At 59.8% G+C, this 57,671-nt stretch carries 48 protein-coding genes (1 of these 48 running past the window's edge); 13 read left to right on the top strand and 35 right to left on the bottom strand.

The genetic code is table 11. The features are described 5' to 3' along the window. A protein-coding gene (locus tag HF327_RS14315; RefSeq protein ID WP_198460813.1) for an MFS transporter crosses the window boundary here: on the bottom strand, positions 1-287 show its 5' portion. The gene continues 985 nt to the left of window position 1, outside the view; the window shows 287 of its 1,272 coding nt (coding positions 1-287); the start codon lies at positions 285-287; its stop codon lies off the left edge, out of view. 246 nt (positions 288-533) lie between these two features. Between HF327_RS14315 and HF327_RS14310 the strand changes: the two genes are divergently transcribed. From HF327_RS14310 to HF327_RS14290, 5 genes are all read left to right on the top strand, one after another. Next, positions 534-2,162, top strand: a complete 1,629-nt coding sequence (locus HF327_RS14310) for a peptide chain release factor 3 (RefSeq protein ID WP_198460812.1) — start codon at positions 534-536, stop codon at positions 2,160-2,162. A 148-nt stretch (positions 2,163-2,310) separates the two neighbouring features. Further along, the gene (locus tag HF327_RS14305) at positions 2,311-3,111 is read left to right on the top strand and encodes an HAD-IIB family hydrolase (protein ID WP_198460811.1); all 801 of its coding nucleotides are present in this window, start codon (positions 2,311-2,313) and stop codon (positions 3,109-3,111) included. A 311-nt stretch (positions 3,112-3,422) separates the two neighbouring features. After that, positions 3,423-4,409, top strand: a complete 987-nt coding sequence (locus HF327_RS14300; RefSeq protein ID WP_198460810.1) for a TRAP transporter substrate-binding protein — start codon at positions 3,423-3,425, stop codon at positions 4,407-4,409. Positions 4,410-4,599: 190 nt separating this feature from the next. Next, the gene (locus HF327_RS14295) at positions 4,600-5,115 is read left to right on the top strand and encodes a TRAP transporter small permease (RefSeq protein ID WP_198460809.1); all 516 of its coding nucleotides are present in this window, start codon (positions 4,600-4,602) and stop codon (positions 5,113-5,115) included. A 21-nt stretch (positions 5,116-5,136) separates the two neighbouring features. Beyond that, a complete protein-coding gene (locus tag HF327_RS14290) occupies positions 5,137-6,423 on the top strand; it encodes a TRAP transporter large permease (protein ID WP_198460808.1) in 1,287 nt (428 codons plus the stop codon). Between the two features lie 186 nt (positions 6,424-6,609). Here the strand turns inward: HF327_RS14290 and HF327_RS14285 are convergent, their stop codons facing one another. The 6 genes from HF327_RS14285 to HF327_RS14260 form a co-directional block, all read right to left on the bottom strand. Next, complete coding sequence (locus tag HF327_RS14285) at positions 6,610-7,035, bottom strand: 4'-phosphopantetheinyl transferase family protein (RefSeq protein ID WP_198460807.1); 426 nt, start codon at positions 7,033-7,035, stop codon at positions 6,610-6,612. 166 nt (positions 7,036-7,201) lie between these two features. Continuing rightward, a complete protein-coding gene (locus tag HF327_RS14280; RefSeq protein WP_236024201.1) occupies positions 7,202-11,275 on the bottom strand; it encodes a Pls/PosA family non-ribosomal peptide synthetase in 4,074 nt (1,357 codons plus the stop codon). Between the two features lie 133 nt (positions 11,276-11,408). After that, positions 11,409-17,357, bottom strand: coding sequence for an excinuclease ABC subunit UvrA (gene uvrA, locus HF327_RS14275; RefSeq protein WP_198460805.1), 5,949 nt, complete (start codon positions 17,355-17,357; stop codon positions 11,409-11,411). A gap of 150 nt (positions 17,358-17,507) precedes the next feature. Beyond that, positions 17,508-17,645 carry a hypothetical protein gene (locus tag HF327_RS14270; protein WP_198460804.1) on the bottom strand — a complete coding sequence of 46 codons (138 nt, stop codon included), beginning with the start codon at positions 17,643-17,645 and terminating at the stop codon, positions 17,508-17,510. 216 nt (positions 17,646-17,861) lie between these two features. Beyond that, a complete protein-coding gene (locus tag HF327_RS14265) occupies positions 17,862-18,896 on the bottom strand; it encodes a porin (RefSeq protein WP_198460803.1) in 1,035 nt (344 codons plus the stop codon). Positions 18,897-19,154: 258 nt separating this feature from the next. Beyond that, a complete protein-coding gene (locus HF327_RS14260; protein WP_198460802.1) occupies positions 19,155-20,837 on the bottom strand; it encodes an MFS transporter in 1,683 nt (560 codons plus the stop codon). 293 nt (positions 20,838-21,130) lie between these two features. Between HF327_RS14260 and HF327_RS14255 the strand changes: the two genes are divergently transcribed. Beyond that, positions 21,131-21,439 (top strand): DUF485 domain-containing protein, encoded by a 309-nt coding sequence (locus tag HF327_RS14255; RefSeq protein WP_198460801.1) that lies wholly within the window; start codon positions 21,131-21,133, stop codon positions 21,437-21,439. Continuing rightward, positions 21,436-23,169: a cation acetate symporter gene (locus HF327_RS14250; protein ID WP_198460800.1), complete on the top strand. Its 1,734-nt coding sequence runs from the start codon at positions 21,436-21,438 to the stop codon at positions 23,167-23,169. The genes HF327_RS14255 and HF327_RS14250 overlap by 4 nt, the downstream gene beginning before the upstream one ends. A gap of 109 nt (positions 23,170-23,278) precedes the next feature. Here HF327_RS14250 and HF327_RS14245 read toward each other — a convergent pair whose 3' ends face one another. Next, on the bottom strand, positions 23,279-24,199 hold the full coding sequence (locus HF327_RS14245; RefSeq protein WP_198460799.1) for a LysR family transcriptional regulator: 921 nt from the start codon (positions 24,197-24,199) through the stop codon (positions 23,279-23,281). 400 nt (positions 24,200-24,599) lie between these two features. Here HF327_RS14245 and HF327_RS14240 point away from each other — a divergent pair, with 400 nt between their 5' ends. Continuing rightward, positions 24,600-25,721 (top strand): NADH:flavin oxidoreductase/NADH oxidase, encoded by a 1,122-nt coding sequence (locus HF327_RS14240; protein WP_198460798.1) that lies wholly within the window; start codon positions 24,600-24,602, stop codon positions 25,719-25,721. A gap of 55 nt (positions 25,722-25,776) precedes the next feature. Here HF327_RS14240 and HF327_RS14235 read toward each other — a convergent pair whose 3' ends face one another. From HF327_RS14235 to HF327_RS14180, 12 genes are all read right to left on the bottom strand, one after another. Then, complete coding sequence (locus HF327_RS14235) at positions 25,777-26,412, bottom strand: 2-hydroxychromene-2-carboxylate isomerase (protein WP_198460797.1); 636 nt, start codon at positions 26,410-26,412, stop codon at positions 25,777-25,779. A gap of 31 nt (positions 26,413-26,443) precedes the next feature. Beyond that, complete coding sequence (locus HF327_RS14230) at positions 26,444-26,734, bottom strand: DUF1289 domain-containing protein (RefSeq protein WP_198460796.1); 291 nt, start codon at positions 26,732-26,734, stop codon at positions 26,444-26,446. Continuing rightward, positions 26,731-27,228 carry a YbaK/EbsC family protein gene (locus HF327_RS14225; protein WP_198460795.1) on the bottom strand — a complete coding sequence of 166 codons (498 nt, stop codon included), beginning with the start codon at positions 27,226-27,228 and terminating at the stop codon, positions 26,731-26,733. Before HF327_RS14225 ends, HF327_RS14230 begins: the two co-directional genes overlap by 4 nt. A gap of 49 nt (positions 27,229-27,277) precedes the next feature. Continuing rightward, positions 27,278-27,838 carry a DUF2799 domain-containing protein gene (locus HF327_RS14220; RefSeq protein WP_198460794.1) on the bottom strand — a complete coding sequence of 187 codons (561 nt, stop codon included), beginning with the start codon at positions 27,836-27,838 and terminating at the stop codon, positions 27,278-27,280. Between the two features lie 18 nt (positions 27,839-27,856). Then, positions 27,857-28,765 carry a hydroxymethylglutaryl-CoA lyase gene (locus tag HF327_RS14215; protein WP_198460793.1) on the bottom strand — a complete coding sequence of 303 codons (909 nt, stop codon included), beginning with the start codon at positions 28,763-28,765 and terminating at the stop codon, positions 27,857-27,859. Positions 28,766-28,910: 145 nt separating this feature from the next. Next, on the bottom strand, positions 28,911-29,834 hold the full coding sequence (locus tag HF327_RS14210; RefSeq protein WP_198460792.1) for a 2-hydroxyacid dehydrogenase: 924 nt from the start codon (positions 29,832-29,834) through the stop codon (positions 28,911-28,913). Positions 29,835-30,013: 179 nt separating this feature from the next. Further along, complete coding sequence (locus HF327_RS14205; protein ID WP_198460791.1) at positions 30,014-32,041, bottom strand: acetyl/propionyl/methylcrotonyl-CoA carboxylase subunit alpha; 2,028 nt, start codon at positions 32,039-32,041, stop codon at positions 30,014-30,016. 60 nt (positions 32,042-32,101) lie between these two features. Beyond that, the gene (locus tag HF327_RS14200; RefSeq protein WP_198460790.1) at positions 32,102-32,854 is read right to left on the bottom strand and encodes a DUF4126 domain-containing protein; all 753 of its coding nucleotides are present in this window, start codon (positions 32,852-32,854) and stop codon (positions 32,102-32,104) included. Between the two features lie 75 nt (positions 32,855-32,929). Then, positions 32,930-33,712, bottom strand: coding sequence for an enoyl-CoA hydratase/isomerase family protein (locus HF327_RS14195; RefSeq protein ID WP_198460789.1), 783 nt, complete (start codon positions 33,710-33,712; stop codon positions 32,930-32,932). Then, positions 33,709-34,635, bottom strand: a complete 927-nt coding sequence (locus tag HF327_RS14190) for an alpha/beta hydrolase family protein (protein WP_198460788.1) — start codon at positions 34,633-34,635, stop codon at positions 33,709-33,711. Before HF327_RS14190 ends, HF327_RS14195 begins: the two co-directional genes overlap by 4 nt. A 19-nt stretch (positions 34,636-34,654) precedes the next feature. Beyond that, a complete protein-coding gene (locus HF327_RS14185; RefSeq protein WP_198460787.1) occupies positions 34,655-36,262 on the bottom strand; it encodes a carboxyl transferase domain-containing protein in 1,608 nt (535 codons plus the stop codon). Between the two features lie 75 nt (positions 36,263-36,337). After that, positions 36,338-38,056: an AMP-binding protein gene (locus HF327_RS14180; protein WP_198460786.1), complete on the bottom strand. Its 1,719-nt coding sequence runs from the start codon at positions 38,054-38,056 to the stop codon at positions 36,338-36,340. An 85-nt stretch (positions 38,057-38,141) separates the two neighbouring features. On the opposite strand from HF327_RS14180, the gene HF327_RS14175 reads away from it, so the two are divergent. Together HF327_RS14175 and HF327_RS14170 are read left to right on the top strand one after the other, a co-directional pair. Continuing rightward, positions 38,142-39,218, top strand: coding sequence for an AraC family transcriptional regulator (locus HF327_RS14175; RefSeq protein WP_198460785.1), 1,077 nt, complete (start codon positions 38,142-38,144; stop codon positions 39,216-39,218). Between the two features lie 14 nt (positions 39,219-39,232). Next, positions 39,233-39,928, top strand: a complete 696-nt coding sequence (locus HF327_RS14170; protein WP_198460784.1) for a DUF4336 domain-containing protein — start codon at positions 39,233-39,235, stop codon at positions 39,926-39,928. 13 nt (positions 39,929-39,941) lie between these two features. Here HF327_RS14170 and HF327_RS14165 read toward each other — a convergent pair whose 3' ends face one another. Continuing rightward, positions 39,942-40,667 (bottom strand): HAD family hydrolase, encoded by a 726-nt coding sequence (locus tag HF327_RS14165; RefSeq protein ID WP_198460783.1) that lies wholly within the window; start codon positions 40,665-40,667, stop codon positions 39,942-39,944. Between the two features lie 101 nt (positions 40,668-40,768). Then, positions 40,769-41,848 carry a hypothetical protein gene (locus tag HF327_RS14160; protein ID WP_198460782.1) on the bottom strand — a complete coding sequence of 360 codons (1,080 nt, stop codon included), beginning with the start codon at positions 41,846-41,848 and terminating at the stop codon, positions 40,769-40,771. Between the two features lie 170 nt (positions 41,849-42,018). Between HF327_RS14160 and HF327_RS14155 the strand changes: the two genes are divergently transcribed. Then, entirely contained in the window at positions 42,019-42,720 is a 702-nt protein-coding gene (locus HF327_RS14155) for a LuxR C-terminal-related transcriptional regulator (RefSeq protein ID WP_198460781.1), read from the top strand. Here HF327_RS14155 and HF327_RS14150 read toward each other — a convergent pair. Both HF327_RS14150 and HF327_RS14145 read right to left on the bottom strand, forming a co-directional pair. Beyond that, complete coding sequence (locus HF327_RS14150; protein ID WP_198460780.1) at positions 42,702-44,546, bottom strand: ATP-binding response regulator; 1,845 nt, start codon at positions 44,544-44,546, stop codon at positions 42,702-42,704. The two genes, HF327_RS14155 and HF327_RS14150, sit on opposite strands and share 19 nt — an antisense overlap. After that, a complete protein-coding gene (locus tag HF327_RS14145; protein WP_198460779.1) occupies positions 44,530-44,943 on the bottom strand; it encodes a YchJ family protein in 414 nt (137 codons plus the stop codon). Before HF327_RS14145 ends, HF327_RS14150 begins: the two co-directional genes overlap by 17 nt. A gap of 133 nt (positions 44,944-45,076) precedes the next feature. Between HF327_RS14145 and HF327_RS14140 the strand changes: the two genes are divergently transcribed. Further along, the gene (locus HF327_RS14140; protein WP_198460778.1) at positions 45,077-45,568 is read left to right on the top strand and encodes a DUF421 domain-containing protein; all 492 of its coding nucleotides are present in this window, start codon (positions 45,077-45,079) and stop codon (positions 45,566-45,568) included. 2 nt (positions 45,569-45,570) lie between these two features. On the opposite strand, the gene HF327_RS14135 is transcribed toward HF327_RS14140, so the two are convergent. The 11 genes from HF327_RS14135 to HF327_RS14085 all read right to left on the bottom strand — a co-directional run bounded on the left by HF327_RS14135 (position 45,571) and on the right by HF327_RS14085 (position 56,368). Beyond that, positions 45,571-46,362 (bottom strand): alpha/beta fold hydrolase, encoded by a 792-nt coding sequence (locus HF327_RS14135; protein ID WP_198460777.1) that lies wholly within the window; start codon positions 46,360-46,362, stop codon positions 45,571-45,573. Positions 46,363-46,544: 182 nt separating this feature from the next. Then, positions 46,545-47,675 (bottom strand): acyl-CoA dehydrogenase family protein, encoded by a 1,131-nt coding sequence (locus HF327_RS14130; protein ID WP_198460776.1) that lies wholly within the window; start codon positions 47,673-47,675, stop codon positions 46,545-46,547. Positions 47,676-47,721: 46 nt separating this feature from the next. Beyond that, a complete protein-coding gene (locus HF327_RS14125) occupies positions 47,722-48,393 on the bottom strand; it encodes an SDR family oxidoreductase (RefSeq protein ID WP_198460775.1) in 672 nt (223 codons plus the stop codon). Between the two features lie 77 nt (positions 48,394-48,470). After that, positions 48,471-49,100: an MSMEG_1061 family FMN-dependent PPOX-type flavoprotein gene (locus HF327_RS14120; RefSeq protein ID WP_198460774.1), complete on the bottom strand. Its 630-nt coding sequence runs from the start codon at positions 49,098-49,100 to the stop codon at positions 48,471-48,473. Further along, entirely contained in the window at positions 49,097-50,209 is a 1,113-nt protein-coding gene (locus HF327_RS14115; RefSeq protein WP_198460773.1) for a hypothetical protein, read from the bottom strand. Before HF327_RS14115 ends, HF327_RS14120 begins: the two co-directional genes overlap by 4 nt. Positions 50,210-50,330: 121 nt before the next feature. Beyond that, on the bottom strand, positions 50,331-51,515 hold the full coding sequence (locus HF327_RS14110; RefSeq protein ID WP_198460772.1) for an acetyl-CoA C-acyltransferase: 1,185 nt from the start codon (positions 51,513-51,515) through the stop codon (positions 50,331-50,333). Positions 51,516-51,556: 41 nt separating this feature from the next. Further along, positions 51,557-53,404, bottom strand: a complete 1,848-nt coding sequence (aceK, locus tag HF327_RS14105) for a bifunctional isocitrate dehydrogenase kinase/phosphatase (RefSeq protein WP_198460771.1) — start codon at positions 53,402-53,404, stop codon at positions 51,557-51,559. Positions 53,405-53,505: 101 nt separating this feature from the next. Then, the gene (gene can, locus HF327_RS14100) at positions 53,506-54,168 is read right to left on the bottom strand and encodes a carbonate dehydratase (RefSeq protein ID WP_099739012.1); all 663 of its coding nucleotides are present in this window, start codon (positions 54,166-54,168) and stop codon (positions 53,506-53,508) included. Between the two features lie 53 nt (positions 54,169-54,221). Continuing rightward, complete coding sequence (locus HF327_RS14095) at positions 54,222-55,409, bottom strand: isovaleryl-CoA dehydrogenase (protein ID WP_198460770.1); 1,188 nt, start codon at positions 55,407-55,409, stop codon at positions 54,222-54,224. A 47-nt stretch (positions 55,410-55,456) separates the two neighbouring features. After that, positions 55,457-55,915 carry a PaaI family thioesterase gene (locus tag HF327_RS14090; protein ID WP_198460769.1) on the bottom strand — a complete coding sequence of 153 codons (459 nt, stop codon included), beginning with the start codon at positions 55,913-55,915 and terminating at the stop codon, positions 55,457-55,459. A gap of 51 nt (positions 55,916-55,966) precedes the next feature. Further along, complete coding sequence (locus HF327_RS14085) at positions 55,967-56,368, bottom strand: MerR family transcriptional regulator (RefSeq protein WP_198460768.1); 402 nt, start codon at positions 56,366-56,368, stop codon at positions 55,967-55,969. Positions 56,369-56,488: 120 nt separating this feature from the next. Between HF327_RS14085 and HF327_RS14080 the strand changes: the two genes are divergently transcribed. Then, positions 56,489-57,574 carry an MBL fold metallo-hydrolase gene (locus tag HF327_RS14080; protein WP_198460767.1) on the top strand — a complete coding sequence of 362 codons (1,086 nt, stop codon included), beginning with the start codon at positions 56,489-56,491 and terminating at the stop codon, positions 57,572-57,574. The last annotated feature ends 97 nt before the right edge of the window (positions 57,575-57,671 follow it).

Raw genomic sequence — 57,671 nt, 5'->3', positions numbered from 1 at the left:
AGCCCCTCGGACAGCGCCCCGGCCAGAACAATGGAAACCGCCAGACACGCTGTGGACACCGACAGCGCCAGCGCGCTCTGGGCGGGGCTGACCGCAAAGGTGCGCGCCAGCTCGGGCAGCAGCGGCTGCACACAGTACAGCAGCGAGAAGGTGGCAAAGCCCGCCAGAAACAACGCCACGCTGACCCGCCAGTAATCGGGAGTCCCTCGTTTGATCCAGACAGGAGCAGCCAAGCCTTGAGGCTCGGTCGGCAAGGGGGGATTCACATCCTGCGGGGCACGGTTCATGACTGACCAACGAAAACCTGAGGCGATGCGGCTATTGTGCTCCGCATACCGGCCAGCCAAGACGCGCGGCAAGCACTCATGCCCGCCCCGACCCCATGAATTGCCCCTGCCGTTAAAATAAGCGCCCTCAAGCCTTATTCACAGGCCTGCCCTGCATGGGCGCGGGCCTTGTGCAGCCAATCGATCGCTGCACCTTTTTTGTGGTCACAGCCGGCATCTCCGGTTGTATTTACAGCTCTCAATACCGTGTCATACGCCCCAGAAACTCAGCGCCGTCGTACGTTCGCCATCATTTCCCACCCGGATGCGGGTAAGACCACGCTGACCGAAAAGCTGCTGCTGTTCTCGGGCGCGATTCAGATCGCCGGAGCCGTCAAGGGCCGCAAAGCCAGCCGCCACGCCACCTCCGACTGGATGGAAATTGAAAAGCAGCGTGGTATCTCGGTCGCATCGTCGGTGATGCAGATGAGCTACCGCGACCACGTCATCAACCTGCTCGACACCCCCGGCCACAAGGACTTCTCGGAAGACACCTACCGCGTGCTGACAGCCGTGGATTCGGCCTTGATGGTGATTGACGCGGCCAACGGCGTGGAGTCGCAAACCCGCCGCCTGATCGAAGTTTGCCGCCAGCGCAACACGCCCATCATCACCTTCGTCAACAAGTTTGACCGTGAAGTGCGCGACCCGCTGGACATCATGGACGAGGTGGAGCGCGAGCTGGGCATGCCCTGCTGCCCCATCACCTGGCCTGTGGGCCAGGGCAAGAGCTTCGGCGGCATCATCAATCTGCGCACGCAGAGCATGACGGTGTTCACCCCCGGCAGCGACCGTGGCCCCAAGGACTTTGAAGTCATCCCTCTGACCGAAGCCGACAAGCTGCGTGCACGTTTTGGCCAGGCCTTTGACGATGCCCTCGACAGCATGGAACTGGCCGTGGGCGCATCCGCCGAGTGGAGCCATGAAGCCTTTCTGGCCGGTAAGCTGACGCCCGTGTTCTTCGGCTCGGGTGTGAACAACTTCGGTGTGATGGAAGTGCTGGACGCCGTGGTCGACATGTCGCCCCCGCCCGGCCCGCGCGTGGCGTTCACGGAAGTGAACCGCAACCGCGAAGAAAAAATCGTTCGCCCAGAGGACAAGAACTTCTCCGGCGTGGTGTTCAAGGTGCAAGCCAATATGGACAGCAACCACCGCGACCGCATCGCCTTTGTGCGCGTGGCCAGCGGCAAGTACACGCCCGGCATGAAGATGAAGGTGCAGCGCACCGGCAAGGAACTGCGCCCCACCAGCGTGGTGACTTTCATGTCGCAACGCCGTGAAGCGGTGGATGAAGCCTACGCAGGCGACATCATCGGCTTCACCATTCACGGCGGCGTGCAGCTGGGTGACTCGATCACTGACGGCCCCAGCCTGCAATTCACCGGCCTGCCCTTCTTCGCACCCGAAATGTTCATGACCGTGGTGCTGAAAAACCCGCTGCGCACCAAGCAGCTGCAGCAAGGCCTGATGCAGCTGGGCGAAGAAGGTGCGATTCAGGTGTTCAAGCCCGATGTCGGCGGCAATATGCTGCTGGGTGCCATCGGTCAGCTGCAGTTTGAAGTGGTGCAGCACCGCCTGAAAACGGAGTACGACTGCGATGTGCGCCTGGAGGGCTGCCAGTACACCAGCGCCCGCTGGATTACGGCCGACAACGCCGCCGATCTGCGCGAGTTCGAAAACGCCTACCCGCTGCGCCTGGCTCACGACGCGGCCGACACGCTGGCCTATCTGTGTACCAGCCCTTACGACGTGCGTCTGGCGCAGGAGCGCTTCCCCAAGATCCACTTCCATCCGCTGCGTGAACACGCAGGCTTGGCACTGGGCTCTGCGAACTAAAAAACCCCCTGAGCGGCTTTGCCGCTTCCCCCTCTCTCGCTGCGCGGGAGGGGGACGACGCCCTCGCTGCGGGGCGGCCCTTGCTCGGCGTCCTGCCGATGGGCTGTGCCCCGTGTAGACGTCATCTGCCTTGTATTGAGAGTTTGCTGTGAGCCAAGATTTCCTGCGTCCCCTGTCTGAACTACCGGTGCCTGCCAACTTGCTGGGCGTGCTGACCGATATCGACGACACGTTGACCACTGATGGCGTGGTGCCAGACCATGTGGTGGCCGCTATCGCCCGCCTCAAAGACGCAGGCCTGAAGGTCGTCCCCATCACCGGCCGCCCCGTGGGCTGGAGCGTGCCTTTTGCATCGGCCTGGCCCGTGGATTCCATCGTGGCCGAAAACGGTGCCGTAGCCCTGCGCCGCAATGCGCAAGGCAGCCTGGACAAGCTCTACCAGCAAGACGCCGAAGAACGCGCCAGCAACTTTGCCAAGATGCAGACAGTGCTGGAGCAGATCGAAGCCACCGTGCCCGGAGCCGCCCGCGCCACAGACTCTGCGGGCCGCGAGTGCGACATCGCCGTGGACCACAGCGAGTTCACGAACATGCCCCAGGCGCAGATCGACCAGTGCATGGCCCTGATGAAGGCCGCCGGCATGAATGCGACGGTCAGTTCCATCCACATCAACGGCTGGTTTGGCGAGCACAACAAACTGGAAGGCGCCCGCTGGATTGTTCGTGAACTCTTCGATATCGACCTGGACGTCACGCTAGGCCAGTGGGTCTACATCGGCGACTCCACCAATGACCAGTTGATGTTCCAGCACATGCCCCACAGCGTGGGCGTGGCCAACATCGAGCGCTTTGTGCCCCAGCTCAAGCATCTGCCCCGCTACGTCACCACCGCCGAGCGCGGCGATGGCTTTGTACAGCTGGCCGATCAGTTGCTGGGCACTCAGAAGTAATAGCTGCTTGCGCCTACTTCTAAAGCGATATGCACTGATATCCCGCTGAAGTTCAGACAACACCAGCGCTAAGCGCTCATCTTTTTAAAGGCCTGCAGCCTATTCGCAGGCCTTTTTCGCATCTGTAGTCCGGGTGCCCATCCCCCAACCTCCAGCCCGCAGACCTGCCCTGCGGGCTTTTTCATGCACACCCCATCGCAAACCGCGATGAGCCAGCGCGTACAAGACGACCACCTTATCCGTACAAACCCATGGTTGGCACTCACTACAATTTTTGGTTCATTTCAAAACATTTCAGAGAGACCTAAACCATGCGCATGATCCGCCGCACTTTTGTCGCCACGGCCGTGGCCGCCACAGTCACGTTGGCTGCCGGCACTGCTTTTGCCCAGGGCAAGGAAGTCAAGATTGGCTATGCGCTGGCGATCAATTCGCACTACGGTGCAGCCGCCAACGCCTGGGGCGAAGGCGTGGAAAAAGGCACGAACGGTGCCTACAAGTTCAAGCAGTTCCCGGCATCCGCGCTGGGCGGCGAACGCGAGCTGATCGAAGGTCTGCAGCTGGGCACGGTGGAAGCGGCCATCGTCTCCACCGGCGCACTGAGCAACTTTGTGCCTGACGTGGGTGTGGTCGACATCCCCTTCCTGTTCCGCGACACACAACACGCCCGCGCCGTGATGGACGGTGCTTTTGGTCAGGACCTGCTGGCCAAGTTCCAGAAGCGCGGTCTGATCGCTCTGGCCTGGGGTGAGCAAGGCTTTCGCCACCTGAGCAACAACAAGCATGCCGTCAACGGCGTGGCCGACCTCAAGGGTCTGAAGATTCGCGTGACCGAGAACCCCGTGCATATCACGGCCTTCCGCACACTGGGCGCATCGCCCACCCCCATGTCCTGGCCCGAAGTGATCGGCGCCCTGCAGCAAGGCACGATCGACGGCCAGGAAAATCCTGTGTCCGTGCTGGTATCCGCCAAGCTGTGGCAGGTGCAAAAGCACCTGACGCTGACTTCGCACGTCTACGCCCCCATGGCACTGATCGTGTCGCCCTCGTTCTGGGGTTCGCTGAACGCCAGCCAGAAGGCCGCCTTCACCGAAGGTGCCAAGAAAGGTGCTCTGGCTTCGCGTGGTTTTGTCGACACCGTGGAAAAAAAGGGCGTTGAAGAAGCCAAGGCCAATGGCATGAAAGTCGTTGAAAAGGTGGACCAAGCCGCCTTCCGCACCGCGCTGGAGCCCGCATACAAGGAATACGCCAAGAAGTTTGGCCAGAAGACTCTGGACTCCATCACCAGCGTGAAGTAATGCGCGTCTGAGTCCTTACAGCCGGTGGCATACGTCACCGGCTTCTCCATCTGAGTGCCATGCGCATCAGACGTTGAGGACTGCGGGCACTCCGAATGGAAATTCATGCCTTGCGCGGCATGATGACCTCATCTCTTTTCTGCTCTTCAACACGGCACTCACCCTGCACGCTGTTGACGCCCCATCTCCTATGCTTGATCGTATCGAACGCACTCTTGTCGCCGGCAACCGCTGGCTGCTCATCGTGCTGTTGCTGGCCATGGCCTGCATCGTTTTTGCCAACGTGGTGCTGCGCTACACCACGGGTGACTCCATTGTCTGGGCCGAAGAAGTGGCTCGTCACATGATGATCTGGGTCACTTTTCTGGGTGCCGGACTCGTGCTGCGCTTTGGCGGCCATGTGGCAATCGACAATCTGCACCGCAGCGTCAGCACCCGCAGCGCCCAGTACATTCGCGGTTTTGTCGTCATCAGTCTGGTCGTGTTCTTTGCCGTGATGACCGTCACGTCATCCCAGTATGTCTATGCCACGCGCTTCCAGACCACGGCGGCCACGGACATCCCCATCTCTTACATCTACGGCGCCATGCCCGTAGGCTTTGTGCTGATGCTGATTCACCTGCTGTTTATTGCCAAAGGCTACATCCAGTCCGGCAGCTTTGCGGAATCCGACGAAATGGACGCCGACGCAGCCGCATCCATCTAAGACAGCGCAGGTTCACACATCATGGGTATCACTTTATTTATTGCCATCATCGTCCTGCTGGTGCTGGGCTTTCCGGTGGCTTTTGCGCTGGCCATCTCGGCCGCTCTGGCAGTCTTCGTAGGCGGGCGCTATCCCCAGCTCATCGTCTTCAAGGAAATGTTCACCGGCATCGACAGCTTTCCGCTGATGGCCGTTCCCTTCTTCATTTTGGCCGCCGAGCTGATGTCAGGCGGTGCACTCACACATGTTCTGCTGCGCTTTGCGGCACAGTTCGTAGGTCATCTGCGGGGCGGCCTCGGCTATGCCAACGTCATGTCGCTCACGCTGTTCTCGGGCATCTCCGGCTCCGCCCTGGCCGATGCGGCCGGCCCCGGCTCCATGATGGTCAAGATGATGGACAAGGCCGGCTACAGCCGCCCTTATGCTGCGGCACTGACCGCCAGCACTGCCATCGTCGGCCCCATCATTCCGCCTTCCGTCAGCATGATCATCTATGCGCTGCAAGATGAAAATGTATCGGTGGGCGGTCTGTTCATGGCCGGTTTCATCCCCGGCATTTTGATTGCGCTGGCCATGGCCGCCGTCAACTGGTGGGTCTGCAAAAAGCGCGACTATCGTTCAACCGATCCCCGCCCTTCGGCTCGCGAAATGTGGGTCAACAGCTTCAAGGCCATTCCGGCATTGATGCTGATCGTGCTCATCGTGGTAGGTATCCGCTTCGGCATCTTCACACCCACCGAAGCCTCGGTGGTGGCCGTGTTCTATGCGCTGGTCTGCGGCAAATGGATTTACCGCACGCTGCAATGGTCGGCCCTGCCCGGCATTCTGGCGCGCTCGGCCATGCTCACCGCATCCGTGCTGCTGGTGATGGCGACTTCGGCTGCCTTTGCCTGGGTGCTGACGGTGGAAGGCATTCCGCAATACCTATCCGAGCTGATCGTTAGCTGGGAGCTGTCCCCCGTGATGTTCCTGGTCGCGGTGAACATCTTGCTGCTGGTCTTCGGCATCTTCATGGAGCCGCTGCCGGGCGTGATGATTCTGGTGCCCATCCTGGCCCCCATCGCTTTCAGCCTTGGCATTGATCCCACGCACTTTGCCATGGTGGTGATCGTCAACCTCACGCTGGGCATGATCACGCCGCCCGTGGGTGGCCTGCTGTTTGTGACCTCGGTCGCCACGCGCGTCTCGATTACCGACCTGACGCGAGAGATGCCTCTGTTCCTGCTGGCGCACTTTGTCGTGCTGTGCATGCTGACCTTCATTCCGCAACTCTCCACCTGGTTGCCGCATATGCTGGGCTTCCAGTAATCGCCAAGACTTGAATCAAGGGCTGCCCAATCGAAAGATTGGCAGCCCTTTTTCATGGTGCTTGCGGAAGTGGAAAAGCTGCCCGGACTTCGCAAAATGCGCTGCTTCTCATGCAGGCGAAAACCATGAGACGGTTCTGAGCATTCACCCCAGGCGCGGCGGCTGGATTCAGTGATCTACATAGTCTTAACGCAGATGCCATGCAACAGCGGCTGCATAGCCATCCGCCAGTGCCACGGGTGTGCAATGCAGACATGCCAGAGAGGCTTCGAGTTTGACGCTCCACTCCACCAGGCCCACACCCGCGCATTTCAAACGAGCTTCCTGCGCGGCCCAGGCGCTTGCAAAGGCTTTGAAAAACAGAGCATCTAGCGCAATACCATCAAGCGCTTGAGCCGTATTTGGCGCTAGAAAAATCTGAGCCACTGCCCGTAATTCATGGCGCGACACTCCTTCGTTCACTGCCTGAATATCGACGCCCACCGACCCGCCGTCATGCCATGCCAGCAGAGCCAGCCCCGGCGTATGACTGATGGAGCAAAAGGGCTGTGACAGCCTCTCGCCATGCAGCCACAGTTGCGGAGCCTCATTACGCTGATTGCTGATGTGCAAGGCAGCTTCAGGGCAAGCCAGTTCCCGGGCCAGACAACTTCGCAAGGCCACGCGGGCCTGAAATCGCGCCGACTCTCTGTCATGACTCAAGCCCTGCAACAGCCGCAACTGCGGGACACCCTGCAGTGCCCCGCCCTCCACAACGCAGTGCTGAACCTGCACCGGCCTATGCCACCTTGAGCGGCACGGGCGATGCAGGCGCGCCGTGCCAGTGCGTGGCCGCAGGCAAAGCCTCGCCCTTCATCACCAGCGTCAACGGCCCCAACTGCACGCCGTCGCCCACCGTTGCGCCATACAACACCGTGCAGCGGGCACCCATGGTCACGCGGCTGCCTATGAGCACCTGGTCGATCTTCATCACTCGATCCTCAAACAGATGCGTCTGCGGGCAGCAAAGTGCATTGAGTTCGCTGTGTTCGCCGATCTGCACACAGTCGTGCTCCGTGATGTCCGTGGTATCAAGCCAGGCACTGGAGGCAATGCGGCTACCCATCAGGTTCAGCGCCAGCGGCAGCCAGGGCGTGCCGCGCAGATAGCGCAGGAAGTTGGGAACCGCCAGGCCTTCATACAGATTGGTAACCGCTTCAGAGAGCCAGACAAACGGCGTCCACATGGGCACGGCTGTCTTGCTGTAGCGGCGCACGGCCAGCCATTTGAAGAGCGCCACCAGCACAAAGACCACCATGCCAAAGATCACACCTGAAATGGCCAAGTCCAGCACCACTGCACCCCAGCGGTCGGCAGAGGCCAGCGGCATGGCATCCAGCACCACGGCGTAACCCACGGCAATCACCAGTGCATGGGGCACGGCGATGCGGAAGGCTTCCACCAGCCCGCGCCCCACGCGCCGCCACAGCGACGGTGCAAACGTCAGGTGCTCCGGGTAGCCTTGAGCCACTTCGCGCGCAGGCAGGTTGATGGCGGGCGATCCCAGCCAGGTATCGCCGCTCTGCATATCGGCATTGCGCGGCACGGCCGTCATCACGCCGACGAGCACGTTTTCAGGAATGGTCGAGCCATCCGGCACATAAGCCCCATTGCCAATGAAACTGCGGCGCGAAACAACCGTGGGCTTGACCGTCATCCAGCCGCCGTCGATATGCTCATCGCCCAGCATCACCGCATCGGCCACAAAGCATTCGTCGCCCAGCGTCAGCATGTCGGGTACCACGCCCAATGCGGTGGATAGCTCCGTCTGCTTGCCCACCTTGGCACCCAGCAGCCGGTACCAGGTCGATGAATACACCGTGGCATAAATGCCATGCAACGTGCTCAGGCTGGCCTCCTGAATCTGGTTAACCATCCATTTACCCAGATAGCGGCGACTGTGAATGGACCAGGTGCCTGCCTTGGTGCGTGGCAAAAACAGATAGCGCACCAGTGCCGCTACCAGCACCGTGCAGGCCACCAGCACCGCACTGGCAGGAAGAGCCAGCAAGAAGAACTTGATCAGGCGCAGCACAAAGGCTCCGCCCGCATCGACAATGCCTTGCTCCAGCAACGGCCTGACCGAAATTTCTTCAATATCCAGAATGTCGATCAGCATGAAGGTCGGGAACACCGGCATGAAGAAAAGCGTGGCAACCAGAAGACCACCCGTCAGATAAGCCAGCATTTCGGCCGCCTTGCGCAAACGGCCCACCAGGTGGCGCGGCTGCAGACTGGCAGGATCGAAGCGACCGACTTCTCGCGCAGGCGACCCCGCCCACACACTGCGCGCAGACAGCACCGTGCCATCGGCCAGTGCGGACTGGCCTTCCAGATGCGCCCAGTCCTCCAGTCGCGTATTGCCTTCAATCACCACATACGAGCCAATGCAGACTTCATCGCCTATGTCGATACGGCCCAGCACCAGCTCTCCACCTTCAACGCGGGCATTTTCCAGGCTGACCGCATTACCAATGCTTGCGCCATCACCGATGCGCAACAGGTCAGGGGCACGCACCGTCATCGAGCCCAGATTGCACTCATGCCCCACCTTCGCGCCCAGCATGCGCAGCCACACCGGGTGCAGTGATGAGCCGGTGATCATGGCCAGCGGCACGGCATCCACCAGCCTGTCAGCCAGCCACCAGCGGAAATACGTCAAGCCCCACAGCGGGTAGCGGCCCGGCTTCAATCGCCCTGCGATCAGCCACTTTCCGGCCCAGGCGATGGCGAATTCGGCCAGCGTGGCAATGGCAAATGCCAGCACCGACATCTCGACGGCAAAAGGCACGGAGTCCATCTCATCGCCGGTGAAGAAATGGTAGGTAAAAAATGGCGCCAGCCACTGCGCCATCTTGATCAGCACCAGCAGCGGAATTACCAGCGCCTGGGCCGCCCCGCAGCGCCAGCGCCGCCACGCGGAGTGAATGCGAAAAGGGCGCTCCTGCGCCGCAGCATCGCCCACCGACATGACCGCCTGCAAGGCCTCGGCAATCAAACCGATTTTGCGCTGCTGATAAATCGTGCTCACGGTCGCCTGCGCAAAGCGCGGGTCAGCACGCAGCTGCGAAATCAGCCGTGCAGCAAACAGCGAGTGTCCGCCCAGATCGCTGAAAAAATCCAGCCCCCGGCGCACGGGCTGCCCGGGGAAAAGTTGCGCCAGTGCGGCAAACAGCACCTCTTCAGCTAGAGTCTCCGGTGTATCGGAGTCAGACAAGTCCACCACGGCAGACAGCTGCATGGCCTTGAGCGCCTTGCGGTCGATCTTGCCCGATGTCAGACGCGGCATCTCTCTCAAGGCATCAAAGCGCGCGGGCACCATATAAGGCGGCAGCCGCTCGGCCAGCGCGCTGCGCAGCGCTGATGGCGTGGGCGGCTCATCGCTGGGCACGTAAAAGGCCACCAGTTGATCCATGCCGTCATCCTGGCGCAGCAGCACCGCCGTGGTGCCCACGCCCGGTTGCTGCGCCAGCACGGCTTCAATCTCGCCCAGCTCCACCCGAAAGCCACGAATCTTGACCTGATCATCGGCCCGGCCCAGGCAGTGAATCTGCCCCTGCTCATCAATGCGAGCCAGATCACCCGTGCGGTAAAGCCGCTCGTCCTGCGGCCCGTTGGCCCAGGGGTTGTGCAGAAATTTCTCGGCCGTCAGCTCTGGCCGACCCAGATAGCCTGTGGCTACGCCGGGGCCGGTAATGCACAGCTCGCCCACCTCGCCCTGCGGCAAGCCATGCAGCGCGGGGGCCGTGCCTGCGGGAAAGCTATCCGACTCAATCACCTGCACCACCAGCATGGCGTAATTGGGCAGGGGGGAGCCAATGGTCACGGGCTCGCCTGCCTTGAGTTCGGCCAGACTGGCCGACACCGTGGCCTCGGTAGGCCCGTAGGTGTTGAACATCTGGCGGGACGCATTGGCCCAGCGCGCCACCAGTGTTTCAGGGCACATCTCGCCGCCCAGATTGATGAGGCGCAGACTGGGCACGTCCTGCGCGAACAGCGCCAGCAGCGTGGGCACGGCATGCAGCACCGTGACCTGCTGCGCAATCAGCGCAGCGGGCAGAGCTTCGGGATCGCCAGCAATCTCGCGCGGGGCCAGCCACAGGGTGGCCCCCACCAGATAGCTGATCCAGATTTCCTCAAACGACATGTCAAAGGCCACCGAGAAACCTTGGTAAACCTTGTCGCTCTGGCGCACGCCCAGGCGCGCATTCTCGCTGCGCAAAAAATGGCAGATGCTGCCCTGCGTGATGGCAATGCCTTTGGGCTTGCCCGTGGAGCCGCTGGTGTAGATCACATAGGCCGGGTGACTGGGCAATGCGCCCTCACGGCGGCACAGATCAACGCCTTCGGGCAATGCCGTCAGCAGATCCACTTCTGAAAATATCTGCGCCGTAATACTCTGTTGCGCTTGTACTGCTTGCGTATGCTGCTGCGCAATCAATAGTGCCTTGGCCTGTGCATCTTCAAGGCAGGTCGCAATGCGCTCCAGCGGGGTTTCAGCATCAAAGGGCAGCCAGGCGGCCCCGGTCTTGGCAATGGCCAGTTGCAGGGTCAGCAGCTCGATGCCGCGTGGCAGCCACAGGCCCACCATGTCGCCGGGGCGTATGCCGGCCTCGATCAGCCGGTGGGCTGCAAGGCTGGCCTCTGCATCCAGCTGGGCATAGTTGCGTTGCCGCAGCTGATCGCCCTGCCCCTCCATCAGCGCAATCTGCTCAGGATGGGCAGCTGCCGTTGTTTCAAAAATATCCGCCAGCACCTCATGGCGCAGCAAGTCCGGCCTTTCAGGCCCGCGCAAGACAACCGTTTCAGACATGGGTTCAGCAGCAACCCCGGATGCAACCGCGCACCCGGACACCGTGGTGCCACTCATTTCTCCACGCTGATTATTCGGAGCAGCGTGGAGTTTCTGTGTAGTGCTTCAACCCTTGCGCAATATTTTTATGGCATCACTGCCGTGCCAGAACCGGCGCCAATGCCTTGCCTGTGTGGGTACCGATCCTGACCAGCTCCTCTGGCGTACCCTCCGCCACGATGCGGCCGCCATCATTGCCGCCTTCGGGGCCCAGATCAATGATCCAGTCCGCCTCGGCAATTACGTCCAGGTCATGCTCGATGACGATGACGCTATGGCCACCATCCACCAGGCGGTGCAGCACGTGGATAAGCTTGTCCACATCCGCCATGTGCAGGCCCACTGTGGGCTCATCCAGCACATACAGCGTATGCGGTGCCTTCTGGCCCCGGCGGCCGACTTCATCACGCACCTTGGTCAGCTCGGTCACCAGCTTGATACGCTGGGCCTCGCCACCGCTCAGCGTAGGCGATGGCTGGCCCAGCGTGAGATAACCCAGCCCCACATCCTTGAGCAGCTGCAGCGGGTGCGCAATGGAAGGCATGGCAGCAAAGAACTCCACCGCCGCATCGACCTCCATCTGCAGCACATCGCCGATGTTCTTGCCGCGCCAGGTCACGGCCAGTGTTTCGGGGTTGAAGCGCGCGCCGTGGCAAACCTCGCAAGCCACTTTCACATCGGGCAAAAAGCTCATTTCGATGGTGCGCACGCCCTGGCCTTCGCAAGCCGGGCAGCGGCCTTCGCCGGTGTTGAAACTGAAGCGCCCGGCCGCATAGCCGCGCGCCTTGGCTTCCAGCGTTTCGGCAAACAGCTTGCGAATCGTGTCCCAGAAGCCGATATAGGTGGCCGGGCAGGAGCGCGGCGTTTTGCCAATCGGTGTCTGATCGACTTCCAGCACCCGGTCTACCGTTTCAAAGCCCTTGATGCCCTTGCAGCCGACCAGCTTGGGCGCCTGCCCTGCATCCATGGCATCGCGCCCCGCCTTGGTCGATCGCTGCTGCACCCAGGCCGCCACATTGGTCAGCAGCACATCGCGCGCCAGCGTGGACTTGCCCGAGCCAGAAACGCCCGTCACCGCCACCAGGCGCTTGAGCGGAACGCGGGCATCCACGTGCTGCAGGTTGTGCAGATGAGCGCCCAGCACGCTGAGCCAGTGCAGTGCATTGCTGTCCTCAGCCACTACATTTTCAGTAGCTGCTGCCGCTTTCTTTTTCTTGGTTTTAGATGGTTTTATCTCTGCAACCGCTACATCAACAGCGCTAGTAGCTTCTGCATTGATAGCAGGCGACTCTGCCGCCGGTGCTGCGGGAGGCACGCCCTCGCCCACCCACAGGCGTGGCTTGAAGGGGTGACGCATGGCATGCAGCAGGTAGCGGCCGGTGACGGAATCCTCGGCCGCCATGATGTCCTGAACCGAGCCTTGAGCGACCAGACGACCGCCACGAATACCGGCACTGGGTCCGATATCGATGATGTGATCGGCACGGCGAATCGTGTCCTCGTCATGCTCCACCACCACCAGCGTATTGCCCTTGTCGCCGAGCTTGTGCAGGGCGTTGAGCAGGATCTGGTTGTCGCGTGCATGCAGGCCAATCGTGGGCTCATCCAGCACATAGCAGACGCCCTGCAGATTGCTGCCCAGTTGCGCGGCAAGGCGGATACGCTGCGCCTCGCCACCACTGAGCGTAGGCGCACCACGGTCCAGCGTCAGATAGTTGAGGCCGACTTCCTCAAGGAACTCCAGACGACTCTGGATCTCGGGAATCAGGTCGCGTGCAATATCGCTTTCACGACCCGACAGCGCCAGCTGCTGCACCCAGCGACGCACATCGGTCACCGAGAGCTGCGCCACATCGGTAATGCCAACATGGTGAAATCTCACGGCCCGCGCCGTGGGATTCAGTCGCGTGCCAAGGCATTTGGGACAGGCCACTTCGGCCAGATCTTCCACTTCCTGGCCTTCAAATTTCACCTCGCGGCCCCGGTTGTCTTCGGCCATCAAGGTATCGTCATAGACCTTGCGCTGATCCTTGGTCAGCTTCACGCCCGTGCCCACACAGTCAGGGCACCAGCCATGCTTGCTGTTGTACGAGAACAGACGCGGGTCCAGCTCGCCATAGCTGGTGGCGCAAACCGGGCAGGCGCGCTGGGTAGAGAACACCTGCAGCGCACCAATGCCTGCCGTGCTCTGCCCGCCCTGCATGGCATCGGCCAGATTTTCCAGGCCTGACAGCACATGCAGCACGCCCTTGCCAATCTCCAGCGCCTGACGCAGATGGCCGCGCAACTCTTTCTCAGTGGCCGCAGTCACCGTCACGCTGGCCACGGGAAGCTCGATCGTGTGTTCCTTGAAGCGATCAATGCGCGGGAAACCCGTGGTCGGCAGAAACTCGCCATCCACCCGCAGATGGGTGTAGCCCTTGGGTCGCGCCCAGTCGGCCAGCTCGGTGTAGACGCCCTTGCGGTTGACGACCAGCGGGGCCAGCAGGCCAATGGTCTGGCCGCGGAAGTTCGTCATCAGCTGCGCGGCAATGCTTTCCTCGGTTTGCGGCTGCACGATGGCATCGTCGTGAATACAGTGCTGAATGCCCAGCTTGACGTAGAGCAGTCGCAAGAAATGCCAGACCTCGGTGGTCGTTCCCACCGTGGACTTGCGCCCGCCGCGAGACAGGCGCTGCTCAATCGCCACCGTGGGCGGAATGCCATACACCGCATCCACTTCGGGCCGGCCTGCGGGCTGGACAATGGAGCGTGCATAGGCATTGAGCGATTCGAGATAGCGGCGCTGGCCTTCGTTGAACAGAATATCGAAGGCCAGCGTGGACTTGCCCGAGCCGGAAACACCCGTCACCACATTGAACTTGCCACGCGGCACATCCACGCTCAACGACTTGAGGTTGTGCTCTTTGGCGTTGACGATTTCAATCGCATTTTTGGCCTGTGGCGCTTGTGCCGCCTTGGCTCTGCGCTCCGGTTTATAGAGCATGGGTGCGACTTCGCGCACCGCCTCGCCGCCCACACCCATGGCCAGGTCGTATTCGCGCAGAGCCTGTGCCGTGTGCGAGGCCTTCACATGGCGCACATCTTCAGGCGTCCCCTGGGCCACGATCAGACCGCCGCCATCGCCGCCTTCGGGGCCCAGATCAATCAGCCAGTCGCTGGCGCGAATTACGTCCAGGTTGTGCTCGATGACGATCAGCGAATGTCCGGCTTCAAGCAGTTTGCGCAGCGCACGCATGAGCTTGGCAATGTCTTCAAAGTGCAGGCCCGTGGTGGGCTCGTCAAACAGGAACAGCGTGCCTTTTTTGGCCAGCGACTGCTTGCTTTTGGACTGTGCCTTGGCAGCCTCGGCCAGAAAGCCGGCCAGCTTCAAACGCTGGGCTTCACCACCCGACAAGGTCGGCACGGGCTGGCCCAGCTTCACGTATTCCAGCCCCACATCAACAATGGGCTGCAGCGCACGAATCACATCGCGGTCTTGAGAGAACCGCAAGGCCGCTTCGGCGACCGTCAAATCCAGCACATCGGCCACATTCAAGAGCTGGCCATTGCGCTCGATTGTCACTTCCAGAATTTCGGGGCGATAACGTGTGCCATTGCAGTCCGGGCAGCGCAGATACACATCCGAGAGAAACTGCATCTCCACATGCTCAAAGCCTGAGCCGCCGCAGGTCGGGCAACGCCCGTCGCCGCTGTTGAAGCTGAACTTGGACGCGGTGTAACCGCGCTGGCGCGACAGCGGTGCCACGGCAAACAGCTCGCGCAGCGCATCCCAGGCCCCCACATAGCTGACCGGGTTGGAGCGCGCCGTCTTGCCAATGGGCGACTGATCCACAAACATCACATCGGCCAGATGATCAGCACCCAGCAGGCGGTCAAATGCACCCGCCGCATCGGTGGGTTTGCCAAAGTGGCGCATCAGTGCGGGCACCAGCACATCCTGAATCAGCGTGGATTTGCCCGAGCCTGAAACGCCAGTAATCGTCACCAGACGCTGCAGCGGAAAGTCCACGCTGATGTCTTGCAAGTTGTGCTCGCGCGCACCCTCCAGAATCAGGCGCGGCGTGAAATCAAGCACCATGCGCTTGAGCCCGAAACCGACTTGCTTGCGCCCCCCCATATAGGCACCGGTCAAGGTATCGGCAGTGCGCAGCTCATCGGGTGTTCCATCAAACACGATATTGCCACCGCGCGCACCCGGGCCGGGGCCCATGTCGATCACCCGGTCAGCGGCAAACATGACGGCCGGGTCATGTTCCACCACCACCAGCGTGTTGCCCGCATCGCGCAGGCGCTGCATGGCTTCGGTAATGCGTTCCATATCACGTGGGTGCAGGCCAATCGATGGTTCATCGAGCACAAACAGCGTGTTGACCAGCGAGGTGCCCAGCGCCGTGGTCAGGTTGATACGCTGCACCTCACCGCCGCTCAGCGTGCGGCTCTGACGGTCTAGCGTGAGATAGCCAATGCCCACATCGCACAGATACTGCAGGCGCGTCATCACTTCTGCGTGCAGCATTTTGAGCGCCTGCGCCTCGCCATCGTTCTTATCGGCATCGGCGCTTGGTGCCAACTGAGCAAAGAATTCGCGCAGCCGCGTAATAGGCAGTCGCATCAGATCATGAAGGCACAGGCCGGGCAGACCTTCCAGTTGCTCACGGCTCCAGTTCACGCCCTGCGGCATAAAGCGCTGGTATCGGCCACTGGCATCATGGACGGGAAGCACAGCGTCGGCAGCCTGCTTGCCACCGATGCGCCAGAGCAAGCTCTCGGTCTTGAGGCGTGCGCCGCCGCAAGTGGGGCATTCGGTGTAGCTGCGGTACTTGGACAGCAGCACCCGGATATGCATCTTGTAGGCCTTGCTTTCCAGATACTCGAAGTAGCGGCGAATGCCGTACCAGGTCTGGCTCCATTTGCCGTTCCAGTTGGGTGAGCCTTCGATCACCCAGTCTTTTTGTTCTTGGGTCAGCTTGGCCCAAGCGGTATCGCGCGGAATGCCTTCGGCCTCGGAGTGGCGCATCAGGTCATCCTGAATTTCCTTCCACGCAGGGGTCTGAATCGGCTTGATGGCCCCCGTGCGCAGCGTGAGCTTGTCGTTAGGGATCACCAACCCCCAGTCCACCCCAATCACGCGGCCAAATCCACGGCAGGCATCACAGGCGCCCACCGCAGAGTTGAAGGAGAACAGCGAGGGAATGGGCTGCAGGTAGGTCAGATTGCTTTCGGGGCAATGCAGGCCTTGCGAGAATTTCCACAGCTCAGGCTCAGCCTCGGCACCACTTTCAGGCAGCACATAGACCGTGAGACGGCCACTGCCACGCTTGAGGCCGACTTCAATGGCTTCCATGGCTCGCACACGCTCCGCCTTGCTGAGGCGAAAACGATCAGCAATCACGTCCAGCACCTTGATTTTTTCAGGTGCCGCTTTGGTCTTCTTGCTCTTGGCGGGAACGTCTTCACCAGCTGGCAAAGCACGCTCGACCTCACGCTCAGCCTGAACCTTGGTAAAGCCGCTGGCAGACAGCCATTGCTCTACTTCTTCTGCGGTTGTATTGGCTGGCAACTCGACCGGAAAGGTGATGGCAATACGCGGGTCGCCCGCTGCTTCACAGCGCTGCGCCAGAGCGGCATAAATAGTGTCTGCCGTATCGTGGCTGACGGGCAATGCCGTCTCTCGGTCAAACAGACTGCCAGCACGCGCAAACAGCAGCTTGAGGTGGTCGTTGATCTCCGTCATCGTTCCCACGGTAGAGCGGGAGTTACGCACGGGATTGGTCTGGTCAATCGCAATCGCGGGGGGGACGCCTTCGACCTTGTCCACCGCAGGTTTGTCCATGCGATCCAGAAACTGGCGCGCATAGGCCGAAAAGGTCTCTACATAGCGGCGCTGGCCTTCGGCGTACAGCGTATCGAACACCAGGCTGGACTTGCCCGAGCCACTGGGGCCCGTGACCACGGTCAGCTCACCGGTGCGGATATCGATGTCCAGATTGCGAAGATTGTGCTGGCGTGCACCACGAATACGAATCAGGCCTTGCGTCATGTTCTGCGGTCTTTTCTATGGAGGCCAAACATTCTAGGCAGTCCTGACATGCACCGCAGATCCGCACGTGCATTACGGCTTTGCAAAATCACGAAGTCGCCCACAAGAAAAAGCCCCGGCTTGCGGGGCTTTCGTTTGATATCAGGCTTCTTACTTGGTTTCTGCCGGAGCAGAGATGGCGTCTGCGCCATGCTTTTCACCACTCATATCCACCTTGTCGCCCGCCTTCATGATGACGAACAGCGACACCGCTGCAAACACAATAAATCCAACCACCAGCTTCCACATGCTTGTCTCCAGTCTTTTGATGTTGTCGCGAAGGGCTGCACTTTCCATGCGCTGATCGCTATTCATTGAAACCGGCACACATTTCTCGGAGCTTACTGACACAAGCCGAATGCATAAGAAAAAACCCCATGTCTTTCGACATGGGGTATGAACTTGGAGTAATGGTCTGCATTGTCAGCTGCAGGTGCTGGAGACACCGCTTACGCAGTGCACACATTAGAAGTTGTGGCGCACGCCCAGAGCGAAGGAGCTGAAGTCTGCGCCGGCCGTGCCGGTCATGTAAGCAGCGCCCTTGCTGTTGTTAACCTTGGTGTAGTAACCGTAGACCTTGGTGCGCTTGCTCAGGTTGTAGTTGTAGCCCAGCGTGTATTGGGTTGCGGCGGAGTCGGCGATATTGCTCCACTTGTTGGCACGACCCACGTTGGCGTGGAATTCCGATGCGCCCAGTGCATACATGGCCGACAGGCGGAAGTTGTTGCGATTGCCTGCAGCGACTTGACCGGGCAGGGCAAAGCCCACGTGGCTACGCTGATAGTAACCACCCACCGTGAACTGACCAAAGGTGTACAGGCCACGGAAAGCCGCTTGCCAGTTGTCGCCAACCTTGCTGTAGCCTGCGCCCAGATGCACAGGACCGGTGTTGTAGTTGGCGGCCAGGTCGTAACCATTTTTGTTCTTCTGGAACAAAGCCGGATCCTTTTCAGCCAGAGAGATCGCAGCATCGACAGTCACGCCGCCCATGCTAGGAGTGCGATAGCCGATCTTGTTGCGCGTGCTCAGGCCACCACCGTTGACACCACCAAACCAAACTGGGTCATCGTAGAAAGCATCCGAGGAAGAACCCGTGTCGTGGTTATGCATGCTGACATAGTCGGCAGTTGCATAGTAAGACTCGGGCACGAAGTTACCCAGACGCACCATACCGAAGCCGCCCGACAGATTGACTTCGCTTTGACGAGCAAACGACATACCGGTCGTTGGGTGTGTCCAGCCGGAACCCGTGCCGGTATCGGAATTGAAGCCGGACTCCAAAGTGAAGCCAGCCTTCAAGCCGCCACCCAGGTCTTCGGTACCACGGATACCCCAGCGCGAAGCGTTGTTCTGCATGCCTGTGACGGTCTGGTTTCCAGACTTTTGACGTTCAACCGTGGTGTTGATACGACCATACAGCGTCACGCTGCTTTGTGCGATTGCGGTAGTTGCGCCCATCACAGCCAGTGCGGCCAGTGCGATGCGAGTCATCTTGGTCATTCAATGCTCCTGTATCTTGAGATAGTGTTTTTTGCACCGCATTGGCTGTAGGTTTGATGCCTTACCGCGGCTAGGGTCGATTCTAGGTGGGCCGCTCTGAAATGCTGGATCTGCGGCTCAAAAAATCGACGCAATGATGCTTTGTTGCCACACCTTTGTCACAACTCATCACTAGGTAAAAACGATAATGCCCGCGCGGCATTCGCCTTGCGGGCATTGAAAATAGTGCTGCGTAAATTGCAGCACTCATGAAGCGAATCAGTCTTCTGCGTAGATGTCGCGGTCCTTGGTTTCGGGTACGAACAGCGTACCGATCACAGCGGTCACGCCTGCGATGATGATGGGGTACCAGAGGCCGTTATACATATTGCCGGTCTGCGCCACGATGGCGAACGACATGGTGGGCAAAAGACCGCCAAACCAGCCATTACCGATGTGGTAAGGCAGGCTCATCGAGGTGTAGCGGATACGTGTGGGGAACAGCTCCACCAGCATGGCTGCGATAGGGCCGTAGACCATGGTCACCAACAGCACCAGATAGAACAAGATGGCGATCATCACGGGCTTGTTCATCTTGCTCGGGTCTGCCTTGTCAGGGTAGCCGTCCTTCTTCAGGGTCTCGGTCACGGCCTTGTTGAATGCTGCACCCTTGGCCTTCAGCTCGTCGCCACTCAAACCCACCAGTGAATAGCCGGCGATCGTGTCGCTGCCGATCTTGATGACCGCAGGCGTTCCGGCAGGCGCATCTTCACTTTCATAGCTCACCGAGCGATTGGCCAACGCTTGCTTGGCCACGTCACAGGAGCTGGTGAACTTGGAGGTCCCCGTCGGGTTGAACTGGAACGAGCATTCCGCAGGGTCAGCAACGATAACCACCTTGTTCCGGGCCTGTGCCGCAGCCAGATCTGGGTTGGCCGCTTCGGTCAGCGCCTTGAACGCGGGAAAGTAAGTCAGCACCGCCAGAATGCAGCCCAGCATGATGATGGGCTTGCGACCAATTTTGTCCGACAGCGTACCGAAGATCACAAAGAACGGCGTGCCCAGCAGCAGCGCAGCCGCAATCAGCAGATTGGCCGTCACAGCGTCCACCTTGAGCTGCTGCGTCAGGAAGAACAGCGCGTAGAACTGTCCCGTGTACCAGACCACGGCCTGGCCTGCTGTCAAACCAACCAGCGCCAGAATCACAATCTTGAGGTTTTTCCACTGACCGAAGGATTCCGTCAGAGGAGCTTTGGACACCTTGCCCTCTGCCTTCATTTTCTGGAAGGCAGGCGATTCAGACAGCGTCATGCGAATCCACACGGAAACCGCCAGCAGCAGAATGGACACCAGGAACGGAATGCGCCAGCCCCAGTCCGCAAAGGCCTCTTCGCCCAGCGATGTGCGCACACCCAGAATCACCAGCAGCGACAGGAACAAGCCCAGCGTGGCCGTGGTCTGAATCCAGGAGGTATAGGCACCGCGCTTGCCGTCCGGCGCATGCTCAGCGACATAGGTGGCAGCACCGCCGTACTCACCGCCCAGCGCCAAACCTTGCAGCATGCGCAGCACGATCAAGATGATGGGTGCAGCCACGCCGATGCTGGCGTAGGTTGGCAGGATGCCCACGATGAAAGTGGACAGACCCATGAGCAAAATCGTCACCAGAAAGGTGTATTTGCGCCCGATCATGTCCCCCAGACGGCCAAACACCAGCGCACCGAATGGACGCACGATGAAGCCCGCCGCAAAGGCCAGCAGCGCAAAGATAAAGGCGGAGCCTGAATCCAGACCACTGAAGAATTGCTTGGCGATGATGGCCGCCAGCGAACCGTACAGATAGAAGTCATACCACTCGAAAACCGTTCCGAGTGAGGACGCAAAGATGACTTTGCGCTCTTCCGGGGTCATCGGCCGCGGGGCCGACTTACCTCCTACATTTGCTGTCGCGTTGATGGCCATGGTTGTCTCCTTGATTTTTGAAATATCAGGTGCTGCCAACTCACCTGCTTGCCCAATATCAAAGCGACAACTGACCGCTAACTTACAAAAATTCGCTTTCCAAAATTTCAAGACAGGGCTTTACCCGACCCTCTCCGCACTTACCCGGATCCATTTTTCCCCGATGTGAAAAACCGGGTGGAAACACCGATAACGTAAGTAAGGAGGCGGTCAGACGGGCTTCTCAGAATGCACCGACCAGCAGGCCATTCGCACTGGATCGCTGGCTGTAAATATTCGAAGGAGACAACGCTGTGAGAGACCCGGTGATAGAGACAATCCAAAACAACCCCGCCTACAAGGAACTGCGCCGCAAACGTAATCGCCTGGGCTTTTCGCTGACCTTGCTGATGCTGGTCGTGTACTACGGCTATGTCGCGCTGATCGCATTCGACAAAGAACTCCTGGCTACGCCCATTGGCGCTGGCGTGACCACGGTGGGCATTCCCATCGGCATGGGCGTCATCATCTTTTCCGTGATCATTACCGGCCTCTATGTGCGCCGCGCCAACAGCGAGTTTGATCAGCTCACACGCGACATTCTCAAAGGCGTCAAATCATGAAGCAGCGCAACTCTTTGCAATGGCTGGCAAGCGCTGCGGCGCTGGCTGCGACCGCTCCCGTGCTAGCAGCTGGCGGCGATGTGGGCAATGCCGCCAAGCAGGCCACCAACTGGACGGCCATCATCATGTTCACCGCCTTCGTGGTAGCCACTTTGTGGATCACCAAGTGGGCAGCAGGCCGCACCAAATCGGCTTCGGACTTCTACACCGCTGGCGGCGGCATCACCGGCTTTCAGAACGGTCTGGCGATTGCGGGCGACTACATGTCCGCAGCCTCGTTCCTGGGCATTTCCGCCTCCGTCATGGCCAGCGGTTATGACGGCCTGATCTACTCCATCGGCTTTCTGGTCGGCTGGCCTTTGCTCACCTTTTTGCTAGCAGAACGTCTGCGCAATCTGGGTCGCTTCACCTTTGCCGACGTGGCAGGCTACCGTTTTGCACAAGCACCCTTCCGCATTTTTGCGGCCTGCGGCACGCTGGTCGTCGTGGCCTTCTATCTGATTGCCCAGATGGTCGGTGCGGGCCAGCTCATCAAGCTGCTGTTCGGCCTAGACTATTGGATTGCCGTGGTGCTGGTCGGCGGCCTGATGATGGTCTATGTTCTGTTTGGCGGCATGACGGCCACCACCTGGGTACAGATCATCAAGGCTTGCCTGCTGCTGGCCGGTGTGACCTTCATGGGCTTCATGGTGCTGGCCAAGTACGGTTTCAGCCCCGAAGCACTGTTTGCCGAAGGCGTGAAGGTGCGCACCCAGATTGCGGCCAATGGCGGTGCCGAGCCGTCCGTGGCAGAAAAGCTGGGCCTGGCCATCATGGGCCCGGGCGGCTTCATCAAGGACCCCATCTCCGCCATCAGCTTCGGCATGGCGCTGATGTTCGGCACACTGGGCCTGCCCCACATCCTGATGCGCTTCTTCACCGTGCCTGACGCCAAAGAAGCGCGCAAGAGCGTGTTCTGGGCCACCACCTGGATCGGCTACTTCTACGTGCTGATCTTCATCATCGGCTTTGGTGCCATCACTCTGGTGCTGACTAACCCCGAGATGGCCGACACAGCCAAGGGCATCATTCACGGCGGTGCAGGCACGGCCAATATGGCGGCCGTGCTGGTGGCCAAGACCGTGGGCGGCGATGTGTTCTACGGCTTCATCTCCGCCGTGGCTTTTGCGACCATTCTGGCCGTGGTGGCAGGCCTGACCCTGTCGGGTGCCTCCGCCGTGTCACACGACCTGTATGCCACGGTGGTCAAGAAGGGCAAGGCTGACAGTGCTTCCGAACTCAAGGTCTCGCGCATCACCACGCTGTGTCTGGGCGTTGTGGCCGTGCTGCTGGGCATTGTGTTCGAGAAGCAGAACATCGCCTTCATGGTCTCGCTGGCTTTTGCGGTGGCTGCTTCTGCCAACTTCCCACCACTGCTGCTGTCGGTGCTGTGGAAAGACTGCACCACCAAGGGTGCGGTGATCGGCGGTTTCATGGGTCTGGTCTCCTCGGTGGGCCTGACCGTTGTATCGCCCTCGGTATGGGAAGGCACACTGGGCAATCCCGCTGGTTCAGCCTGGTTCCCCTATGCCTCGCCCGCGCTGTTCTCCATGGCGATTGGCTTCTTCGGCGTATGGCTGTTCTCGGTACTCGACAAGAGCGCGCAGGCCGCCAAGGAACGTGAGGCTTTCGATGCACAGCAGGTGCGTTCGGAAACCGGTCTGGGCGCAGCCGGCGCATCGGGTCACTGATAACGAACTGGCCCGGTGCAAAGCCGGGCCTTTGAGGTGAATTACGCCAACGGCGCTTTGAGTTCCTCGAATGGCCCGCAGAAAACGCTGCTGTTTCTGCGGGCCAATTTCATGGCGCGCCCAGTCCGTCGTTTTCCGCCAGTTCGAACAGCAGCTCTCTTGCCCACTGGTGCCCGGGCGAGCGATGCGTGCGCTCATGCCAGGCAGCCGTCTTGGTGAACCCCGGGATCTCCAGCGGCGGCTCCAGCACCACCAGACCCGAATCCGGCGTGACCAGGCGCTGCGGCACGACAGCGATCAGATCGCTGCTGCGCAGTATCTCGGGCAGTACCAGAAAACTGGTGACCGATAGCGCCACGCGTCGCTGGCGACCCAGGCGCTCCAGCGCCTCGTCCGTCACACCGCGAAAGCTGCCACCACCGTAAGAAACCAGCGCATGGTCGAGCTCGCAAAAGCGCGCCAGCGACAAGCAGCGCCTGCGCGCATCCGGATGATCGGCTCGCATCACGCAGACATAGCGTTCGTCGAACAAACGGCGAGCATGCAGATCCGGAGCCGTGTTCTCCGGCGTAATCAGCGCCAGGTCGATATCGCCGCGCTCCAGCCGCTCATGCAGCGGCAGATGCTGGGCCGGCACCACGGCCACGCACACTCCGGGCGCGCGCTGACGCAACACGGCCAGAAACGGCAGGACCACGGCCTGGAGCGCGTAATCCGTCGCAGCGATGCGCAGCGTCATATGCGCCGTGGCCGGATCAAAGCCCTGGGGGCGCAGCAGCGCCTCGGCATTGCACAGCAGCTCCTTGAGCGGCCCGGCCAGCGCCTGGGCGCGCAGAGTGGGGGCAATACCGCGCTGCGTGCGCACAAACAGCGGGTCGTCAAAGCTCTCGCGCAGCCGCGTCAGCATGCCGCTAACTGCAGGCTGGGTCAGCGACAAGCGCTCGGCGGCGCGGGTCACGCTGCGCTCGTCTAGCAGGGCATCCAAGGCCTTGAGCAGGTTCAAATCCAGATTTTTGATATTAGTTGGCACGATTTCATAAATAACAAATATCGATTGGATTTATTTCAACACAAACGCGATGATTGATCCCTTCATATTCACAAAACCCCTGCATGCATCGTCTTCATTGACCCGCCGTCCATTGCCGACCCCGACCAGAAACCTTGCCTTCATTGACAAGAAGGTTGGCCACGCGATAACCGCCTCGACGGCCAATAGCGAGCAGCAGGCCAATGCCGCAGCCCATGCGCCTCGGCTCAAACTTCAAATTTTGATAGCAGCTACCGCTTGCAAAGTATGGCGTTGATATGCAATTCATTCCTTAAACAAGGAGTGGCTAGCGTCAGGCACTATCAAATTTTTTAAGAATACCCAGAAACAAGCTGGGCATTCGGCAAACCACCCTCACACGCTCCCAAAGCTTTTCACCATGTCTGCACTCTTTAGCCCTTTCACGCTCAAAAGCCTCACGCTGCGCAACCGCATCGCTATTCCGCCGATGTGCCAGTACAGCGCCACCTACGGTCTGACCAATGACTGGCACCAGACTCACTACACCTCTATCGCGCGGGGTGGTGCTGGGCTGGTGATCGTCGAAGCCACCGGCGTCTCGCCCGAAGGCCGCATCTCGCCGGACTGCACCGGCCTCTGGAACGACGGCCAGATCGAGGGTATGTCCCGCATTGCCGCCGGTATCAAGGCCGCAGGCTCCGTGCCCGGCATCCAGATCGGCCATGCCGGACGCAAGGCCAGCGCCAACAATCCCTGGGAAGGCGACGAGCACATTGCCGAAGGCGATGCGCGCGGCTGGCAACCCATCGCGCCCTCGGCCATCGCTTTTGGCGACGGACTGCCGCGCGTGCCCCGCGCCATGACATTGGAAGACATCGCCCGCGTGCAGGCCGACTTTGTGGCCGCTGCCCGTCGCGCACTGGAGGCTGGTTTTGAATGGCTGGAGCTGCACTTTGCCCACGGCTATCTGGCGCAGAGCTTTTTCTCGGCCCACAGCAACCAGCGCACTGACGCTTACGGTGGCAGCTTCGACAACCGTGCACGCTTTCTGCTGGAGACCGTGGCTGCCGTGCGCCAAGTCTGGCCCGAGCACCTGCCACTGACGGCACGTTTCGGCGTTATCGAATACGACGGCCGCGACGAACAAACTCTGGAGGAATCCATTGCCGTTACCAAGCAGATGCGCGAGCGCGGACTGGACCTGCTCAACGTCAGCGTCAACTTCGTGATTCCCGATGTGAAAATTCCCTGGGGCACGCCCGCCTTCCTCGCCCCCATCGCCCAGCGCGTGAGCCGCGAAGCCGGCATTCCCGTGGCATCGAGCTGGGGCATGGATGACCCGCAAACAGCAGAGCGCATCGTGGCGGATGGTCAGGTCGAACTGGTCATGATTGGCCGTGCCCATCTGGCCAACCCACATTACACCTACCAGCTGGCCCAGACTCTTGGCGTGGATCGTCCTGACTGGACATTGCCCGCACCCTACGCTCACTGGCTGGAGCGTTACCGCGGTGCAGGCAAGTTGGCTGCAGCGAAGTAAATAACAAGCAAGAGACCTGCCGCGGCAGGTCTCTTTTTTTGCATCGGCTTCTGCATTAGCTCAGGCCTGACTCCACATGGGCCACTGCCGGCCAATGCGTATCAAACCAGCTATCGCCTTCAAGATAGCTGCGCAGCATGGGCAGTGCATCCAGCCCCCAGAAGACATGGCCACCCACCTCCCATGCGGGCACGCCAAACACACCCGCCTTGCTCGCTTGCTCGGTATTCGCACGCAGCCATTGCTTGGCTTCGTCACCTGTTTCGTCATAGCGCTTCTGCTCCTGCAGCAGGGTGCGCAGGCGTTGCAAGCGCTGCGGGTCATTGGCATCTTCACCGCCGACCCAGACATGCTGCATTACCGCCTGCGCCACAAAGCGGTTGATGCCGCCATCACGCCCATGGGCCAGCGCCAGCCGCAACAAAGGCGTGGGCTTGAACGGGTGCTGCGCCGGCATCTGCAAGCCAATGCCCAGGGACTTCCCCAGCCATGTCGCATGCCGGTAAGTCCACAGCCTTTTGGCTGGAATGCCTGCCGGGCCGGGGTTGGCATTGCCCTGCAGCAACGCACCCAGCAGCACCGGGCGATATTCCACGTGATAGCTGAGGCCCTGCAACGCCTTGGGCATCTGCTCCAGCGCCAGCCAGGCATAGGGGGAAACAAAATCCAGATAAAAGGTAATGTGCTTCATGCCGGCTCGCATTTTGGGAACGGGTTAATCGTCAGATGTCAGATTCGCGCGGGTCTTTCAAGCCCGCGCGTTGCAGCAGCTGGCCCCAGATCTGCAGACGCAGCTCGCTGTCGCCCTTGGACCAGGCACGAATTTCATCAATGGTTCTGAAGCAGCCCTTGCAGTAGCTGCGATCTTCCGTCATGCGGCAGACATTGATGCAGGGCGATGCCACGGGTTGATCGGCCTCGGCCCAGACCAGCGCCACTTCGGCCTTGCTGGCCAGCTGCACCAGCTGCTGTGCTTGCAGCTCTTGCTGCTCCTGAAGAAGTTCTGTACTCATGCCTGCACCACCACATCCGACCAAGGCGCATCCGTCAGTTGCTGCAACTGCTCAGGAGACGCGGGAAACACACCATAAGGATGCCCAGCGGCAGCCCACACCGTATCAAAGCGCTTCAGTTCGGCATCCATCAAAGTGACCACCTTGCTGGCATGGGCCACAGGGCTTACGCCGCCAATCGAAAAGCCGGTACTGGTTTTGACAAAATCCGCATCAGCACGCCCCACAGGGCCGACCAGAGCGGCGACTTTTTTTTCATCCACTCGCTTGTCGCCCGATGTCACCACCAGCACAGCCACGCTATCGATGCGGCGCTTGAAGATGATGCTCTTGGCCACCTGCCCTACCAGAATGCTGAGCTGATCGGCGGCCTCTTGCGCAGTGCGCGCAGCGCCATCCAGCATCTGCCGCGCATGAGGATGGCCGGCATCCTGCAAAAAGCGACTGACCCGCTGCACACCTTCCGGCAGCGCATGAAGTTCTGACCCACACATTGTTTTCATTTCCTGGAAATGGCGCCGCACCCAAGCTGCGCCCTAGCCTCTACTGTGCCAGTTTGAATTTGAGCTGCACCAGCTCCAGCTGCAAATCACGCAGGTCTTTCTGGACATAGGCGATATGGCTGGCACTGTTCTTGGCATCCCGTGCCTCGCGCAATTCTTTTTTCTTGGCGCTGATGCGACGCTCCAGCTCGCTCGCATGCTCCTTGGTTTCAATGATTTCACGCGCCGGGCTATAGCCTTGCAAAAAGGCGCCCTCAAGCTGAGCGGGACAGTAGCCGTAGGAATACTTGTTACCGGCCTCGGCATAGGCCTTGCCGCTCTGTGGCGTGCAGAAATCCCGCAGACCGCGCATCCAGCCTTGCTGATAGGCGCGGGGGTCCATCTGCACGCCTTGGTCCTTGCAAGTTCTGAAATGGCGCTTGGCCCGGGTGTTGATATCTTGCTTGCCATCCATGGCGTCGAGCTGCCCCAGATAGGCCCAGTCAGTGTCTCTGCACTCCTGTGCATCCATGGTGCTGCAGCCCGACAGCACCACAGCGAAACACAGCGCCAGAGAAAAACGAAATCTTGCTTGCATGGGCGTGATGGTAACAACGCCCATGCGGCTTACGTCACAACATCAGCCTGCGCGTTTGGCGAGCAACGCCCTGGCTACGCGCGACTGCGTAGGGCGACCCAGATGCTCGCTGATGAACTGGCCTGCATCGATGAGCTTGTCGAGGTCGACTCCCGTATCGATACCCATGCCTTGCAGCAAATAGACCACATCCTCCGTCGCCACATTACCCGTGGCTCCCTTGGCATAAGGACAGCCGCCCAGACCCGCCACCGACGATTGAAAGTTCCACACCCCCAGCTCCAGCGCCGCCAGCGTGTTGGAAAGTGCCTGCCCGTAGGTGTCGTGAAAATGCCCCGACACCTGATCGATGCCAAAGTGCGCCAGCGTGGCCTGCAGCGCCTTTTGCACCTTGATGGGCGTGCCCACGCCAATGGTGTCGGCCACATCCACGCGCTGCACGCCAATGCCCTTCATCAAGCCTGCCACATAGCCCACTTTTTCAGGCGCAATCTCGCCCTCATACGGGCAACCCACGGTACAGCTCATGGCTCCGCGCACGGCAATGCCAGCATCCAGCGCAGCCTGCACCACGGGGGCAAAGCGCTCAATGCTTTCGGCAATCGAGCAGTTGATGTTTTTCTGACTGAAAGCCTCGCTGGCCGCGCCAAACACCACAATCTCATCGGGCTTGCCCGCCAACGCAGCCTCAAAACCTTTGAGATTGGGGGTGAGCACCGAATAAAGTACCCCGCTCTGGCGATGAATGCCCGCCATGACCTCGGCGTTGTCCGCCATCTGCGGCACCCATTTGGGCGACACATAGCTGGTGACTTCGATCTCTTTGAGGCCCGCGTCCTGCAGGCGCTTGACCAACTCGATCTTCACGGCGGCTGGCACAGGCTGCTTTTCATTTTGCAGGCCGTCGCGCGGCCCTACATCGATGAGTTTGACGCGTGCGGGGTACTTCATTTCGCTCTCCTATCGTTTCTTTACGCTGACTATTGAACAAGCACACCTCTTGCGAGAGACGCCTGGCAAGGGCCGCCCCGCAGCATTGGCGTCGCCCCCCCCTTCCGAAGAGAAAGGGGAAGCCGCGCAGCGGCTCTGGGGGGGGTCAATATCCTTTTCTCAGGTCAACACGCCCGGTCACAGCTTCGCCCCGGCTCATGGCGGCCACCTTGCCCACGATCTGGGCAATGCTGTCAGCCGCCAGTGTGCGGGCCGAGGTATGGGGCGTGAGGATGATCTTGGGGTGATTCCAGAACGGATGATTGTCCGGCAGCGGCTCCTCGCGAAACACATCCAGCATGGCACCGCTGACATGGCCGGCATCCAGCTGCGCCATCAGGTCTGCATCCACCACATGACCGCCGCGGCCTACGTTGATCACATAGGCACCGGGGCGCAACTGGCTCAGCGTGTGGGCGTTGATGATGTTTTCGGTTTCCGAATGCAGGGGCAGCAGGTTGACGAGGATGCGGGTCTCGCTCAAAAAAGCCGCCAGCTGATCCATGCCGCCAAAGCACTTCACGCCCTCCATCTCGCGCAGCGATCGGCTCCAGCCATTGACCGGGTAATCGAAAACCGTGAGCGCCTTGGCCACGCGCTCGCCCATCTTGCCCAGACCCATCACGCCCACGGGGTAGTCCACCCGCTTGGGGTTGCGCTGGTGCTGCCACACGCCTTGCGCCATATCGGCCTCGTACTGATCCAGCCCACGGAAGAAGCGAATCACGGCCTGCGTCACATATTCGGCCATCTGCACGGCCATGCCCGCGTCTTCCAGACGGTAAACAGGCAGCACTGCGGGAATGGTCAGCGGCAGCAGCGCATCCACACCCGCGCCGATGTTGAACATAGCCTTGAGACCGGCGGCCTGCTCGTCAATGAACTGCTGGGGTGGAGCCCAGACCAGCGCATAGTCGGCCTGAGCCGCGCCCGGCTCCCAGATGCTGATGTCTGCACCCGGCAGCGCATCATGCAAACCTTTAAGCCAGGGTTCTGGCCGCGTATCGTCACAGCAAAATAGAACTTTCATAGATGCGAAGCCTAACGGTTTGGCGCGCTGGCTGCAGCCGTGAATGGCAATGAGTCTGCTATCAAAAAAGAAGCTGCTTGCGCTGTCATCGTATTGGTTTCAGTACCAATAACCATTGAAGTCATGGATAGACAAGCGCAAGCCGCTCTTTTTTGTAAAACAGTTCAACCCACTCGCAATCAGGCCGCCACTTCGATGCGCAGCAGCTCCGCGCCTTCGCTGACCTGATCGCCGGGGGTGTAGAGCAGCTCCAGCACCACGCCATCGCCGGGGGCGGCAATCGTGTGTTCCATCTTCATGGCTTCCATGACCGCCAGCGGCTGGCCCTTGCTGACCTTGTCACCTGCCTTGACGTTGAAAGACACCACCTTGCCCGGCATGGGCGCCGTCAGGCGACCGCCTTCATGACCCGTGTCGCCGGCATGGGCCAGCTGGTCCACCACAGTGATCTGGGCGCTGCCCACCTCGGTAAAGATGGACAGTTGCTCACCTTGGGCATGCACCACGGCCACCGTGCGCTTGCCGCCCAGGTTCAGCTCCAGCCGACCATCCGGCAAAGCACGCCACTGCAGCGTGGCTTCGGTGCGGCTGTCGCCGTCACCCACGCCGACCTGATAGGTCTGGCCATCACGGCCATAGGCTAACCCCGCGCCGAACTCTTCACCCCGGTACGCAAAGCCGAACGAGCGCTCATAGCGGCCCGACATGCGCCAGCCATCGCGGCGGCTGAAGGGGTCTGTGCCTTGCGCGGCCTGCTCGCGCTGCAGCTGCCAGACCATGGCCGCAGCCACGGCCAGATCCCGGCCCACAAAGTCTTTGCCAAACAAGGCATCGCGCTCGCGTTCGATCAGTGCGGTATCGAGCTGCGCGCTAGAGAAGGCCTGACTCTTCACCACCTGGCGCAGAAACTGCACATTCGTCGTCAGCCCCACGATATGGGTCTGAGTCAAGGCCGCATCAAGTCGCGCCAGCGCCTGTGCCCGGTCATCGCCATGGACGATGAGCTTGGCGATCATGCTGTCATAGAAGGGACTGATGGCATCGCCCTCGCGCACGCCGTCATCCACTCGCACATCACTGATCTCAAAACTGGTGCACGCAGGCTTGCGGTACACAGCCAGATGGCCGGTGGCGGGCAGAAAGTTGTTCTCAGGGTTCTCGGCGCAGATACGCGCTTCAATCGCATGGCCGATGATTTTCAGCTCGCTCTGCAGCTTGGGCAAAGTCTTGCCAGCCGCCACCTGCAATTGCCACTGCACCAGGTCTTCGCCGGTGATGGCTTCGGTCACCGGGTGCTCCACCTGCAAACGGGTATTCATTTCCATGAAGTAGAACTTCATGGCCTCGGGCTGGTCGTAACCACCGGGCTGCTCGACGATGAATTCCACCGTGCCCGCGCCCACATAGTTCACGGCCTTGGCGGCGGCTACGGCCGCTTCGCCCATTTGCTTGCGCAGCGCTTCGGTCATGCCGGGCGCGGGGGCTTCTTCCAGCACCTTCTGGTGGCGGCGCTGCACCGAGCAGTCGCGCTCGAACAGGTACACGCAGTGGCCATGCGTGTCACCAAACACCTGAATCTCGATATGGCGCGGGCGCAGCACGTATTTCTCGATCAGCACGGCATCGTTGCCAAAGCTGTTGATGGCTTCCCGCTTGCAGCTTTCCAGCAGCGCGGCGAAGTCTTCGGACTTCTCTACCAGTCGCATGCCCTTGCCGCCGCCGCCTGCGCTGGCCTTGATGAGCACGGGATAGCCAATACGGTCGGCCTCCTTGTGCAGCATGGCAGGATCCTGGCCTGCGCCGTGGTAGCCGGGCACCAGCGGCACGCCAGCCTTTTCCATCAACTGCTTGGATTCAGCCTTGAGGCCCATGGCACGAATGGCACTGGCAGGCGGGCCGATGAAGACCAGCCCCGCCGCCTTGCAGGCATTGGCAAATTCTTCGTTCTCGGACAGAAAGCCGTAGCCGGGATGAATGGCCTCGGCACCCGTGGCCTTGGCGGCCTCCAGAATGCGCTCCCAGCGCAGATAGCTGTCTTTGGGTGCGCTTGCGCCGATATGAACGGCCTCATCACAGGCCCCTACATGCTTGGCCAGTGCGTCTGCATCGGAATAGACGGCGACGGTTTTCACACCCATTCGGCGGGCGGTAGCTGCGACTCGGCAGGCGATTTCACCACGGTTGGCAATCAGAATCTTCTTAAACATATCGTCTCCAGTTTTCTCGTTCAAATTGCCATTAAGCGCACATCCATCGAGCGCAAGAAGCTATGTTTTTTGCAATGAGTCCTGCGCATCGACGTCACCGCGCAGGCGTCGAAAAATCGCCTTGAGAAAGCGCCACAGCGCCCAGATCACCAGCCACATCACGATGACCACCACCAGCAGCACGCCACCAAACACCAGCGGGTTGGCCAGCGCCAGCCAGACCGCGCCCAGTGACACCGTGTCTTCCGCCAAGCTGGCACCCACGTTGGAGAACGGTTCTGGCGATGTGTTGATCAGTGCCCGCGTTGTGGTCTTGGCCGCCTGACTGGTGGCAGCCAGCGTGCCACCCATCAGCGCGGCAGCCATGGCCATGGTGGTGTTGTCCGCACCAAAGACCGAGGCTGCCAGCGCCGCCCCGGCAGGGATGCGCAGCACGCTCTGAAACAGGTCCCAGACCGAATCAACCACGGGAATCTTGTCCGCGAAAAACTCCACAAACAGCAGCCCACCGCTGATGACAAGCACCATGGGGTGAGCCAGCACATGCAAGCTGCCGGGCAGGGGCATCACGCCCGTGACACCCAGCATGCCCACCACAAACACCACGGCATAGAGCCGAAAGCCGCTGGCCCAGCCCAGTGCGGCGGCCAACGCCAGCATGGCACCCATGTCCATCTGGCCCACGGCCTGCCCTGCCTTTGCTGCGACGTCGCCCACCTGCGTGGCAGCATCGTCCACGGCTTGCGCCGTTTCGGGGTCAATGTGCAGGCCTGAGCGGTGCAGCCAGCTGATGATGGTTTGCCAGATATCCATGGTGCTTTTCCTGATGCAGAGGCGAAACTCTCAAACGACTCCGGCACAAGGTTTGTCAGTTCGGTCTTGCTCCGCTCATCCGGGCAGCCAGCTCGGCTTGCGTTTGTTGAGAAAGGCCTGAACGCCTTCACGCCCCTCGTTGCTGGCCCGAATGTTGGCAATCGACTCCACGGTGGTGGCAATCAGCTGCTCGTTGATTTCACGCTCGGCCACATCCAGCACCAGCCGCTTGCAGGCGCGCACCGCCGCCGGGCCTGCGCTGAGCAAATGTTTGAGCCAGCCGTCGACCACGGAATCCAGCCCATCCGCATCCACCACCTCGTGCACATAGCCAATGCGGTGTGCCTCTTGCGCCGAAAAGCGCTCACCCGTCAGAAAGTAGCGGTGCGCAGCCCGCGCGCCCATGGCGCGCAGCACATAGGGGCTGATGGTGGCCGGGATAAGGCCGATCTTCACCTCGCTCAGGCAAAAGCCTGCGGTATCCACCGCCACCGCCATGTCGCAGCAAGCCACCAGGCCCATGCCACCGGCATAAACATCGCCCTGCACGCGCGCAATCGTGGGCTTGGGGCATTCGTAGATGGTGCGCAGCATCTCGGCCAGCAGACCGGCGTCCACGCGGTTTTCATCGCGGGAGTAATCGGCCATGCGGCGCATCCAGTTCAGATCGGCCCCCGCGCAAAAGGCCGGACCTTCGGCCGCCAGCACCACGGCACGTACATCGGCGCGCTCACCCACCTTGTGAAAGGCGGCGGTAATTTCGGCAATGCCGGTATCGCTGAAGGCGTTGCGAATCTCGGGCTGGGCCAGCGTGATGCGGGCAATGCCACCATCCACAGTCAAGGTCAAAGCGGTCATGGTTTGTCTCCCATCGAGTGATTGCTTTGCAGTGCAGCCATCGCTGTGGACGGCATTTGCTGCGCGAGAAATTCACGCACCTGCGGCAGCCACTGGTCTATGTGGGCTGGCAGGTCAAAAAAACGGTGGCCTTCATGCCCGCTAGGCGGCACAAAAACCAGCGTCAGAGGGTGTCCGGCCTGTTGATAACTTTGAGCCATCTTGCGCACCAGTGGCGGGCGGAAGTAGCTATCGTTTTCGGCATAAATCCACAGCTGCGGCACGCGGCTGGTGGCGGCAAAACTGGCCACGGTTTTCAGCAATTCAGGCTCGCCGCACACACTGGCTTTTTCACGCATCTGCGGCTGGGCACCACGCCCCCCGGCAAAATTGATGACGCCGCGCAAACCCGCAGGCTGCTGCGCGGCCAGCGCCAACGAGGCAAAGCCCCCGGCAGACTTGCCCAGCAGCACCACCTTGGCGGCATCCACATCGGGCAGCTTCTGGCCATAGACCATGATGGCCGCCACATCACGCGCAGCCTCTTGCGCGGCATGGATGTAATCTGGAGTCTCGCAGCGGCCATAACGGTCGGCCAGCGGCCCATCAGATGCGCCATAACCCCGGCGCAAACCCGTCACCACCACATAGCCCAGTGCCGCAATGGCACGGGCCTGCGGTGCGTAGCGCTCCGTCAATGCCTCACGCGCCTCTTTGCCGCTGGGCGTGCCGTGGCTGAGCACCACCAGCCCCCACGGCCCGCCGGCCTGTGGCCGGTAAACATGGCCCACAAGCTCGGCCGTGTGCGCGGGCGATGCACCGGCAGCAGGCACGGCGACGGGAATACGCACATCCACTTGCTGCACAACCAGTTCTGCCCTTGCCGCCATGGGCAACACCAGCAGCAGCGACGAGAGTGCAATGAAAAAATGGTGGCGCTTCATGATCTGTACCTTGCCGTTTTTACATGCGGAAGACGCCGAACCGGGTGTCTTCAATCGGTGCGTTGCGCGATGCAGCCAGCCCCAGCGCCAGCACGCGGCGCGTGTCGGCCGGGTCGATGACACCGTCATCCCACAGGCGGGCCGTGGCGTAGTAAGGATGGCCCTGGTCTTCGTACTGCTGGCGAATCGGGGCTTTGAAACCCTCTTCCTCCTCGGCACTCCAGCTACCGCCCTTGGACTCAATACCATCGCGCTTGACAGTGGCCAGCACGCTGGCGGCCTGCTCTCCGCCCATCACGCTGATGCGCGCGTTAGGCCACATCCACAAAAAGCGCGGCGAATAAGCGCGGCCGCACATGCCGTAATTGCCGGCGCCAAAGCTGCCGCCAATGATGATGGTGAATTTGGGAACCGCCGCCGTGGCCACAGCCGTGACCAGCTTGGCACCGTGGCGGGCAATGCCTTCGTTCTCGTACTTGCGGCCCACCATAAAGCCGGTGATGTTCTGCAAAAACACCAGCGGCACCTTGCGCTGGCAGCACAGCTCGATGAAGTGCGCGCCCTTGACGGCAGACTCGGAAAACAAAATGCCGTTGTTGGCGATGATGCCAACCTGCATGCCTTCGATGCGCGCAAACCCGCAAACCAGCGTGTTGCCAAAGCGCGCCTTGAATTCGTCAAACTGGCTGCCGTCCACGATGCGGGCAATGATCTCGCGCACATCAAAAGGCTTGCGGGTATCGACGGGGATCACACCATACAGCTCATGATCCTCAAAAAGAGGAGCTGCTGGCGCTTGATCTGCCTGGGCTTGCGGCTTTTTTCTATTCAAATTGGCAACAGCCTGGCGTGCCAGCGCCAGCGCGTGCAAATCGTTTTCGGCCAGATGGTCGGCCACGCCCGAAAGGCGCGTATGCACATCGCCGCCGCCCAGATCCTCGGCGCTGACGACCTCACCCGTGGCGGCCTTCACCAGCGGCGGGCCACCGAGAAAAATCGTGCCCTGGTTTTTGACGATGATGGACTCATCGCTCATGGCCGGCACATAGGCGCCGCCCGCCGTGCAACTGCCCATGACCACAGCGATCTGGGCAATGCCCTGTGCACTCATATTGGCCTGATTGAAGAAGATGCGGCCAAAGTGTTCACGGTCAGGGAAGACCTCATCCTGATTGGGCAGGTTGGCACCACCCGAGTCCACCAGATAGATGCAGGGCAGATGGTTCTGCGCCGCCACCTCCTGCGCGCGCAGATGCTTCTTCACCGTCATGGGGTAGTAGGTGCCGCCCTTAACTGTGGCGTCGTTACAGACGATCATGCAGTCCACACCGCTGACACGGCCCACACCGGCGATGACGCCCGCACCCGGTGCATCGTTGCCATACATATTGAGCGCAGCCAGTGGCGAGAGCTCCAAAAACGGCGTGCCCGCATCCAGCAGGCGCTGCACGCGCTCGCGTGGCAGCAGCTTGCCGCGTGCCACATGCTTGGCGCGAGCCGCTTCATTGCCGCCCAGCGCGTTCAGGTCGCAGCGCGCATGCAGATCATTCACCAGCGTCTGCATGGCGGCGGCGTTGGCCAGAAAGTCCGCAGAACGCGAATTCAATTGTGTCCCCAGAATGCTCATTGCTTGCCTTTTGAATGTTGGTCTCTCAGAGCGATCACGCTCCACTAGCTTGTTTTTTCTGCCCCTGCTTCTCGCTCAGGCGGTCTTGATCACACGCAGATCCAGCAACTCGATCATTTCGTCGCGAATCTTGAATTTCTGAATCTTTCCCGTCACCGTCATCGGAAAAGCCTGCACAAAGCGGATGTAGCGCGGCACCTTGTAGTGCGCGATCTGGCCCTTGCAGAACTCGCGCAGCTCGTCCTCTGTCAGCGCCTGCCCGGGTTTGGTGATGACCCATGCGCACAGCTCCTCGCCATAGCGCACATCGGGCACACCCACCACCTGCACATCCTGCACCTTGGGGTGTCGGTAGAGAAACTCCTCAATCTCACGTGGGTAGATGTTCTCGCCACCGCGAATCACCATGTCTTTGATGCGGCCCACGATGTTGACGTAACCCTCTGCATCCATGGTCGCCAGATCGCCGGTGTGCATCCACTGCGCATCGTCAATGGCTTCGCGGGTCTTCGCCTCATCACCCCAGTAGCTATGCATGACGGAGTAACCTCGCGTGCACAGCTCGCCGGATACACCGGGCGGCGTGATCTCGCCCGTCACCGGGTCAATCATCTTCACCTCCAGATGGGGCTGCACCTTGCCCACGGTGGAGACGCGTTTTTCCAGCGGCGTATCGGCATCGCTCTGGCAGCTGACGGGGCTGGTCTCGGTCATGCCGTAGGCGATGGTGATCTCGCTCAGGTGCATATCGCGCACCACGCGCTTCATCACCTCGGTGGGACACGGTGATCCGGCCATGATGCCGGTGCGCAAGGTGGACAAATCAAACTCCGCAAAACGCGGGTGATCCAGCTCGGCAATAAACATGGTGGGCACGCCATGCAGGCCTGTGCACTTCTCGGCCTGCACGGTCTCCAGCACAGTGAGGGGATCGAAGCCGTCATTCGGGTAGACGATCGTCGAGCCATGCGTGAAGCAAGCCAGATTGCCCAGCACCATGCCAAAGCAGTGGTACAGCGGCACAGGGATGCAGAGCCGGTCTTCGGGCGTCAGCTTCATGCATTCACCTATGAAGAAGCCGTTGTTCAGAATATTGCGATGCGTCAGCGTCGCCCCCTTGGGGAAGCCCGTGGTGCCGCTGGTGAACTGAATGTTGATGGGGTCGTTGTTGCTGAGCGTGGCAGCAATCACGTTAATGCGCTCATCCCCGCTCTCACCTTGCGCCAGAAGCTCTGAAAAACGCAGCATTCCGGGCTGCTCGTCACCTTGGCCCGCCACATCAATCCAAACCACGGAGCGCAGCTCGGGCAAGCGCTTGGCCTGCAACTGGCCGGGCTCACTGGTCAGCAGCTCAGGTGCCAGTTCGCGCAGCATTCCAAGGTAGTCGCTGGTCTTGAATTGCGGCATGGCAACCAGCGCTTTGCACCCCACTTTGTTGAGCGCGTACTCCACCTCAGTCGTGCGATACGCCGGGTTGATGTTGACCAGAATCAATCCCACCTGCGCCGTGGCCAGCTGCATCAGCACCCACTCGGCATTGTTGTGGCTCCAGATGCCAATGCGGTCGCCTTTGATCAAGCCCAGATTCAGCAAGGCACTGGCCAGCTGGCGCGTGGCAGCATGCAGCTGGCCATAGCTGTAACGCAGGCCTTGATGGCGACTGACGAGCGCATCGCGGCTGCCCTGGCGCTGCGCCATGTCGGCAAAAAAGTCGCCAATAGTCTGTTCAATCAACGGCACATCTGTGCGCCCTTTGGCGTAGCTGGCGGTCAGCACGTTCACTTGCGATGGCATCACGGGTCTCCTCGGCACCGAATTCAGCCCAGAATAAGGGCAAGCCCTGTTCAGATAAAGTCAGACAGGTTGCAATAATTGCCAAATGCTGACGCCTTCACTGATCAAGACTCCACTGCCACACCATGCCAGTTCCGTGCTCAAATCGCACCCGGCAATTACCCCCATGGCGTTTGTTCAGCCCATCATCCGGGCCTATGAGCAAAGACAGATGTCACCACTGGCCGCACTTGAAAAGGCACAAATCCCGCCAAGTCTGGTAAACAATGCGAGCGAGTGCATCACGGCCTTGCAGATGGAGGCCCTTTCAGACGCCGCCATGCGCGAGCTGGACGATGAAGGGCTGGGATGGTTCGAGCGCCGCCTGCCCTGGGGCAGCTACGGCATGCTGGCCCGTGCCAGCATCAGCGCCCCCAATCTCGGTCTGGCTCTGGCGCGCTGGTGCCGCCACCACGGGCTGATTACGGGCGACATTCAGCTACAGCTCAGCGAGCAGGCAGGCACGGCCACGCTCACCCTGCATGAAAGCCGTGCACTGGGTGCCATGCGCGAGTTCTGCCTGGTGTCAGTGCTGCGCAATATTCATGGTTTTGCCAGCTGGCTCATCAACGAACCCATCAGCCTGCTGCACGCCAGCTTTCCATTTGCCACACCGGCCCATGCCAATGTCTACAAGGTGCTGTTTGCGCCGGGCAGCATCGGGTTTGATGCGCCGGTTGCCAGCCTGCAGTTTGAAGCGCGCTGGCTGCAGGCCCCGCTGGCGCGCGATGAGACCGCGCTCAACCACATGCTGCAACGCGCCCTGCCCATTCAGGTGCGGCCCTATCAGCGCGAGAAAACACTGGTGCAGCGCGTGCGCCAGCTACTGGCAGCCAGCGGTGAAGAGCAGCAGACGGCCGAAACCCTCTCGCGCCAGCTGCACCTGTCGCAACGCAGCCTGCACCGTCAGCTCAAAGAAGAGGGTATTTCACTGCAAGCGCTGAAGGACGACATTCGACGTGAACGTGCGATTGCGCTGCTGCTGCGCACCAGCCGCCCCATCAAGCGCGTGGCGCAGGCCTGCGGCTTTATGAACGACAAAAGTTTTATCCGCGCCTTTAGGCTGTGGACGGGAATGTCGCCCTCAGAATTTCGCAAGACTGCCGGTCAGCGCGCCGCATAAGCCAAGGAGCCAGCATGCAAGAGTCAACAGAGAAATGGCAATCCATCACAGATGGAGTATGGAGTCTCCACTATCCATTCACCAATGCCGGAATGAAGGTCAGCACGCGCATGACGGTAATACGACTGGCTGATGGCAGCCTGTTCTCTCACTCCGCCGTGCCGCTGTCGCCCGTGCAAAAATCGGCGCTCGATGCCATCGGGCCGCTGCGCCACATCGTTGCCCCCAGCGCCATGCACCATCTGTTTGTCGGCAAGCTGGCCAAACTTTATCCACAGGCCCGGCTGTATGGAACCGCAGGCGTGCTGCGCAAGCACCCCGACCAGCCACTGCTGGAACCATTACCCGCCGACGACGAAGCGCCCTGGGCGGGCGAGCTGCAATGCATTCATCTGGACGGCCTTGCACTGCTGGATGAAACACTGTGGTTTCACCCCGCCAGTGGCAGCCTGATTGCCACCGACGTTCTGCAATGCTGGCAAGGCCCGCTGAGCCTGCCAGTGCGCATGTATCTGGGGCTCACGGGCGGGCATGAGCGCCTGACTGTGCCGCGCACCGTGCGCTTGCTGGTCAGGGATAAAACCGCCGTGCGCGCGTGGGTGCAGCAGGTCAAAAACCTGGACGTGCAGCGCGTGATACTGCTGCACAACAGCGTTATTGACGATCAGCCCATGCAGCGCCTGCGAGAGGCGCTATCAATCTGGGACTAATCAACAGCCGGCTTTACTGGATTTCATGCTCATAGCCATCACCCGCAACCATGCTGATTGCGCTCTTGCGCACTGCATCAAACATGGCGGGCAAGTCACCCATATCGCCAAAAACGCAGGCGGCACCGGCCTCCAGCAACTGCTCTGCCGATGCGTGCCCCTGATCCGCAGGGAAGTAGCCCCAAACGGTTGCGCCCGCGGCAACGCCCGCCTGCACGCCCGTCACCGTGTCTTCCACCACCAGGCATTGGGCGGGGTCCGCATTCAGCGCCTTGGCGGCTGCCAGATACACATCGGGGAAGGGCTTGCTGCGCGGCATCTCATGACCGCTATAAACATGGCCTTCAAAGTACGCAGACATGCCGACCTTGGCCAGCTGCATCTCCACCTTGGCGCGGTCTGCTCCCGAGGCGCAGGCAATGCGGCCGTTGCACATCGCGTGCATCTGCTTAACGGCCTCCAGCGCGCCATCAATCGCCACCAGTTCGGCATTCAAGGCGGCGTTGCGGCGGTCGTAGAACTCGGCCATCCATGCATCGGTCAAAGGCTTGCCGGTATGGGCTTCAATCACCGCGGCCTGGCTGCGCACGGTCTTTCCGATGAAGTCGCGCGTGCACTGCTCCTGGCTGATGGCCCAGCCCGATTCGTTGAGCATGGTGCACAGCACGCGGTTGGTAATGGATTCGCTGTCGACCAGCACGCCATCACAGTCAAAAAGCACAGCATCAAAAGCAGTCATGGAAGCATTACCAGCGCATCGTCGGATGCAAAAAAGGCGCCCAGCGGCGCCTCGAATCAAGAAACGGAGGGCGATATTATGCGCTCACGCCCTTTTCAAGTTCAGGGGAAGGACACTCCAGCCAGCGGATGAATCATCCACGCGCTGTTCTTGACGTAGATGGTGCTGGTCTTGTTGTCGGCGGTCATGATGCCGCTGAAGTAGAAGAAGCCTTTGGCCGCATTGGCGTTCATATTGCTCAGCTGGGTTGTGAGCGCGTCATTGACTGACGAGGCCTCAACCAGATATTCGATGGCGCCATTCTGTGCCGAGCTTTTCTCGAAGACATCCACATAGTTCATGTTCATCGGGTCGCTACCCAGCCCCTGCGTGCCGCGAATGAACCAGCCGTCCGCACCCTTTTGGGCCAGACGCGCTCTCATCTGTGCAGCATCGGCAGCCGAGGAAGGGCTGCTGAGTTTGTCGACCTGGTAGCTATAGGTGACGCTGTCATTGCGCTTGGCATACAGACTGAACAGCTCGTTGTTGATGATCTGAGGACCCAGATAGCGATAGCCTTCGGCCCCTTGCCCGTTCAGCTCCGCCGCAAAGTCTTCGGCGGTCGTCCCCACCGGCGTCACCGCTCTGTAGCTGAACTGGTCGCTGCGGCTGTTGTCCTTGACATAGACGCTGCGGATGTCGCTAACATCGCTGAACACCGCATCGGACTTGTACATATATCCGCTGCTGCCCTGTTGATTCAGCTGTGCCAGAAAGCCGATGCGCGATGGCTGTGCCGCAGGATTGACATAGCTGAACTTACGCCCGGCATGGGCGGAATCGGTGAGATAGAAGTCGCCGATCTCCGCACCGGTCGGAGAGATCGAGCCCGCCAGCGAGCTGAACAGCACGTAGCCGTCTGCACCCATGCTGTTGGCGGCATCCAGCATCTGCGCATGGCTGGTAGCGGTCTGACCACCCAACTTGTAGGTCCCCGTTACGGCCTGATTGCCGGCACCACCACCGTTACCGCCTCCGTTATTGCCCCCGCCATCACCTCCGCCAGAGTTACCGCCCGATCCGCCATCCGAACCACCGCCAGTTTCCCCTCCGTCATTCCCTCCGCCACCACCACCGCAGGCGGCCAGGCTAGCTAGCATCAGCAAGGCTGCGCTTCTGCGGGTCAGTTGGACTGATGTCATTTATGCTCTCCTCATACTTATTTCAGAACGTAAAACCGGCTACAGGACACCGGTTGTCCCGCCACAATTGTCTGAATCCAGACACAACGGCGTTACCCCTCCCGAGGGGGGTATTTGTTACCGCTTACCGATTGCTGCACTGACAGATTCGTTCCGATAAAGCACAAGACATGTCCCAGACGGCTTACTCTGCACTGTTTTCTCAGACGACTTCACAGGCCTACGCGCTCGTGATTGACGACCATCCCCTCGTCGCCCACGGGGCCCGGCATATGCTGCTGCAACTGCCTCACTTCAAGCGTGTGCTGACGGCCGAAAGTGGCAATCAGGCCCTGACGCTGATGGCCAGCGAAGGAGAGCCGCTACTGACCGTAGTCGATTTCTGGCTGGATGAAGACGACGCCACACGGTTCATCAAAGACATGCTGAGTCTGGCTCCGGCCACGCGCATTCTGATGACCAGCGGAGACAGGCATCCTGCCATCGCCAGCAAAGCCCGTGCAGCCGGGGCGCACGGCTTTGTGGCCAAGGCCCGGTCCACAGAGGATTTTTTGGCCGCCGTGCAGGCGCTGTTGTCTGGCGGTCAATGGTTCGACACACCCGAGCACTTGCACCCTGCCAGCGTCGAGACCCACCCATTTCGGATGACAGCCAGAGAACTCGGCATCACCACCCGCCAGGCCCAGGTGCTGACCCTCGTGCTGCGAGGCAAACCCAATCGTGCAATTGCGCAGGCCTTGAGTCTGTCGGAGCACACGATCAAGGAGCATGTGACAGCGGTACTGCAACGACTGGGTGCGGCCAACCGGGTCGAGCTATTCACCAAGCTGCGCGGGGTGGAGCTCAGCGAGGATCACGCATTGGACCGCTGAGCAAAGCACCGCGCGAGGATGGCGTGCAATTCCTGCGGTTGCAATGGCTTGGGCAATACCAGATAGCCTTGCTCTTGCGCCTGCTCCAGTGCAGTCATGTCGCCACTCATCAAAGCGCCGCTGGCATGAGGCAGATCGTCCAGCACTTGCTGCAGCACGTCGAAACCCTGTTCGCCGCCGTCCAGTTGCTGATCGCACAGCACGAAGTCCGGCAACCAGCCGCTAGCAAGCACGGTCCACACCTGCCGGCCCGAGCGCAGCCAGCGGACCTCAACACCCCATGCCTGCAGAATTCGCTCCATCGCCTGACCCACTAGTGCCTCGTTGTCCAGCACCAGGCAGCGCCCCTGCAAACGGGGCAGTTTTCCAGCCCCCGGACGGCCATCCAGACTGCTGGCCGCAATGACTGCAGGCATCTCTGGTTGCTGCGGCCAGTGCAGCCAGAAGCAGGAACCGCGCTCAAGACATGACTGCACACCGTAGTCCACTCCCAGATGTCCTGCAGCCAACGCCACCACGGACAACCCAAGACCATGCCCACGCAAACTTGGCGGCAAGCCATGGTGCGATTCACGGTCCTGACCGGATGAGGTTCGATAGTGACGACTAAAGATCCGTGTCTGCTCCTCAGCGGCGATGCCTGCCCCCGTATCCCAGACCTGCAACTGCCAGCGCCCCTGCCTGCGCCGGCAGCCCAGGAGCACCCCACCACGGGCCGTATAGCGCAAAGCGTTCTGCACCAGGTTGAACACCATCTGCCGCAGCAAGGCCTGATCGGTATGGAGTACCACCGCATGCCGGCGGGGCGTGAAGATGGAAAGTGTCAATCCACGCTGGGCCGCATCATGGGCGAACATGCGTCGCGCCTCTTCAAACACCTGAGCCAATGCGACAGCCTGCGGGTGCTGGACAAAGCTGCGACTTTCGAGACGCGACAGATCCAGCAGGTCATTGAACATGCCTCCCAGATCACGGGCGCAATCCTGCACATCATCCAGCAAACCCGCTACTTCGGCATCGTGATTGCGCTGCCGGGTGGCTTCCAGCATCAGCCCCAGGGCATGCAGAGGTTGCCGCAAGTCATGGCTGGCGGCAGAGAGAAACCAGTTCTTCTCGGCCAGCGCATTCTCCGCTTCAATCTTGGCGATCCTGTAGCTGTCGGCCAAAGCCTGGCGTTCACGTTCATGTGCGAGTTGCTGGCGCACAAACTGCCTGGCCCCCCAGGCGTGGCGGGCAATCGTCATCCCGAACAGCAGCAGCAGGGGCAGTAAATAATTGCCCTTGCTCGGAAAGTACCACGCTGCCACAGCCAACATGGGCACATAGATGCTCATGAAAAAGCCGCCAAAAACGAGGGGCACCGGGGCCAGAAAGGTTGTTCCTGAAGCCAGCACACCGACCAGAACCAGATAGACAAACAGCCTGAGATCGACATGGCTGGGCGGCCATGTAAACCAGATTGCGGTGGCCCACATCAAACCGTTGATCAGCCCGGCCAACGCCAGCTGGCGCTCCCAGCGCCGCAGCAGGCACGCATCGGCCTCCCGCCCCTCCAGAGCCCGCCACTGTCGCCGCAGTCGCAGACGCAAGCCCATCAGCCCCGTGGCCATGACCGCCATGAGGCCCCACCAGACAAGCAGCGGAGTCACCAGCGCCGGAGCGCTGCGTGTGGCAAGCCAGAGGATGGCTGGAGGAATCAACAGCGCAGCAATTTCCGAGGAGCCACGCGAGGTCAACGATTGCAGCAAGCGCAGCCGCGCTCGCAGATCCACAGCCATCATGGCGGGCTGGTCCACTGGCACCGGCATCTCAGAACTGGTCGCCATCCACGTAATACCAGCGCCCTGCTTCGCGCACAAAGCGGCTGCGCTCATGCAGGCGCACGGCGCGGCCAGAGAGGCGATAGCGGGCCACGAATTCGACCTCAGCCGCATCCTCGCCCGTCACCTTGAACTGCTTGACCTCCAGACCCAGCCATTGGGTAGCGGCATCAAAATCCAGATCAGCCGGGCGCTGACTTTCATGCCAGGTCGCTTGCAGATAGGCTGGGTTCTCGCGCACAAAAGCACTGTAGCGCGAGCGCATCAGCGCCTCGGCATCCGGCGCGGGCTGCATATCCCAATAATCGATATAGCGACCACAGCAATCGGTATAGGCGAGCAGCTTGCCTTTGGGATTTTTACGTCCACAGGGACAGTCCAGTTTGTTTTCAACTTCTTTCACAACACCTCGTTCTCTGCCCTGAAATGAGCTTGAGTCAGCCACGCACTATTGTCAGCCCAATGCGGAACATGCAGGCTTCGCTTGCACAGACCCGCACGCAAGCGCAAAGTGCTCGCAGTTCAAAGGAGTGTCTATGTTGGCCATGGCGGTTCCCTGGTGGGAGTTTGTGGTTCGCGGCGTCGCCGTCTATCTGTTTTTGCTGGTGTTTCTGCGCATCACTGGAAGGCGCCAGACAGGGCAATACGCGCCCTTTGATCTGGTGCTGCTGCTGATACTGTCCAACGCGGTACAGAACTCCATGAATGCAGGTGATAACTCACTGATTGGCGGCCTTATCAGCGCCAGCACGCTCATTGCTTGCCATGCGCTGCTCTCGCGCCTGACCTATCACTTTGCCAGTCTGCGCAAACTGGTGAACGGCAAACCCAAGGTCTTGATTCACCAGGGCTTGGTGCAACCCAATCTGATGACCCAGGAGCAGGTTACGGCGGAAGACCTGGCGGCCGCCCTTCGCTCCAATGGCTGCCTGAACGCCCATGATGTAGAGCGCGCCACCATCGAAACCAACGGCCAGATCACCGTGGTTTTGCGCAAGCGCAGCTCAGCGGAGCTGGGAGAAGCCTGAGTTCAGTGCAGCTGATCCAGAAACTGCTGGATGGCGGCATTCACAGGTTCTGGGTGCGTGAGATTGGCGGCATGACCTGCACCCGCCACATCCATCCACCGGGCATCGGGCAAGGCCTTGAACATGGCCCGCGCGCGCTCTACGCTGATTGCCGCATCTTTATCGCCATGAATGACCAGCGCAGGCACCTTGATTTCTGCCAAACGCGGGCTGATGTCATCACGCAGCGCCAGCGCCACAAAGCTCTGCCCCAGATTGACCGGTGAGGCTTGCTTCCATTTGGCTCGCCACGCCGGTGCTCCTTCCCAGCCCTGGCCCAGAATAATGTGCTCCACCGTCGAGGCCATATCGTCAGACAGACCATGCTCCATCCACGCTTTGAGCAAGGCTTCGTGATGCGGCAGCAGCTCGGGGTCTTCCAGCATGGCTTGCGTGTCGATCAACACCAGCGCACCCACGACCTCAGGGTGAATCAGCGCACAGCGCAGCGACAGATAGCCGCCTTGTGACATGCCCACCAGCACGGCTTTGTCCACACCCAGATGCTTGAGCAGCGCCGCCAGATCATCGGCAGAGTCGTAATAGGTGAACGACTCGCAATGCTCGGGATCCGCCGTCTGCCCATGGCCGCGCTCGTCCCAGCTGATGCAGCGGTAACGCCCCTGCAACGCCTGTATCTGCGGCTCGAACATGGCGTGATCCATGAGCAGGCCATGCGAGAACACAATCGCCGGGCCGCGCCCTCCTGTGTCTTCGTAGTAGATGTTCTGGCCATTGACCTGGGCAAAAGGCATGCGCTGGACTCCTGCTTCAAATGGTGGAAACCCTTGGGACTCATCTTAAAAGATAGATCCCACTGATCACATCCTAGGCAGGCCTTGTGACATCGGCAACCGGCTTGCCCCTAGAGCACCACAACGCCGCCGGTCGCGGTTGACAAGGATGGGCATTTCGCGCAGTCCAGCTTGTCCGTGCCTCAGGACAGGGCGCGCTGGATGAGGATTTTCTGCACGTCGCTGGTGCCTTCATAGATCTGACAGACGCGTACATCGCGGTAAATGCGCTCCACCGGGAAGTCGTTGACCACTCCGTAGCCGCCCAGCGTCTGGATGGCCGCACTGCAAACACGCTCGGCCATTTCACTGGCAAACAGCTTGGCCATGGCCGCTTCCTTCAGGCATGGCCGACCTGCATCGCGCAAACTGGCCGCATGCCAGATCAGCTGCCTGGCTGCTTCAATTTGCGTAGCGCACTCCGCGAGTCTGAAGCCAACGGCCTGATGATTGAAGATGGGTTGGCCAAAGCTCTCGCGCTCTTTGCTGTATTGCAGCGCGCATTCAAACGCGGCACGCGCCATGCCCACGCTTTGGGCGGCGATGCCTATGCGTCCGCCTTCGAGAGCGGAGAGGGCAATCTTGTAGCCCTCGCCTTCCGCACCAATTAGGTTGGCCGCGGAAATACGGCAGTTTTCAAAGTTGATCTGCGCCGTATCGCTGCTGTGCTGGCCCAGTTTTTCTTCCAACCGCGCGACCTGATAGCCGGGATTGTTCGTCGGTACGATAAAGGCGCTCATTCCTTTTTTCCCCGCCGCCTTGTCCGTCACGGCAATGACGATGGCCACATCGCCATTCTTGCCGCTGGTGATGAATTGCTTGACGCCGTTGATGACGTAGTCGTCTCCATCCCGCAGGGCTGTGGTGCGCAGCGCCGATGCATCTGAGCCCACATGCGGCTCCGTCAGGCAGAAAGCGCCCAGCATCTTGCCTTGCGCCAGAGGGCGCAGCCAGAACTCCTGCTGCTGAGCGTTGCCGTATTTCATCAAGATCGCATTGACCGGGCAGTTGGTCACGCTGATGACAGTGCTGGTTCCGCCGTCTCCCGCCGCAATCTCTTCCAGCACCAGCGCCAGACTCAGGTAGTCCATGCCCGCGCCGCCCAGCTCCTCAGGCACGCAGATACCGTAAGCGCCCAGTGCGGCCAGCCCCTGATGCACATCTTTGGGGAAGTGATGCTCCTTGTCCCAGCGCGCGGCATGCGGGGTGATTTGCTCATGCACAAAGTCGCGCATGGCATCGCGGATCATTTCCTGGTCCTGGTTCAACAGCATGAATGTCTCCGATATTGATAGCTGGATACCTGTGTTCTACCTTGGCTCAAGCACCCAAAAGCTCTGTTTTTGTGCCGTCGTAGCGCCATAAGCTGCCACGGTCTTCTGGCTGCACCTGAGTCAGCACATTCATCAGACCCCGGACACTCTCAGCCAGAGGCACGGTGGCACCGGGACCGCCCATATCGGTCTGCGTCCAGCCGGGGTCCAGCGCCAGCAAGGTCAGGCCCGGCCATTGCTGGCAGGCAGAAGCCACCGCCATATTGAGCGCCGCCTTGCTGACGCGGTACAACCATGCGCTTTCGTCGGCACTGCCGAGCAAAGACATCTCGCTGGAGAACGCAGCAATCACGCCACCAGCTTCTTGCACCATGGGTGCAATCTGCGGCAGGGCCTGCATAAAGCCCAGCACATTGCTGTGCATGACCTGGTCAAACTGCTGCTGCGTGGGTGGCACGCCAGCAGCATGACCATCCCACACGCCCGCCACATACAGGGCGAGAGCTATGCTTTTGCCATCGAGCTGCCAGGCAAGACCGCTGACGCTGGCGGGGTCAGCCAGATCGACCTGCAGCACCTGTGCACCCAGCGCTTGCAGCGGGGCCATGTCTTCGCTCTTGCGCACGGTGGCAATCACGCGCTGGCCCTGTGCCAGATAAGCCTCTGTCAAAGCCCGCCCCAGCCCGCGTGAGGCGCCCAAGATCAGTATTGATTTCATAGCTTCTTGCGCTTATCGGAAGTGGATTTCAATGCTGTTTTCATAAAAATTCCTTTGGAATAAAGCGCTAGCCGCTATCAAATTTTTTTCATTTCCTCGGCTGCAATCACGGCCTTGTAGCGGGCGACCATCAGATCCTGCGCTTCAGGCTCGGTGGTGATGCCCATCTGCGACTGAATGATCTGATTGAGCGAGGGCATGACATTGCGCGACACCTGTGCCTCGGCGCTCCACAGCTTGGATCGCATCAGCGCCTTGGCGCAGTGCAGATAAGCCTCTTTCACATTAACTTCAATGACCAACTTGGGCCGAAAGTAATCACTGGCGAACAGCGCTGTGTAATGCGCTTCATCGCGCAACTGGGCCGTGCCGTTGACGCGCAGAGTCTCGTCAAAGCCTGGCACAAAAAACAGCAACCCCAGACGTGGGTCGTCGACCAGATTGCACAGACTATCCAGCCGGTTGTTGCCACCGGCATCGGGGATGAGCAGCGTATTGGAGTCTGCGGCCATGACGAAGCCGGGCTTGCCGCCACGGGGTGACGCATCCAGCAAACTGCCATTGCTGCCGCCCGTGGACATAACCAGAAATGGCGACAGGGCGATAAAGCGCAGGCAGTAACGGTCAAGTTCCCACTGTTGCTTGAGCAGAGCCCGCTCCGCAGGCGCTGCATAAAGCTGCTGCAATTGCTCACGCGAAGTGATCATGAAACGAGGTCCTCCGGCTGGCGATCATTGCGATGAACTGCGGCGTACAGCGACAGATATTCATTCCACGAAGGATCAAAGATCACCGACAGCTGCTCCTCCAGTCCCGGCGCATTCTGCTGGGCCAGTTGCTGCGCCAGTTGCGTGGCATGGGCAGGGTCTTCCACATAGTAGGTGGCGACGCGCGAGCGCATGTCTTCAATGCGCGAGAACGCCAGAATGCCGCGCTGCTGGCTGCTGAGCTGCTCATCCAGCGCGTCCTGCGCATCGCGCACGCCGTCTAACTCTTGCTGACTGGAAAAGCGCATGCGCCACTCCAGAAAGTGCGACAGGTCGGCACGCGTGGCCACGGCATTGGCACCGTCGTGAAAGGTCAGAATATCGGGAGGTGAATCCTCCGCAGCGCCATGGGCACGGACTTCCAGAGAAATCCAGCGGTCGGTATCTTCTTGCGGAAACTCGTAGCTGCGCCCCAGCTGCTTGCGAATGAAGGCATCAAAAATGGGGGGGAAGTCAGACAGCAGCGCCGTGCCCTGCACATCATCAGCCGCTTTATCGACAAACTCGACGGGACCTACGCGCACTGAAAAATCCCACTCACCCAGCACATGATCCAGCATGATGAAAGTCATGTGCTGCGCTTGCTCGATCATGTCTGGCGCAATGCTTTTCTCAAACGAGAGCTTGAGCCCGGTGATACCGCCCGCATTGAAGTAGCCCACGCGCACATCGCTGCAGGCCAGCTCGAAACCATCCATGCGCATGCCAAAGTTGCTGCCCAGCGCGCGGCTGCGAAATGCCTGCACGCTGTAGTTTTCAAAATGCGGTGCTTTGCGCACCATGGCCTGCGCATTTTCAAACTGGGTGGTATTGCCATGGGCCGAAATCACCAGCTTGGAGCCTGCTTCCTTGAGCTTGCCTTCCAGCTCCAGACTCAGACCCGGCGCGTATTGCTGCAGCACTTCATTCGCGCGCTCCACAAATTCGTGACCATCGAGTGCCTCCAGCTCGCTGAGCTGACTGGAAAAGTCGCTCCAGAAGGCATCAATCTGCTGCGGTGCCAGCGGCTGCTCAGTGTCACTGTGCTCGTGTGGAAGGTCTGCGCTCATGGGTGATTTCCGCAAAATGATCTGCACGCATTCACAAACGAATGCGTGCAATCCGTTGAACATGCGATCACTGTAGAGCAATCCAGTGACGGATCAACCCAAACACCGTCAGATGAGCTCTTCAGATCAGTTCAATGGCCATGGCCGTGGCTTCACCGCCGCCAATGCACAACGTGGCCAGACCTTTTTTCTTGCCACGCGCCTGCAGCGCATGGATCAAGGTGACCAGAATGCGCGCACCACTGGCACCGATGGGGTGGCCCAGAGCGCAGGCTCCGCCGTTGACGTTGACTTTGTCGTGCGGCACCTTCAAATCTGCCATCAATGCCATGGGCACAACGGCAAAAGCCTCATTGATTTCCCACAGATCCACATCAGCCACCGTCCAGCCCGCCTTCTTCAGCGCCTTCTCTGTTGCTCCCACAGGAGCCGTGGTGAACCATTCAGGGGCATGCGCAAACGAGGCGTGAGAGACGATGCGCGCCAGAGGCTTGCAACCCAGTTGCTTGGCTGTGGATTCACGCATCAGCACCATGGCAGCCGCACCATCGTTGATGCTGGAGCTAGAGGCGGCAGTGATGGTGCCGTCTTTTTTGAACGCAGGCCTGAGGCCGCTAATTTTCTCGGGCTTGGCCTTGGCCGGGCCTTCATCCACGCTCACCGTCACATCGCCCTTGCGGGTTTTGAGGATGACAGGCGTGATTTCAGCAGCAAACGCACCGCTTTCTGTGGCGGTCTGAGCTCGCTGCACGCTGGCGATGGCAAAGGCATCCTGGGCCTCACGGGTAAAGCTGTATTTGGCAGCGCAGTCTTCACCAAAAGTGCCCATGGACCGACCGGCTTCATAGGCATCCTCAAGGCCGTCCAGCATCATGTGGTCGAAGATCTTGTCGTGACCCATGCGGTAGCCGCCACGACCTTTTTTCAGCAGATAGGGCGCGTTGGTCATGCTTTCCATGCCACCGGCAACCATCACGTCACGACTGCCGGCAATGAGCTGATCATGAGCCAGAAGCGTGGCCTCCATGCCCGCGCCGCACATTTTGGAGAGCGTTACCGCCCCCGTGCTTTGCGGGAGACCGCCTTTGAAACCCGCCTGGCGCGCAGGCGCCTGACCTTGGCCTGCCATCAGACAATTGCCAAACAGCACTTCCTCCACCAGTTCAGGCTTGATACCTGCGCGCTCTACAGCGGCCTTGATGGCTGCGCCACCCAGGTCATGGGCGGCCAGATCAGAAAAATCACCTTGAAACGCGCCCATGGGTGTGCGGGCGGCGCTGACGATTACTACGGGGTCTTTGTGCACGGTTTGTCTCCTTCAAAGATGGATAGGTACGGTCTGCCTCTTCAGTTGAGGCTATTAGCGGAAATATTGACAGTGTTTGTGTCCAGTCCGGCATCGCCTTCATGCAAAAAGCGGCTGCGCTCATACGGGAACACATCGACAAAGTGGCCATCGCGAATGCGGCTCTGGTGAGCACGCCAGAAGTCGCTCTCCAGCAAGTCGGCGTGATGGCGCATGAAGATGTCACGCACGGCAGGATGACCCAGCAAAAACGGCCCAAAGGTTTCAGGAAACACATCCCTGGGCCCGACCGAATACCAGATATCGCCAGACATTTCCTCTTCCTCATTGCGCGGCTCAGGCACGTTGCGGAAGTTGCAGTCCGTCAGGTATTCAATCTCGTCGTAGTCGTAGAAAACCACCTTGCCACCACGCGTCACGCCAAAGTTCTTCCACAGCATGTCGCCCGGGAAAATATTGGTAGCGACCAGATCCTTGATGGCGTTGCCATATTCCAGAATGGCGCGCTCCATGGCAGCGCGGCGGGCCGGTTTGGTGTCAGCCTCGGCCAGACACTCCATCAAAAACAGGTTCAGTGGCACCAGTCGCCGCTCAATGTAGAGGTGACTGATGATGACTTCTTCCTGCCCATCACCATCGCGATCGCTGATCTCGATTTGATCAGGGGCTTGTGCCTGCAGCTCGGCCAGCAGTTCTTCACTGAAGCGGCTGCGCGGGAAGGAAACAAGGCTGTACTCCATGGTGTCCGCCATGCGGCCGCCACGGTCATGCTGTTTGACCAGTTGGTACTTGGCCTTGACCTGCGCACGGGTCACATCCTTGCTGCTGGCGATGCGGTCTTTGATGAGCTTGAAGACGTAAGGGAAACTGGGCAGATCGAATACCAGCATGACCAGCCCTTTGATACCGGGCGCAATGCGCAGCTGATCGCTGGAGTGGCGCAGGTGGTGCAGAAAGTCGCGGTAGAACAGCGTCTTGCCCTGCTTGGCCAGCCCCAGCGCGTTGTAAATCTCGGCACGCGGTTTGCGCGGCATGAGACTGCGCAGAAAGCTGACATACGCACTGGGCACTTCCATATGTACCATGAAGTAAGCCCGGGCAAAGCTGAAAAGCGCATGCAGGTCATCTTCACCAAACAAGGCAGCGTGCAAGATGAGCTGGTCTTTATTGCCATGGAGAATGGGAATGGCCAGAGGCAGCTCTGTGTAGCCGGTGATGATCTTGCCCACCAGATACGCACCCTTGTTGCGATAGAAAAGGTTAGAGAGCACCTGTATCTGGAAGTTGGCACGCAGCGTCAGCCCGGCCAGCTTTTCCCGCACACGCTCAGCCAGCAGATGCACATCCCGCGGCAAATCCTCAAAGGGGCCAAGCAACTGCAACTGCTCTAACGCGGTTTGCAGTGCGCCTTCCAGTTGCTCAAGGTTGACTGGGTAATAGACCTGATAAGTCGGTACGGCACCCGGCACGGGGTTCTCTAAATACTCGGTACTGACCGCAGCACGCACAAAGATGAAGTCGTTCTGAAAGTGCGTGCGGTGCAGAATTTTGGTAGTGACGGAGTTAAAGAAAGTCTCCGCCAGATCAGGCTGCAGATGATCGACCATCAAGCCGATGTAATGCAGTTTGACTTGCTGCCATACCGCCATGGACTGCTGGCTGGTGGCAAATTCGCCCTCGAGCCTTTCAATGGAGGCGCGCACCTGCAGGTCGTAAAGCTCTATGCGCTCTCGCTGGGCCTGCTGCTGGCTCTGCCAGTCCATGGACTCAAAGCGTTGCTTGGCGTTGGCAGCCACCGCATTGAACATGCGGTAGTAGAGGTTGAAGCCATGCATGAGAGCCCGTGCAATGGCATAGGCCTCGGGGGCATCCAGTCGTTGCGGAAACATGGCGGGCCAGTCGCTCCAGTATCAATTAAACCGTGCCACCAGGCTGGATGCGGCCCAGACTCACATCCAGCGCGGCGGCACTATTGCGCGCAGGGCAGCAATCAGGCGCGCTTGCGGGTTGCGACTTTTTCAATCGCCTGGTTATAGACCTCTTCCATGCCACCCACATCAGGCACTGTCATTTCGAGGTTGGTAATGTGACCATTGTTCAGGCCATAGCACCAGCCGTGCAGCGTGACCTTCTGGCCACGCGCCCAGGCATCCTGCATCACCGTGGACTGGGCCACGTTGACGACCTGCTCAATGGCGTTCAGCTCGCACAGTGCATCGTGACGGAACTGGGTGGAGATACCTTCCAGCAGCTTGATGTGCTTGTCACGCACGTCACGCACGTGGCGAGTCCAGTTATCCACCAGACCTAAACGCAGATTATTCAGTGCGGCATACACGCCGCCACAACCGTAATGGCCGACGACCATCAGGTGCTCGATCTTCAGGTGATCGACGGAGTATTGAATAGTAGACAGGCAGTTCAGATCGCTGGGCACCACCACGTTCGCCACGTTACGGTGCACGAAGACTTCACCCGGCTCCAGACCTGTGATCTGGTTGGCGGGGACACGGCTGTCAGAGCAACCGATCCACATGTACTTGGGCTTTTGCTGCGCCATCAGTCCGGTAAAGAAACCAGGACGATCACGCTCCATCTGGTCTGCCCATTCGCGGTTGTGGACAAACAATTCTTCGATGGAGGTCGTTGTCATGAAGCTATCCTTCTTTTTTTGGAGGTTGAAAGAATGGCGCAGCTCCTGCTTTTTCAGCAGGTTTCAGCAAACAATTCGCGACCAATCAGCATGCGGCGAATTTCGCTGGTACCGGCACCAATCTCATAGAGTTTCGCATCTCGCCACAGTCGGCCGAGCGGATACTCGTTGATATACCCATTGCCACCATAGATTTGCACGCCCTCACCAGCCATCCAGGTAGCCTTCTCCGCGCACCAGAGAATGACGCTGGCACAGTCTTTGCGGACCTGGCGAACATGGTCAGTTCCCAGAAGATCGAGATTTTTAGCAACCGTATAAGCAAAAGATCGGCCCGCTTGCAGCACGGTGTACATGTCTGCCACCTTGCCTTGAATCAGCTGAAACTCTCCAATACTCTGACCAAATTGCTTTCGGTCATGGATGTACGGAACCACGTTATCCATCACACTTTGCATGATTCCCAGTGGTCCGCCTGTGAGCACGGCTCGCTCGTAGTCCAGACCGCTCATCAGCACCTTGGCGCCCATGTTCAGGCCACCAAGAATGTTTTCAGCAGGCACTTCCACGTTCTGGAACACCAGCTCACCCGTGTGGCTGCCGCGCATGCCTAGCTTGTCCAGCTTTTGTGCAATCGAAAAACCGGGCATGCCTTTCTCGATCAAAAAGGCCGTCACCCCGCGCGCGCCCATTTCAGGCTCACTTTTGGCATAGACCACCAGCGTGTCTGCGTCGGGGCCATTGGTAATCCACATCTTGCTGCCATTGAGCAGGTAATAGCCGCCCTTATCCTCAGCCTTGAGCTTCATGCTGATGACATCTGAGCCCGCACCTGGCTCGCTCATAGCCAGAGCACCCACATGCTCGCCGCTGATCAGCTTGGGCAGGTACTTGGCTTTTTGCGCCTCAGTGCCGTTGCGATTAATCTGGTTCACACACAAATTGCTGTGCGCCCCATAGGACAAACCGACGGAGGCACTGGCACGCGAAATTTCCTCCATCGCAACCATGTGGGCGAGATAGCCCATATTGGCACCGCCATACTGCTCAGAGACGGTGATGCCAAGCACTCCCAGCTCACCAAACTTGCGCCATACATCCATGGGAAACTGGTCAGTACGATCAATTTCAGCCGCACGCGGTGCAATCTCGCTCTGCGCAAAGTCACGCACTGCATCACGCAGCGCATCGATATCTTCTCCGAGCTGAAAATTCAGTCCTGGCAGATTGGCAAGGCTCATGGTTGTCTCCTATAGGTATTGGTCTGGCGGGTCTCAGTTGTGAGTCTCTAGTTATTGATACCCTCGCGATGCTGCACACACATCAAGGTGCAACTCATCGTGGCAATCAATTTTTCTTTTCCCTGATCAATGGCAAACGCCTTGCCCTCAGATACGGTAATCGTGCGCCCCGGCTTGATAACACGGCCTTCCATGCGAAAGCGCTGGCCCTTGGCGGGTGCCAATAAATTGATTTTGAATTCGATCGTAAGCACCGCTGCATCGGCGGGCATCAGCGTCAGCCCTGCATAGCCGCAGGCCGAATCCAGCGCGGTGGACACCATGCCGGCGTGTAAAAAGCCATGTTGCTGGGTCAACCCGGACGCCCAGTCCAGACAGACATCCACAGTGCCGGGCTCGATACGGGTCAGCTCGGCCCCAAGTGTCCTCATGGCACCCTGGCGGGAAAAGCTCTCCCTCACTCGACGAGCGAAGTCCACAACCTCATTCGCACCCAAAGCTGACATTGGCAACTCCCAGCAGCAAAGCTTATAAATTGACGTTTACGTAAACGTCAATTATGCGGTATTTTTGCCCTCGCTTTTCCTCAACAAGCTATGCGCTTCTTTCTCCTGCTCACGTACTTCTTCCAGCGTCACCTGCAGATCAGCCATCTGCCCTTCAAGCTGTTTGCGGTGGACTGCCAGCACATCCAGAAATTTGCGTAACTGCACGCCTGTATCGCGCGGGCTGTCATACATATCAATGATTTCCTTGGCTTCTGAGAGTGACAAGCCCAATCGTTTGGCCCGCAAGGTCAGGCGCAGACGTGCGCGGTCTCTGGCCGAATACACGCGATTACGCCCCCCAGTTCCCGAGCGCTCGGGTTGCAGCAAGCCCATATCCTCATAGAAACGAATCGCCCGCGTAGTGAGATCGAACTCTTTGGCAAGATCGCTGATGGTGTAACTGGTCAACATGATTCTGTCTGGGTGAAGTCTTGCATCACTCAGGCGACTACAAAGAGTGGCCCGGTCCCTAAAATGCTTTGATAAAAATGACGTTTACGTTAACGTCAATGCTAAACGATATCCTGCACCATGAAATCAAGCCACGAATCCGCACTCCACTACCCTCTGGGCGACACCTTGCCAGGCCTCGCTGAAACTATCGAGGTAGCTCCCGACATCAAATGGATTCGCATGTCCTTGCCGTTTGCGCTCGACCACATCAACCTGTGGCTGCTACGTGATCAGCAAATCGACATGCACGGCGAGATGCGCGAGGGTTGGACTATTGTGGATTGCTGCGTCAACCGTAGCGAAGCACGTGAGCAATGGGAGCAGATTTTTGCTTCTCAGCTCGAAGGCTTACCAGTTCTTCGCATCATCGTCACCCACATGCACCCAGACCATATCGGCCTGGCCGGATGGCTATGCCGGCATTGGAATGCCCCACTGTGGATAAGTGCTACCGACTACAACGTCGCCCGTGTCGCCATGAAAGACCAAGATGGCTTCGGCGGCGAATCCGGTGCGGATTTCTACAGCCTGCATGGGCAAAGAAACGAAGAGTTTCTCCAGCATGTGCGCACCCGCAGCAGCTATTACTCCTCCCTGGTTGCGCCCATTCCAGACACCTATCGCCGCATCATGGACGGCTTTGATATCGATATCGGCGGTCGCAACTGGCAATGCATCGCAGGCTATGGTCACGCCCCTGAACACATGGCCTTATTCTGCCCAGACCTCAACTTACTCATCAGCGGCGATATGGTGCTGCCACGCATATCGGCCAATGTCAGCGTGCACTCCTCCGAACCCGAAGCCAATCCGCTTCAACTATTTCTCACATCACTGCAGCGTTACTTTGCACTGCCCATGGACACCTATGTACTGCCCTCGCATGGCAAACCATTTACAGGTCTCCATCAACGAATTCAGCAACTACTAGATCACCACCAAGAGCATCTGAACGACATCATGAAAGCGGTACAAAGCCAGCCTCTCAGCGCTGCGGACATTTTGCCCGTCCTCTTCCAACGCCAGCTAGACACACACCAGATGACATTTGCCATGGGCGAAGCCCTAGCTCACCTCCACTACCTGTGGTTCAGCAAACAGTTGGAGCGCAGAGTAGATCAGCAGGGTGTTCTTCGCTTTCAACTTCCCTCTACCGCTCAATAACTTCTCAATAAAAAGAGAGCGCACAGCGCTCTCTTTTTATGGGTTTGCAGGTATTTGGACTCTGAGCGCCAATCACAGCCAGCGCAAGCAGCTGCGC

It is taken from the genome of Comamonas suwonensis (assembly GCF_012844455.2).
Lineage (GTDB): Bacteria > Pseudomonadota > Gammaproteobacteria > Burkholderiales > Burkholderiaceae_C > Comamonas > Comamonas suwonensis.
This window is presented reverse-complemented; position numbering and strand designations above follow the sequence as displayed.

Coding starts and splice junctions, on each gene's coding strand:
- HF327_RS14300 (WP_198460810.1), top strand. CDS start 3,423: ATGCGCATGATCCGCCGCACTTTTGTCGCCACGGCCGTGGCCGCCACA.
- HF327_RS14295 (WP_198460809.1), top strand. CDS start 4,600: ATGCTTGATCGTATCGAACGCACTCTTGTCGCCGGCAACCGCTGGCTG.
- HF327_RS14290 (WP_198460808.1), top strand. CDS start 5,137: ATGGGTATCACTTTATTTATTGCCATCATCGTCCTGCTGGTGCTGGGC.
- HF327_RS14280 (WP_236024201.1), bottom strand. CDS start 11,275: ATGTCTGAAACGGTTGTCTTGCGCGGGCCTGAAAGGCCGGACTTGCTG.
- uvrA (WP_198460805.1), bottom strand. CDS start 17,357: ATGACGCAAGGCCTGATTCGTATTCGTGGTGCACGCCAGCACAATCTT.
- HF327_RS14270 (WP_198460804.1), bottom strand. CDS start 17,645: ATGTGGAAGCTGGTGGTTGGATTTATTGTGTTTGCAGCGGTGTCGCTG.
- HF327_RS14265 (WP_198460803.1), bottom strand. CDS start 18,896: ATGACCAAGATGACTCGCATCGCACTGGCCGCACTGGCTGTGATGGGC.
- HF327_RS14260 (WP_198460802.1), bottom strand. CDS start 20,837: ATGGCCATCAACGCGACAGCAAATGTAGGAGGTAAGTCGGCCCCGCGG.
- HF327_RS14250 (WP_198460800.1), top strand. CDS start 21,436: ATGAAGCAGCGCAACTCTTTGCAATGGCTGGCAAGCGCTGCGGCGCTG.
- HF327_RS14240 (WP_198460798.1), top strand. CDS start 24,600: ATGTCTGCACTCTTTAGCCCTTTCACGCTCAAAAGCCTCACGCTGCGC.
- HF327_RS14235 (WP_198460797.1), bottom strand. CDS start 26,412: ATGAAGCACATTACCTTTTATCTGGATTTTGTTTCCCCCTATGCCTGG.
- HF327_RS14230 (WP_198460796.1), bottom strand. CDS start 26,734: ATGAGTACAGAACTTCTTCAGGAGCAGCAAGAGCTGCAAGCACAGCAG.
- HF327_RS14225 (WP_198460795.1), bottom strand. CDS start 27,228: ATGTGTGGGTCAGAACTTCATGCGCTGCCGGAAGGTGTGCAGCGGGTC.
- HF327_RS14220 (WP_198460794.1), bottom strand. CDS start 27,838: ATGGGCGTTGTTACCATCACGCCCATGCAAGCAAGATTTCGTTTTTCT.
- HF327_RS14215 (WP_198460793.1), bottom strand. CDS start 28,765: ATGAAGTACCCCGCACGCGTCAAACTCATCGATGTAGGGCCGCGCGAC.
- HF327_RS14210 (WP_198460792.1), bottom strand. CDS start 29,834: ATGAAAGTTCTATTTTGCTGTGACGATACGCGGCCAGAACCCTGGCTT.
- HF327_RS14205 (WP_198460791.1), bottom strand. CDS start 32,041: ATGTTTAAGAAGATTCTGATTGCCAACCGTGGTGAAATCGCCTGCCGA.
- HF327_RS14200 (WP_198460790.1), bottom strand. CDS start 32,854: ATGGATATCTGGCAAACCATCATCAGCTGGCTGCACCGCTCAGGCCTG.
- HF327_RS14195 (WP_198460789.1), bottom strand. CDS start 33,712: ATGACCGCTTTGACCTTGACTGTGGATGGTGGCATTGCCCGCATCACG.
- HF327_RS14190 (WP_198460788.1), bottom strand. CDS start 34,635: ATGAAGCGCCACCATTTTTTCATTGCACTCTCGTCGCTGCTGCTGGTG.
- HF327_RS14185 (WP_198460787.1), bottom strand. CDS start 36,262: ATGAGCATTCTGGGGACACAATTGAATTCGCGTTCTGCGGACTTTCTG.
- HF327_RS14180 (WP_198460786.1), bottom strand. CDS start 38,056: ATGCCATCGCAAGTGAACGTGCTGACCGCCAGCTACGCCAAAGGGCGC.
- HF327_RS14175 (WP_198460785.1), top strand. CDS start 38,142: ATGCTGACGCCTTCACTGATCAAGACTCCACTGCCACACCATGCCAGT.
- HF327_RS14170 (WP_198460784.1), top strand. CDS start 39,233: ATGCAAGAGTCAACAGAGAAATGGCAATCCATCACAGATGGAGTATGG.
- HF327_RS14165 (WP_198460783.1), bottom strand. CDS start 40,667: ATGACTGCTTTTGATGCTGTGCTTTTTGACTGTGATGGCGTGCTGGTC.
- HF327_RS14160 (WP_198460782.1), bottom strand. CDS start 41,848: ATGACATCAGTCCAACTGACCCGCAGAAGCGCAGCCTTGCTGATGCTA.
- HF327_RS14155 (WP_198460781.1), top strand. CDS start 42,019: ATGTCCCAGACGGCTTACTCTGCACTGTTTTCTCAGACGACTTCACAG.
- HF327_RS14150 (WP_198460780.1), bottom strand. CDS start 44,546: ATGGCGACCAGTTCTGAGATGCCGGTGCCAGTGGACCAGCCCGCCATG.
- HF327_RS14140 (WP_198460778.1), top strand. CDS start 45,077: ATGTTGGCCATGGCGGTTCCCTGGTGGGAGTTTGTGGTTCGCGGCGTC.
- HF327_RS14135 (WP_198460777.1), bottom strand. CDS start 46,362: ATGCCTTTTGCCCAGGTCAATGGCCAGAACATCTACTACGAAGACACA.
- HF327_RS14130 (WP_198460776.1), bottom strand. CDS start 47,675: ATGCTGTTGAACCAGGACCAGGAAATGATCCGCGATGCCATGCGCGAC.
- HF327_RS14125 (WP_198460775.1), bottom strand. CDS start 48,393: ATGAAATCAATACTGATCTTGGGCGCCTCACGCGGGCTGGGGCGGGCT.
- HF327_RS14120 (WP_198460774.1), bottom strand. CDS start 49,100: ATGATCACTTCGCGTGAGCAATTGCAGCAGCTTTATGCAGCGCCTGCG.
- HF327_RS14115 (WP_198460773.1), bottom strand. CDS start 50,209: ATGAGCGCAGACCTTCCACACGAGCACAGTGACACTGAGCAGCCGCTG.
- aceK (WP_198460771.1), bottom strand. CDS start 53,404: ATGTTTCCGCAACGACTGGATGCCCCCGAGGCCTATGCCATTGCACGG.
- can (WP_099739012.1), bottom strand. CDS start 54,168: ATGACAACGACCTCCATCGAAGAATTGTTTGTCCACAACCGCGAATGG.
- HF327_RS14095 (WP_198460770.1), bottom strand. CDS start 55,409: ATGAGCCTTGCCAATCTGCCAGGACTGAATTTTCAGCTCGGAGAAGAT.
- HF327_RS14090 (WP_198460769.1), bottom strand. CDS start 55,915: ATGTCAGCTTTGGGTGCGAATGAGGTTGTGGACTTCGCTCGTCGAGTG.
- HF327_RS14085 (WP_198460768.1), bottom strand. CDS start 56,368: ATGTTGACCAGTTACACCATCAGCGATCTTGCCAAAGAGTTCGATCTC.
- HF327_RS14080 (WP_198460767.1), top strand. CDS start 56,489: ATGAAATCAAGCCACGAATCCGCACTCCACTACCCTCTGGGCGACACC.